General features: G+C 58.4%; 44 protein-coding genes and 2 pseudogenes. 28 read left to right on the forward strand and 18 right to left on the reverse strand.

The window, feature by feature from the left end:
* Nucleotides 1–27: 27 nt before the first annotated feature.
* Both KGB28_RS17905 and KGB28_RS17910 read right to left on the reverse strand, forming a co-directional pair.
* Nucleotides 28–1,065, reverse strand: coding sequence for an AraC family transcriptional regulator (locus KGB28_RS17905; RefSeq protein ID WP_223446751.1), 1,038 nt, complete (start codon nt 1,063–1,065; stop codon nt 28–30).
* 448 nt (nt 1,066–1,513) lie between these two features.
* Complete coding sequence (locus KGB28_RS17910) at nt 1,514–1,840, reverse strand: AMP-binding enzyme (RefSeq protein ID WP_317853310.1); 327 nt, start codon at nt 1,838–1,840, stop codon at nt 1,514–1,516.
* A gap of 374 nt (nt 1,841–2,214) precedes the next feature.
* On the opposite strand from KGB28_RS17910, the gene KGB28_RS17915 reads away from it, so the two are divergent.
* From KGB28_RS17915 to KGB28_RS17970, 12 genes are all read left to right on the forward strand, one after another.
* Nucleotides 2,215–2,901, forward strand: coding sequence for a GntR family transcriptional regulator (locus KGB28_RS17915; RefSeq protein WP_223446752.1), 687 nt, complete (start codon nt 2,215–2,217; stop codon nt 2,899–2,901).
* A gap of 194 nt (nt 2,902–3,095) precedes the next feature.
* A complete protein-coding gene (locus KGB28_RS17920) occupies nt 3,096–3,944 on the forward strand; it encodes a glycine betaine ABC transporter substrate-binding protein (RefSeq protein WP_223446753.1) in 849 nt (282 codons plus the stop codon).
* 79 nt (nt 3,945–4,023) lie between these two features.
* Nucleotides 4,024–5,142: a glycine betaine/L-proline ABC transporter ATP-binding protein gene (locus tag KGB28_RS17925; RefSeq protein WP_223446754.1), complete on the forward strand. Its 1,119-nt coding sequence runs from the start codon at nt 4,024–4,026 to the stop codon at nt 5,140–5,142.
* On the forward strand, nt 5,139–5,987 hold the full coding sequence (locus KGB28_RS17930) for an ABC transporter permease (protein WP_223446755.1): 849 nt from the start codon (nt 5,139–5,141) through the stop codon (nt 5,985–5,987). Before KGB28_RS17925 ends, KGB28_RS17930 begins: the two co-directional genes overlap by 4 nt.
* Nucleotides 5,984–6,835, forward strand: a complete 852-nt coding sequence (locus KGB28_RS17935; RefSeq protein ID WP_223446756.1) for an ABC transporter permease — start codon at nt 5,984–5,986, stop codon at nt 6,833–6,835. Before KGB28_RS17930 ends, KGB28_RS17935 begins: the two co-directional genes overlap by 4 nt.
* A 12-nt stretch (nt 6,836–6,847) precedes the next feature.
* Nucleotides 6,848–7,846 carry a 4-hydroxyproline epimerase gene (locus KGB28_RS17940; RefSeq protein WP_223446757.1) on the forward strand — a complete coding sequence of 333 codons (999 nt, stop codon included), beginning with the start codon at nt 6,848–6,850 and terminating at the stop codon, nt 7,844–7,846.
* 111 nt (nt 7,847–7,957) lie between these two features.
* Nucleotides 7,958–8,941, forward strand: a complete 984-nt coding sequence (locus tag KGB28_RS17945) for a GlxA family transcriptional regulator (RefSeq protein ID WP_223446814.1) — start codon at nt 7,958–7,960, stop codon at nt 8,939–8,941.
* Nucleotides 8,942–9,240: 299 nt separating this feature from the next.
* Complete coding sequence (locus KGB28_RS17950) at nt 9,241–9,963, forward strand: GntR family transcriptional regulator (protein WP_223446758.1); 723 nt, start codon at nt 9,241–9,243, stop codon at nt 9,961–9,963.
* Nucleotides 9,964–10,062: 99 nt separating this feature from the next.
* Nucleotides 10,063–11,382 (forward strand): NAD(P)/FAD-dependent oxidoreductase, encoded by a 1,320-nt coding sequence (locus tag KGB28_RS17955; RefSeq protein WP_223446759.1) that lies wholly within the window; start codon nt 10,063–10,065, stop codon nt 11,380–11,382.
* 172 nt (nt 11,383–11,554) lie between these two features.
* Complete coding sequence (locus KGB28_RS17960; protein ID WP_223446760.1) at nt 11,555–12,886, forward strand: MFS transporter; 1,332 nt, start codon at nt 11,555–11,557, stop codon at nt 12,884–12,886.
* A gap of 95 nt (nt 12,887–12,981) precedes the next feature.
* Nucleotides 12,982–13,887 carry a dihydrodipicolinate synthase family protein gene (locus tag KGB28_RS17965; protein WP_223446761.1) on the forward strand — a complete coding sequence of 302 codons (906 nt, stop codon included), beginning with the start codon at nt 12,982–12,984 and terminating at the stop codon, nt 13,885–13,887.
* A complete protein-coding gene (locus KGB28_RS17970; protein ID WP_223446762.1) occupies nt 13,884–15,380 on the forward strand; it encodes an aldehyde dehydrogenase in 1,497 nt (498 codons plus the stop codon). The genes KGB28_RS17965 and KGB28_RS17970 overlap by 4 nt, the downstream gene beginning before the upstream one ends.
* 322 nt (nt 15,381–15,702) lie before the next feature.
* Here KGB28_RS17970 and KGB28_RS17975 read toward each other — a convergent pair whose 3' ends face one another.
* The gene (locus tag KGB28_RS17975) at nt 15,703–16,314 is read right to left on the reverse strand and encodes a trimeric intracellular cation channel family protein (RefSeq protein WP_223446763.1); all 612 of its coding nucleotides are present in this window, start codon (nt 16,312–16,314) and stop codon (nt 15,703–15,705) included.
* 210 nt (nt 16,315–16,524) lie between these two features.
* Here KGB28_RS17975 and KGB28_RS31715 point away from each other — a divergent pair.
* The 3 genes and pseudogenes from KGB28_RS31715 to KGB28_RS17990 all read left to right on the forward strand — a co-directional run.
* A pseudogene (locus KGB28_RS31715) lies at nt 16,525–16,749 on the forward strand (helix-turn-helix domain-containing protein); the annotation flags it as partial.
* Between the two features lie 42 nt (nt 16,750–16,791).
* The gene (locus tag KGB28_RS17985) at nt 16,792–17,718 is read left to right on the forward strand and encodes a 2-hydroxyacid dehydrogenase (RefSeq protein WP_223446765.1); all 927 of its coding nucleotides are present in this window, start codon (nt 16,792–16,794) and stop codon (nt 17,716–17,718) included.
* Between the two features lie 144 nt (nt 17,719–17,862).
* The gene (locus KGB28_RS17990; protein WP_223446766.1) at nt 17,863–18,129 is read left to right on the forward strand and encodes a hypothetical protein; all 267 of its coding nucleotides are present in this window, start codon (nt 17,863–17,865) and stop codon (nt 18,127–18,129) included.
* Nucleotides 18,130–18,543: 414 nt separating this feature from the next.
* Here KGB28_RS17990 and KGB28_RS17995 read toward each other — a convergent pair whose 3' ends face one another.
* A complete protein-coding gene (locus KGB28_RS17995; RefSeq protein ID WP_223446767.1) occupies nt 18,544–18,810 on the reverse strand; it encodes a GDCCVxC domain-containing (seleno)protein in 267 nt (88 codons plus the stop codon).
* Nucleotides 18,811–18,817: 7 nt separating this feature from the next.
* The gene (locus KGB28_RS18000; protein WP_223446768.1) at nt 18,818–19,033 is read right to left on the reverse strand and encodes a cation transporter; all 216 of its coding nucleotides are present in this window, start codon (nt 19,031–19,033) and stop codon (nt 18,818–18,820) included.
* Nucleotides 19,034–19,084: 51 nt separating this feature from the next.
* Between KGB28_RS18000 and merR the strand changes: the two genes are divergently transcribed.
* Nucleotides 19,085–19,483, forward strand: coding sequence for an Hg(II)-responsive transcriptional regulator (gene merR / locus KGB28_RS18005; RefSeq protein ID WP_223446769.1), 399 nt, complete (start codon nt 19,085–19,087; stop codon nt 19,481–19,483).
* 85 nt (nt 19,484–19,568) lie between these two features.
* On the opposite strand, the gene KGB28_RS18010 is transcribed toward merR, so the two are convergent.
* From KGB28_RS18010 to KGB28_RS18025, 4 genes are all read right to left on the reverse strand, one after another.
* Nucleotides 19,569–20,054: an adenosine-specific kinase gene (locus KGB28_RS18010; protein ID WP_223446770.1), complete on the reverse strand. Its 486-nt coding sequence runs from the start codon at nt 20,052–20,054 to the stop codon at nt 19,569–19,571.
* A 309-nt stretch (nt 20,055–20,363) separates the two neighbouring features.
* Nucleotides 20,364–22,580: a DUF3604 domain-containing protein gene (locus tag KGB28_RS18015; protein WP_223446771.1), complete on the reverse strand. Its 2,217-nt coding sequence runs from the start codon at nt 22,578–22,580 to the stop codon at nt 20,364–20,366.
* A 39-nt stretch (nt 22,581–22,619) separates the two neighbouring features.
* Nucleotides 22,620–23,618, reverse strand: coding sequence for a HupE/UreJ family protein (locus KGB28_RS18020; RefSeq protein WP_223446772.1), 999 nt, complete (start codon nt 23,616–23,618; stop codon nt 22,620–22,622).
* Nucleotides 23,618–24,526: a peptidyl-prolyl cis-trans isomerase gene (locus KGB28_RS18025; protein WP_223446774.1), complete on the reverse strand. Its 909-nt coding sequence runs from the start codon at nt 24,524–24,526 to the stop codon at nt 23,618–23,620. Before KGB28_RS18025 ends, KGB28_RS18020 begins: the two co-directional genes overlap by 1 nt.
* Nucleotides 24,527–24,710: 184 nt before the next feature.
* On the opposite strand from KGB28_RS18025, the gene KGB28_RS18030 reads away from it, so the two are divergent.
* Nucleotides 24,711–25,058 carry a hypothetical protein gene (locus KGB28_RS18030; RefSeq protein ID WP_223446776.1) on the forward strand — a complete coding sequence of 116 codons (348 nt, stop codon included), beginning with the start codon at nt 24,711–24,713 and terminating at the stop codon, nt 25,056–25,058.
* Nucleotides 25,059–25,259: 201 nt separating this feature from the next.
* Here KGB28_RS18030 and KGB28_RS18035 read toward each other — a convergent pair whose 3' ends face one another.
* From KGB28_RS18035 to KGB28_RS18060, 6 genes are all read right to left on the reverse strand, one after another.
* Nucleotides 25,260–25,595: a hypothetical protein gene (locus tag KGB28_RS18035; protein WP_223446778.1), complete on the reverse strand. Its 336-nt coding sequence runs from the start codon at nt 25,593–25,595 to the stop codon at nt 25,260–25,262.
* A 439-nt stretch (nt 25,596–26,034) separates the two neighbouring features.
* Nucleotides 26,035–26,433, reverse strand: coding sequence for a hypothetical protein (locus KGB28_RS18040; protein WP_223446780.1), 399 nt, complete (start codon nt 26,431–26,433; stop codon nt 26,035–26,037).
* A 326-nt stretch (nt 26,434–26,759) separates the two neighbouring features.
* Nucleotides 26,760–27,476 carry a gamma-glutamylcyclotransferase gene (locus KGB28_RS18045; protein WP_223446782.1) on the reverse strand — a complete coding sequence of 239 codons (717 nt, stop codon included), beginning with the start codon at nt 27,474–27,476 and terminating at the stop codon, nt 26,760–26,762.
* Between the two features lie 39 nt (nt 27,477–27,515).
* Nucleotides 27,516–28,475, reverse strand: a complete 960-nt coding sequence (locus KGB28_RS18050) for an alpha/beta fold hydrolase (RefSeq protein WP_223446784.1) — start codon at nt 28,473–28,475, stop codon at nt 27,516–27,518.
* A 16-nt stretch (nt 28,476–28,491) separates the two neighbouring features.
* On the reverse strand, nt 28,492–29,904 hold the full coding sequence (locus KGB28_RS18055) for an NAD(P)-binding protein (RefSeq protein WP_223446786.1): 1,413 nt from the start codon (nt 29,902–29,904) through the stop codon (nt 28,492–28,494).
* Between the two features lie 199 nt (nt 29,905–30,103).
* Entirely contained in the window at nt 30,104–30,805 is a 702-nt protein-coding gene (locus KGB28_RS18060; RefSeq protein ID WP_223446788.1) for an EthD domain-containing protein, read from the reverse strand.
* 271 nt (nt 30,806–31,076) lie between these two features.
* Between KGB28_RS18060 and KGB28_RS18065 the strand changes: the two genes are divergently transcribed.
* The 5 genes from KGB28_RS18065 to KGB28_RS18085 all read left to right on the forward strand — a co-directional run bounded on the left by KGB28_RS18065 (nt 31,077) and on the right by KGB28_RS18085 (nt 41,081).
* The gene (locus KGB28_RS18065) at nt 31,077–32,234 is read left to right on the forward strand and encodes an HD-GYP domain-containing protein (RefSeq protein WP_223446790.1); all 1,158 of its coding nucleotides are present in this window, start codon (nt 31,077–31,079) and stop codon (nt 32,232–32,234) included.
* Nucleotides 32,235–32,285: 51 nt separating this feature from the next.
* Nucleotides 32,286–36,683 (forward strand): response regulator, encoded by a 4,398-nt coding sequence (locus tag KGB28_RS18070; RefSeq protein WP_223446792.1) that lies wholly within the window; start codon nt 32,286–32,288, stop codon nt 36,681–36,683.
* A 397-nt stretch (nt 36,684–37,080) separates the two neighbouring features.
* Nucleotides 37,081–38,418 carry an MFS transporter gene (locus tag KGB28_RS18075; protein ID WP_223446794.1) on the forward strand — a complete coding sequence of 446 codons (1,338 nt, stop codon included), beginning with the start codon at nt 37,081–37,083 and terminating at the stop codon, nt 38,416–38,418.
* Nucleotides 38,419–38,443: 25 nt separating this feature from the next.
* On the forward strand, nt 38,444–39,706 hold the full coding sequence (locus KGB28_RS18080; protein WP_223446796.1) for a gallate dioxygenase: 1,263 nt from the start codon (nt 38,444–38,446) through the stop codon (nt 39,704–39,706).
* 127 nt (nt 39,707–39,833) lie between these two features.
* A complete protein-coding gene (locus tag KGB28_RS18085; RefSeq protein ID WP_223446797.1) occupies nt 39,834–41,081 on the forward strand; it encodes an OprD family porin in 1,248 nt (415 codons plus the stop codon).
* Between the two features lie 48 nt (nt 41,082–41,129).
* Here KGB28_RS18085 and KGB28_RS18090 read toward each other — a convergent pair whose 3' ends face one another.
* On the reverse strand, nt 41,130–42,344 hold the full coding sequence (locus tag KGB28_RS18090) for a LysR family transcriptional regulator (RefSeq protein ID WP_223446799.1): 1,215 nt from the start codon (nt 42,342–42,344) through the stop codon (nt 41,130–41,132).
* Nucleotides 42,345–42,501: 157 nt separating this feature from the next.
* Here KGB28_RS18090 and galB point away from each other — a divergent pair, with 157 nt between their 5' ends.
* From galB to KGB28_RS18105, 3 genes are read left to right on the forward strand one after another with little or no spacing between them, the layout of a single operon-like run.
* Nucleotides 42,502–43,236, forward strand: a complete 735-nt coding sequence (gene galB, locus KGB28_RS18095; RefSeq protein WP_223446801.1) for a 4-oxalmesaconate hydratase — start codon at nt 42,502–42,504, stop codon at nt 43,234–43,236.
* Complete coding sequence (locus tag KGB28_RS18100) at nt 43,233–43,949, forward strand: 4-carboxy-4-hydroxy-2-oxoadipate aldolase/oxaloacetate decarboxylase (protein WP_223446803.1); 717 nt, start codon at nt 43,233–43,235, stop codon at nt 43,947–43,949. Before galB ends, KGB28_RS18100 begins: the two co-directional genes overlap by 4 nt.
* A 2-nt stretch (nt 43,950–43,951) precedes the next feature.
* Nucleotides 43,952–45,040 carry a 4-oxalomesaconate tautomerase gene (locus tag KGB28_RS18105; RefSeq protein ID WP_223446805.1) on the forward strand — a complete coding sequence of 363 codons (1,089 nt, stop codon included), beginning with the start codon at nt 43,952–43,954 and terminating at the stop codon, nt 45,038–45,040.
* 45 nt (nt 45,041–45,085) lie between these two features.
* Here KGB28_RS18105 and KGB28_RS18110 read toward each other — a convergent pair whose 3' ends face one another.
* A complete protein-coding gene (locus KGB28_RS18110) occupies nt 45,086–46,489 on the reverse strand; it encodes a glutamine synthetase family protein (RefSeq protein WP_223446806.1) in 1,404 nt (467 codons plus the stop codon).
* A gap of 660 nt (nt 46,490–47,149) precedes the next feature.
* Here KGB28_RS18110 and KGB28_RS18115 point away from each other — a divergent pair.
* On the forward strand, nt 47,150–47,575 hold the full coding sequence (locus KGB28_RS18115) for a GNAT family N-acetyltransferase (RefSeq protein WP_223446808.1): 426 nt from the start codon (nt 47,150–47,152) through the stop codon (nt 47,573–47,575).
* Nucleotides 47,576–47,953: 378 nt separating this feature from the next.
* On the opposite strand, the gene KGB28_RS18120 is transcribed toward KGB28_RS18115, so the two are convergent.
* A complete protein-coding gene (locus tag KGB28_RS18120; RefSeq protein WP_150753502.1) occupies nt 47,954–48,613 on the reverse strand; it encodes a hypothetical protein in 660 nt (219 codons plus the stop codon).
* A gap of 373 nt (nt 48,614–48,986) precedes the next feature.
* Here KGB28_RS18120 and KGB28_RS18125 point away from each other — a divergent pair.
* Nucleotides 48,987–49,169: pseudogene (locus KGB28_RS18125) on the forward strand (nucleotidyltransferase family protein); the annotation flags it as partial.
* A gap of 200 nt (nt 49,170–49,369) precedes the next feature.
* On the forward strand, nt 49,370–50,020 hold the full coding sequence (locus KGB28_RS18130; RefSeq protein WP_223446812.1) for a DUF2459 domain-containing protein: 651 nt from the start codon (nt 49,370–49,372) through the stop codon (nt 50,018–50,020).
* The last annotated feature ends 213 nt before the right edge of the window (nt 50,021–50,233 follow it).

Raw genomic sequence — 50,233 nt, forward strand, 5'->3', positions numbered from 1 at the left:
GGCCTGAGTCGCACATGAACCTGTTTTTTATTCAGGCGATAGGGGCCCGGATGCCACCTTGCTCGCTCGGTAGGAGACGGCCCAAGCCGAGGGTGTCTTGCCAAAACGGCTGCGGAACCAGCGTGAAAAGTCACCGGCAGAGGAAAAGCCGAGGAGTTCGGCGACCTCATACAATCGGCGCTTGCTGTTGGCCAGATACTCTTCGGCGAGTTCGGCGCGTACAGCATTGATGATCGTCGTGACACTCTCGCCCTCGGCCGCCAGGTGTCGGTTAAGGGTGCGTCGGTGCATGCCAAGATGCTGGGCCACGCCATCGACAGAGCACAGTCCGCTTGGCAGCAGCATCTTGACGATCTGGCGTACCCGCTGCGCCGGTTCGTCGCGCAGGTTGGCCAACTGCATGTCCAGCGATCGCTTCACTTCGCGATGCAGCGCGGGGTCGGCCGTGGGAATAGGCATGTCCAGATCGCGCCGACGGCAAACGATGGCATTGAATTCCTGGGAAAACTCGATAGTTGATCCCAGCACGCGCTGGTGCACTTCCAGGCTGGAAGGTCGCTCGTGAGTGAAACTGACCCTTACCGGCCGGAAGGTATGGCCGCTCAGAATGCTCAACGTGCGAAGCATAATACCGGTTGCCTGTTCAATCGCCTGGCGCCAGACGCCACGATGGCCCTGCATGTTCACACCCACATGCAGCAGGGTCAGGTCGCCTGCATCCTCGAGCCACAATTGCACACCGGCGTTATGCAAGCGCGTATAGCGAAAGCACGATTGCAAGGCTGCGCGAAGCGTTGGCTCTTCGCGGATGAGTAGCGCGAGCATGCCAAAGTTGGAAAGGTGCCGGGTTTCCGCGATCAGCAGTCCGAAGGCCTCCTGGCCGGACAGGCGGGCGGACTCCTCCAGCAGCCAGCCTACCGAATCGCTGCTGATCATGATGTTCGGATCGTCGAGGACACTGGCCGGTAGCCTGGTCATGCGCAGCATGCGAAATGGATCGAGCCCCACTGAACGGGCAACCTGCTCAAAGTCGGTAAGGCTGGCGCTTCGCGTCAAGGTATACATGCTTTGCCTCGTGTCCCAGTCTCACCAGATTGTGTCCCGGGAAGCGTAGTGCAGGGCAGCCGCTCAGGGCTACCTTCACGTCGACAATGACAACAAAGGTGGAGATAGATAATGGACACGCGCACCTCTACAGGTATCGGTCAGCCGCTCGCGGCAAGGTCAAGCCGACCACAGGTTTGCAGGCAATGGCAAACGGTAGGGTGTATCACCACCTGTATTTCCAGCAGCTCGACAAGCCGGACCGCGAGTTGGCCAGCGATCCGCACAAGACCTTGCGCAGCGTCTTCTACTCGATCTCCGGCAGCGCTGTCGCGACCGGAACTGGGAGGTCACCGCGTTTCTCGACGGTGCGGTGGTACGCCAGCCGAGCCTGTTCATTGGTGGTGCCGCCGACCCTTCGCTCGAGCCGATCGAAATCCGCGCGCTCTACGCGCAACTCGACACCTATCTACCCGGACTGCTCTCGAAGACGGTTCTTCTGGACCTTGCCCGTAGCGCCCAACGCAATCGTGTCGACAAAGATCACTTCATCCGGCGTCCACCATTTCGCGATCTTGCCATCATAAAAGGCGAGCAGCTCTTCCCGCGTCAGTGTCGCTTGCGGCTTCCTGACGACGATCAGCAACGGGCATTCGTCCCACTTGGCGTGTTTCGCGGCAATGCAGGCAGCCTGGGAGGCTGCCGGATGGGCCATCGCAATGGTTTCCAGTTCGATGGAGCCTATCCATTCGCCACCTGACTTGATCACATTCTTGCTGCGATCGGTGATCTGCATGAAGCCATCGACATCAAGTCGTCGATTGGCTTCCTGGCTCCTTCGATCACTGCCGTTTTGTCATGGCAATAGCCTGTCGTTCGCGGTCTTTTGGATGACGTGCGCAGACATCCGACTCCGATAAGTGCCAGCTCCAGGCGCAAAAGGGGCGTTCAATTTGCGACAGGTTACATTTCTGTTAACGACCAGTCGATTTCGACGTGTAAGCATAACTACATGATTTATAAGCAATAAAATTGTTTTATATGTGTGTTCTTACAGTATTTTCTGTGTATACATAAAAAATACAAAGCATTGACGACACCCGAAACCCGTGCGAGTCTGAATTCAACAACAAGCCGTAACCGCTGATTTGACTGCCTTGGGAGGTCATTGTGAAAAACGGCAAGAGCACTCTATATGACGACCTGAAGCGTCAGATTCTGACGATGGAACTGGATCCTGACGAGGCGCTGGATGAGGTTGCCATCAGCGAGCGGTACGGGCTTTCGAGAACCCCGGTACGGGAAGTGTTTCGACGTCTTGCCGGTGAGGGGTACATCGATATCAGGGAGAACCGGGGTGCCCGGGTGATCCCCATGAACCACTCGACACTGCGAAACTTTTTCCTGGTCGCTCCCATGGTGTACGCCGCGATTGGCCGCCTGGCCGTTCAGAATTTCAAGGCTCAGCAACTGGTTGACCTGAAGGAAACGCAACGTCGCTTTCGTGCCGCTACGGTTTCGCATGATGCCCTGATGATGGTCGTGGAAAACAATCGCTTCCACGCGATCATGGGTGAAATGTCGGGTAATCAGTACCTTGAGCCCAGCCTCGAAAGACTGCTGATTGATCACGCGCGGATTGGCCATACATTTTTCCGCCCTCGTGATGCGGACATGGAGCAACGGCTACAGCTTTCGGCAGAGCACCACGATTCTTTTATTGACGCCATTGAGCGTCGTGACGAGAGCGCTGTAGTTGACCTGGTTTTTGAACATTGGGAACTCTCTCGCGAGAACATGGAAATGTTTATCGCCCCCCATGGAATGAAGGCAGACCTGCCAACCCCACTTAAATAATACCGGTCCTCGCCTCATTGGCTTGAGGATCGATACAAGTTGATGCCGCAGAAACTACGGCATTGAATATCAATTCGCTTACGGGTTGATAGGCAACAACAACTGAAATACAGGGTGAGCTTACAGCTGTGCACCACGGGCCTCTATTGTTTAGAGACTAATATAAAAAGTATTAACGTAGGTCGAGGAACGCCATGAAGAAGATTTGGAAGGCAGTCTGCGCGGTCGCGATGATGGGCATGGTCATGCTGCCTGTTCACGCGGAAGAAAAAACAATCACCATGGGCACGTTGACCTGGGAAGACTTGACTCCTATTACCGGTATTACCAAAAAGGTACTTGAAGACTCCGGTTATAGCGTAAAAGTCATTGAGTTTTCCGAGTGGGGTATCGCTTATGCCGCTCTGACCAAAGGTGATATCCAGGTACTTGCCTCACAAACCGACTACGCGGCGAATGACTACTGGAATAAAAACAAGAACCGCCTGGAAAAACTCTCTCCGGTTTCCTATGGCCTTTACCAGGCGATCGCCGTACCTAAATACGTCAACATCGATTCAATCGAACAGCTCAATGACAACGCCGAGAAGTTCGGCAACAAGATCATCGGTATCGAACCAGGTTCGGGCTTGATGAATGACGCGAGCAAGGCGGTCAAGGACTACGGCATCAAGTTGCAACTGCTCGAAGGCAGTACCGCTGCCATGACAGCCGCATTGAAATCGGCAGTCGATCGTAAAGAGTGGGTTGCCGTCACTGTGTGGGAGCCTTCATGGATGGCGCAGAAGTTTGACCTGAAGTTCCTCAAGGATCCAAAGGGTGTCTTCCCGCCGCCACAAGGTTACTACTGGATTGGCCACAAGGATTTCTCAAAGGAATACCCACGTGCACGTGAAGTAATGGCCAGCGTATACGTGCCGATTTCAGATATCACGGCAATAAACGGTGAAGTAAAGGACGGCAAAACCATGGAGCAAGCCATTCAGGGCTGGACAGATGGGCACACTGAGCTTTTGAAGCGCTGGGAAAACATAAAGAAGTAACGAGCACCTTTTTAAACGCCACTGCCGCCCTTTGATTCATTAGAAAAACCAGAGAAAACTGGTTCGACGGGTACGAAAAATGACAACGCCCAACATTGATACCAACGAAGTGCTGATAGATTGCCAGTCAGTCTGGAAAATCTTCGGGAAAGCCGCACCTGCTGCGATGAATGCCGTCGTTCAGCAGGGGCTCACCAAGACTCAGATCCTGCAAAACTACGGCTGTGTGGTCGGGGTCTCGGATGTCAGTCTCCAGGTTCGCCGGGGAGAGATCTTCTGCATCATGGGATTGTCAGGCAGTGGCAAATCTACCCTGATAAGGCTGTTGAACAAACTCATCACACCCAGCGCCGGCAAGATCGTCGTCAAAGGCAAAGAACTTTCGTCGTTGAGTGCCGCACAACTGCGTGAGGTGAGAGCACGTCATATCGGCATGGTTTTTCAGAGCGTTGCGTTGCTGCCTAACCGTACGGTTCTGGAGAACACGGCGTTTGGATTGGAAGTGCAAGGCGTGGGCAAGGCCGAGCGCTACAAGGTCGCTGAGCAGGCCTTGGCCAAAGTCGGTTTGAGCGACTGGATGTCGCGCTACCCCAGCGAACTGTCCGGGGGTATGCAACAACGGGTAGGGCTGGCCCGGGCAATCACCGCAGACCCGGAAGTGATCCTGATGGATGAGCCTTTCAGCGCGCTCGATCCGTTGATTCGCCGGCAGTTGCAGGATGAGTTCCGCCAACTGACCAAGGAACTGGGCAAGTCTGCTGTATTCATCACTCACGATCTGGACGAAGCGATTCGCATCGGCGACCGGATCGCGATCATGAAAGACGGCGCGATCATTCAGGTAGGGACTGCCGAGGAGATCGTGCTCAACCCGGCTGACGATTACGTCGCGGAATTTGTCGCCGGTATCTCCAGGTTGCATCTGGTCAGGGCAGGCTCTGTCATGACGCCCGTCGAGCCGTTCAAGGTAGCCAACCCCGGCTGCGACATCGCCAGGCTCAGCAAAACCTCAGTCGATGCGGATATCAACGATCTTATCGGCTTGACGATGAAGTCCGAGCGCGACGCACTCGCTGTGGTCGATAACGGAGTGGTGGTGGGGATCATTACCCCGCGTGATTTGCTGCGCGGCGTCCAGGGTATTCCCAACGAGTTCGCGGTATCGAAGGCCGCCACTGCACTGGAGGCGTCGACATGAGCACGCCTGACTTTTCCAACCAGTTCGATTCGGTCGTCGACTCGAGCCTTGAATGGCTGATGGACAATGGAGAGTCCGTGTTCGACACGACCAATGCGTTTTTGAAGGGCGTTTACGAAGGCGTGCAGTGGTGCATTGCCTACCCGCCTTACTACGTCATTGCGCTAGTCATTGCCCTGATCGGCTGGCGGGCGGTTGGTCTGCGTTTCGCGATCCTTACCGGCCTGGCCTTGTTGTTTTGTGATGTCATTGGTTTATGGTCAGAAACAGTCAGCACGCTTGCCCTGGTGCTTACCGCTACCGTGCTTGCCCTGGTGGTCGCGATTCCACTGGGCGTGCTGGCGGGGCTGGCGCCTTCGTTTGACCGGGTGGTGGATCCGTTCCTCGATCTGATCCAGACCATGCCACCCTACATCTACTTGCTGCCGGCCATTGCGCTGCTGGGCTATGGCACTGCCACGGCACTGTTGGCGACTTTTATCGTGGCTGTGCCACCCGCCATGCGCCTGACCTCCCTGGGGATTCGCATGACGCCAAAAGAGTTCATCGAACTGGGGGACGCCAGCGGCGTCACCGGGTGGCAGATGTTTTTCAAGATCCGCCTGCCGTTCGCCATGCCAAGCATCATGGCCGGGGTCAATCAGAGTCTGATGATGGCCTTCGGCATGGTGGTCATCGCCGGCATCGTCGGTTCCGGCGGCCTGGGTGAATCGATCTATGGCGCTGTTCGCACGCTGGACATCGCCAAATCAATCAACGCCGCCATTGCCATCGTGATCCTGACCATGATTCTGGATCGATTGGCGCAGAGCGCGGCGCGTTCCCGGATGGGAGAATCGAAATGACTGCTGCAGAAATCCATTTTTCACCAGGCGCATTCCTGGCACCCGCCGTCGATTGGCTCAACGCCAACTTGCACGGGCTGTTCAAAGTCATCAGCCAGGTGATCGAGGCGGTATTGGGCGGCGTTGAAGGTGCACTGCTTGCACCGCATCCCTATGCCCTGATCGGCGGGGTGGTGGTGCTGGCATTCTTTTTTGCCAACAAAAAAGTGGCCCTGTTTGCCGGGTTGATGTTGGCATTCTGTCTGTTCTCCGGGCTGTGGGTCGCGTCCATGCAGACCATTGCCCTGGTCTCGGTTGCGGTGCTGATTTCGGTATCCATTGCCTTTCCGCTCGGCGTTCTGGCAGCACGGGTGAAGCGGGTCGATGAGGCGTTCTTGCCGATACTCAACATCATGCAAACCGTACCGCCTTGGGTTTACCTGATCCCGGCCGTGATGCTGTTTAGCCTGGGGCGGGTGCCAGCGATCATTGCGACCATCGTCTACGGCATTCCACCGATGCTCAGATTGACGACCCTTGCCTTCAAGCAACTGCCCAAGGAGTTCCTTGAGCTGGGCCAGGCCATTGGTGCTTCGCCGAGGTCGATACTGTTCAAGATCGAGTTGCCGACTGCCGCGCCGACGCTGTTGGTGGGCTTGAACCAATGCATCCTCCTGTCGTTGGCAATGGTGGTGTTGGCAGGTCTGGTGGGGGCAGGTGGACTGGGTGCTGAAGTCACCCGAGGCCTCACAAGGATGGAGATGGGCCTGGGCCTGCGTGCCGGCCTGGCGATTGTCGCTGTCGCACTCCTTCTGGATCGCCTGTCTCGCGGCGCGTTGCAGCGTCATTCCCCGCGCAAGCTCGTGTGAGAGATTTTCAGAATGAGACGTAGCTTTTTTTGTGTAGATTCCCATGCATGCGGGAACCCGGTTCGCGTCGTGACGGGTGGCGGGCCATTGCTGCCATCCGTGTCGATGGCGGAGCGACGTGAGATTTTCGTTCGTGATCATGACTGGGTACGCACGGCGTTGATGTTTGAGCCACGTGGGCACGACATCATGTCCGGCGTGATCATCTATCCGTCTTCCCGTGAGGATTGCGACTTCGGCGCCTTGTTTATCGAGGTCAGCGGGTGCCTGCCCATGTGTGGGGCGGGCACCATCGGGCTGTCCACGGTTGTCATTGAGGAAGGCCTGGTCACACCTCGTGAACCTGGTCGGCTGGCCATCGAAACCCCGGCAGGTCGTGTGGATGTCGACTACACCATGAACGGTGAATATGTTGACTCGATCCGCCTGTTCAACGTGGCCAGCTATCTGCACAGTGCCGATGTGGTGGTGGATGTGCCTGGCGTTGGCGAGCTTGTCGTAGACATTGCCTACGGCGGTAATTTTTATGCGGTGGTCGAGCCGCAGGAAAACTGGCCGGGTTTGAACGGATTGACCACGGCAGACATTGTCAGTCTGAGCCAGAAACTACGCACCGCCCTGGCTGAAGTCAGTGATCCCATGCATCCAGAGAACAGCAGGATCAGCGGCGTTCACCATGTCATCTGGTGTGACGAGGAACACTCGACGGCAGCAGACGGGCGCGGTGCAGTATTTTACGGTGACAAAGCGATTGATCGCTCGCCCGGCGGCACAGGTACTTCGGCACGAATGGCGCAGCTGTTTGGCAAAGGACGGTTGAAGGTCGGGCAGACATACCGCAACGAAAGCCTGATCGGTACGATCTTCGAAGGAAAAGTCGAAGCGTCGGTGAAAGTGGGAGCCTTTGACGGAATCAGGCCGAGTATAGGTGGCTGGGCGCAAATCACCGGGCACAACACCATTTTTGTCGATGACAAAGATCCTCTTCGTCATGGCTTTCAGCTTGCTTGATCCGCAGGAGTGGCGTCAGGATGATGGGCTTCTCAACGCTACAAATGACGCATTCTCGAACGTAAAAGAGTGGATTGAAGATTGATCGAAAGACGCCAGTTTAGCGGAGGTATGAAGGGGAAGAATCTTCGCTATGTGAATGACAACCCCAACCAGCCGACGCAAATGGTTCGAGCGGGATTCCTGTTGCTCGAACATTTCTCTTTGCCTGCATTCACCCAGGCGCTGGATACGATTGTCACCGCCAATCTTCTGCGTCCAAAGCTGTTCTCGTCCCAGACGTTCGGTTTGAACGACGGGGAGGTCGTCAGTGATCTGGGCCTGGTCATCCGGCCAGATGCCCGTATCAATTGTTCGGTACTTCAAGACCTGGACCTGCTGGTCATTTGTGGCGGTTACCGGACAGAGCTCAGGGCTACCGATGAGTTCATACACTTGCTGAAGACAGCCGCGGGCCTGGGCATCACGCTCGCCGGCTTGTGGAATGGTGCATGGTTCCTGGGGCGCGCCGGATTGCTCGCCGGCTACCGGTGCGCCATTCACCCCGAGCATCGCCCCGCACTGGCCGAGTTCTGCAAGGCGACACAGGTCAGCAGTGAACCCTATGTGATTGATCGAGACCGGCTTACCGCCTCCAGTCCTTCCGGGGCATTCCACATGGCGCTGGACTGGATCAAGGGGTTGCACGATAAAGCACTGGTCGAGGGCATCGAGGACATTCTTGCTTTTGAAGAGTCCCGCTACCGGCGCATCAAGCCGACAGAAAACATTTGTTTGAGTGCGCCGCTACGGGAGGTGGTCAAGCTGATGGATGCCAACCTCGAAGAACCCCTGGAACTGGAGCAACTGGCGGCCTACGCCGGCCGTTCACGCCGGCAACTCGAACGCCTGTTCAGGGAGCAGCTGGGCACTACGCCGCAACGCTATTACCTGGAGTTGCGCATCACCGAAGCGCGTCGGCTCCTGCAGCATACCGAGCTCTCGCAAGTCGACGTGCTGGTTGCCTGTGGCTTTGTTTCACCCAGCCATTTCAGCAAGTGCTACAGCTCCTACTTTGGCTATCGCCCGTCGAAGGAAGTCCGACTGGTCAAGTAGAGAAGCAGCACTTCAGCAACTGCCATTCGTGAGGCAAACACGCTCAGGGATATGCCTGGGCGTCGTCACGACGATCACCCTCCTGATTTCGCAAGCGAAGCGGCCCTGATGCCGGTTTCCGCCAAAATCCGGCGCTCTGACGCCACCCGATATCCGTGTCTCCCAAACCATCCGTCGTCTCGGGAAAAAGGCTGTTTTGAATGTGTATTTTAATTGTAGACACAAAGAATAATGTTGTTTTATAGTAAGAATACAGGTAGTAGACAGCGTTCACTCACCCGTACAAAGGTTTCTAATAAATGGCTACCAAAGAACTCGATCTGCAGGCCACCGCGGATCTGCCCGTTGACCGTAAAGCTGTGCTGGGAGAGGCGTTGCGTCGCCGGATCCTGAGCATGGAGCTGGCACCTGGCGCCGTCGTTGACGAACTGGCCTTGTGCGACGAGTTCGGCCTTTCCCGACCACCTGTGCGCGAGCTCATGCGGCAGATGGCGGCCGAGGGATACATTGATCTTGAAGCGAACCGTGCCGCGCGCGTGTCGTCGATGAGCTACCAGTCGCTCAGAAGCTTTTTCCTGGCAGCACCGTTGATCTACATCGCCACCACCCAATTGGCGGCTGCACACGCAACGCCATCCGAGATTGCAGAGCTCAAACGCATCCAGGCGTTCTTCCGCACGGCCATCGAAGAGAAAGATGTAGAGAAGCGCGTGCTCTATAACGACGAGTTCCATCTGCAGATCGGCAAGATGGCGCACAACGCCTACTTGATGCCAAGCCTGCAACGCTTGCTGATCGACCATGCGCGGCTTGGCAAGATCTTCTATCGCCATCCCACGACAGTGGACATGCAAGAAGACCTGGAAGTGGCAGCGCAACAACATGACGACATGATCAGTGCCATTGAAAACCATGATCAGGTTCTAGCCGGAGATATCGTTCGCGCGCATCTGGAATTGTCGCGACGTCGTATGTCCGAATACGCCGCGCCGGAAGGGTTGGATGTAGCACTTACCTACTAAAAAGCAGTACCGATGCCACTTGCATGAACAGTGTGAAGAGAAGGTGCAGAAGGGACGCTTTTAGTAATTACAAATATAAAAGAGCCCAGGTCGCGAAAAATGGCAAAAATCAGATACACACCTGCAGATGACTCTACATGCGGTTGGTTCCACCTCAGCCAGCCGAGAGTGGCCCGTGCGTCCCACTCGGGCATCCGCTCGGCCCGCTGGGTCGTGCTGGGTGCCGGGTTTACCGGGCTTGCGGCGGCTCGCCAACTGGCGCTGAATTTTCCGGATGACGAGATTGTCCTGATCGAGGCCCAGGAGGTCGGTTACGGGGCCTCCGGCAGAAATGCCGGGTTCGCCATCGACCTGCCACACGATATCGGTGCCGATGACTACATCGGCGATATCAAGACGGCAAAAATCAGCATGGCGTTGAACCTGACAGGGCAACACATTCTGAAGAGTCTCGTGGAAAAACACCGGATCGACTGCCAGTTCCGCCTGTGCGGGAAGTATCAGGCTGCCATTGAAGACCGGGGCATCGCGGTTCTGGATGCTTATCGCCGTGGTCTGGACAAGCTCGGTCAAGAATACGAAGTGATCGAAGAGAAGGACCTGCCGGATCACATCGGCACGCATTTCTATCGTAAGGCACTGTTCACCCCGGGTACGGCACTCATCCAGCCGGCCGCCTTGGTCAAGGGCTTGGCGGACAGCCTGCCGGCTAACGTGACGCTTTATGAAAACACACCGATTACTGAAGTGGAGTATGGCGACAAAACCATCCTCACCCATAAGAACGGTCGTATTGTCGCGGACAAGTTGCTGCTGACCAATAACGCGTTCGCCATGAGCTTCGGTTTTCTGAAAGGGCGCATGCTGCCGATCTTCACCTATGGCAGCCTGACCCGGCAGCTGACGGAAGATGAGCAAGCACGCCTTGGAGGCCGGCCTAATTGGGGTGTTATTCCTGCCGATCCTTTCGGCACTACATTGCGCCGGACAACGGATAACCGCCTGCTGGTGCGTAACAGCTTCAGCTTCAATGCCGATGGACGCAGCCATCAAAAATACCTGGAGCGGTTTATCCAGCGACACAAGGATTCGTTCGCTCGCAGATTTCCCATGCTCCCCGATGTCAATTTCGAATACACCTGGGGCGGGTCGCTGGCGTTGTCGCGCAACCACATGGCGCACTTCGGGCAACTGGCCAACAACGTCTACGGTGCACTCTGCTGCAATGGATTGGGTGTAACCCGTGGCACGGTGACAGGCACCTTGCTGGCCGACTGGCTGGCGGGCAAGAAGGACCCGCTTATCGATTTTCTGTTGTCGTCCCCGGGGCCTAATAGAAACCCACCGGAACCCTTACTTTCAGCAGGCGTGAATATGAACTTGCTGTGGGGACAGTGCCGGGCCGGGAAAGAAAGCTGATTACGCATCACGCTCACAGGCAAGTTAAACATTAAATGATTGGTTAGAAGTTCTTGGCTTATGGGTTAGTCCATCAAGGCTGATGGTTTCTTATCGAGGTGGCTTTGATTCGCCCGGATTTTGGGTTTGCGCTTCAGCCCTCTGAATGACCGAAGCGAAATAGGAGACAATAATGACAAGTCCTAATACCTCTATTGAGGATGTTCCTCTCAATAATTTTCACCGTTTGCTGACAGCCCGTTCCGGCGGTGGGTCATTTGTAGACGGTTATGTACTGAGCATCATCGGTATAGCGATGATGCAAATAACATCCGCTCTGAACTTGTCGGAGTTCTGGCAAGGAATGATTGCCGCATCGGCACTCATGGGGGTGTTTTTTGGTGGTTTCATCGGTGGCTGGTTGACCGACAGGCTGGGTCGCAAAAAGGTTTATTTCGTTGGGCCAACACTGTTCATCATTTGTTCGTTGGCCCAGTTTTGGGTCGAATCGGCGCCGGTATTGTTCGCCCTCAGATTTATCATCGGCCTGGCGGTGGGCATTGAATATCCGGTAGCCACCTCGTTGTTGGTCGAGTTCCTGCCGAAGAAACAACGCGGCCCCAGGCTCGCGGCGCTGACCATCCTGTGGTTTGCCGGTGCGGCATTCGCCTACGTTGTTGGTACTTCAATCCTCAATGTGGGGGGTGATGACGCCTGGCGTTATGCCCTGGCAAGTGCCTCCGTCATCGGGCTGTTGCTGCTATTGCTGCGTGTCGGCACGCCTGAGTCCGCGCGCTGGCTCTTGAGCAAGGGGCGCGAGGCTGATGCCGAGCGCGTGATCAAGCATGTGTACGGTCAGCACTATTCGCTTCGGGACCTCCCTGAAGAGCCAGACCAGAAGAAAATGTCATTCCGGGATTTGCTTCACTCCGGGTATGGGAAACGCTTGTTCTTTGTTTCGATCTTCTGGTCCTGCTCGATCATTCCTGTTTTTGCAGTCTATGCCTTCGCCCCCAAGGTTCTGCTGGCGTTGAATTTGAAAGGGGAGTGGGCCTCATACGGTTCCATGATCATCACGATGTTGTTTGTGGTGGGTTGTGTATTCGCGACAAGGCTGATCAACACGATTGGCCGGCGCTGCATGCTGATTCACAGCTTTCTATGGTCGGGCCTGGCTCTGTTGGGATTGGCGACTTTTTCCCACAGCAATGAAGTGCTGGTGCTCTTCCTGTTCGGCGCCTATGCGGTCTTTATCGGCGGAGCACAAGTTCTGCAGCTTGTTTATCCAAACGAGTTGTTCCCTACAGAAATTCGCGCATTTGCCGTAGGCATCGGAACTTCCCTTTCCCGTGTGGGAGCAGCCGTCGGCACTTATCTGGTACCTGTTTCGCTACAGACTCTGGGTATCGGCAACACGATGTATGTGGCCACCGTGGTCACCTTTATCGGGCTGATGGCGGCGTGGGCCATGGCACCTGAAACACGTTCGTTGAACTTGCGCGACGCAGCGGCGCTGAGCAGTTGAGAAGTTGCAACTGAGCCGTAAGCAATGAGTGGTCCCTGATAAATGGCGGTGGACGCCAGGTTGAATAACATTCCCTTAGTGATGGAGAGGCAATCATGAAATTCGAAGGCATTTATACCCCGGCAATCACTCCTTTGACCGCGAGCGGTGAAATCGACAAGGCCGCTTTCGCCGACGTGCTGGAGTATCTGATCGAGTCGAAAGTGCACGGCATTATCATTGGTGGTTCGACCGGCGAGTACTACGCCCACACCTCTCAAGAGCGCATCGAACTGGCGACCCAGGCTAAAGATGTCATCGGCACACGCCTGCCGCTGGTGGTTGGTACCGGTGCGATCCGCACTGAAGACTCCGTCGAATACGCCAAGGCTGCTCGCGAGATCAAGGCCGATGCGATTCTGGTGGGCTCTCCGCCTTATGCATTGCCTACCGAGAAAGAAAACGCCATCCATGCGCTGACCGTGGATCGCGCTGCCGGCTTGCCGATCATGCTCTACAACTACCCGGCACGCATGGGCGTCAGCATGGGCCCGGAGTATTTCGCGGCCGTTGCCGAAAGCAAAAACATCGTGGCCATCAAGGAAAGCTCCGGCGACATGGCGCAAGTCCATCGCCTGGCCCGGGAATACCCGAACATCAGCTTGTCCTGTGGCTGGGATGACCAGGCATTGGAGTTCTTCGCCTGGGGTGCACGCAGCTGGGTTTGCGCCGGATCGAACTTCATTCCGCGGGAGCACGTTGCGCTCTACGAAGCCTGTGTCGTGGAAAAAGACTTCGATAAAGGCCGCAAGATCATGAGCGCCTTCATGCCGCTGATGGACTTCCTGGAAAGCGGAAAATTCGTGCAGTCGATCAAGGCTGGCTGTGAGTTGAACGGCCTTCGCAGCGGCGGCGTGCGTTCGCCTCTGCAACCCCTGTATGACCACGAGAAACAGGCCTTGCAGGACATCATTACCACCCTGAAACGTGACGTCGCCCAGGTGACCGGGAGCGCAAAATGACTGGCCTTCTCAGCGCGGCAGAATATGCCGCCATCGCTCGGGAACTGAAGTTCCCGACTCAGTCGTTCGTCAACGGTGAGTCCTACACATCGGTGTCGGGCAAAACCTTTACCACAACCAACCCGGCGACCAATGACGTGCTGGCCGAGATCACGGCCTGCAACGCTCAAGACGTTGACTTTGCGGTGGCCAAGGCCAAGGAGGCCTTCGAAGATGGTCGCTGGCATAAACTGAGCCCCGGCGAGCGCAAGAAGGTGTTGTTGCGCTTTGCCGATCTGCTGGAGCAGAACTCGCACGAGCTTTCAGTGCTGGAAAGCCTGGATAGCGGAAAACCCGTTCGTGAGTGCCAACTCACGGATGTTCCGGAAACCATTCACATGATCCGCTGGCATGCGGAGCTGATCGACAAGATCTACGACAGCACCGCACCGGTCGGTTCCGGCGCGTTGAGTCTGGTGGTGCGTGAAGCCATCGGGGTCGTCGGTCTGGTGCTGCCCTGGAACTTCCCGCTGCTGATGCTGGCGTGGAAAATCGGCCCGTCGCTGGCCGCGGGCTGCTCCATCATCGTCAAGCCGGCCAAGGAAACCACCTTGACGGCACTGCGTGTCGCCGAGCTGGCTCATGAGGCAGGCGTGCCGGCCGGTGTGTTCAACGTGCTGTCCGGCGGGGGCGGTGAAGTGGGCGAGCCGCTTGGCCGGCACATGGACGTGTCCATGGTCAGCTTCACCGGCTCGACAGCCACCGGCCGCAAGTTCCTTAACTACGCGGCGGATTCGAACCTCAAGCGCATTGTGCTGGAGTGTGGCGGCAAGAACCCGGCCGTGGTGATGGATGACATCGAAGACCTGGATCTGGTCGCCAGCCACGTCGTCAACGGCGCGTTCTGGAACATGGGCGAAAACTGCTCGGCGTCCTCGCGCTTGATCGTGCATGCGGACATCAAGGACGAGTTGTTGAAGCGCATCGGCGTGCAGATGCGTGAATGGAAGATGGGCAACCCACTGGATCCGGACAATCGCCTTGGCGCCATGGTCAGCAAAGTGCATTTCGAGAAGGTTCGTTCCTACCTCGAGCAAGCGGCCGTTGAAAAGCTGGACGTTGTGTTTGGCGGCAACACCGAGCGCGATATCTTTGTCGAGCCTACCGTCGTCGATGGCGTAGGTGTCGATAGCCGACTGTTCCAGGAAGAAATCTTTGGCCCTGTGCTGGCGGTCACTACGTTCAACACCGTTGACGAAGCCATCGCTCTGGCCAATGACTCGGTGTATGGCCTGGCGGCATCGGTCTACACCGACAACCTGCGCAATGCCATCAAGCTTTCGCGGGAAATTCGCGCGGGGATTGTGACGGTGAACTGCTTCGGTGAGGGTGATGCTTCCACGCCTTTCGGTGGCTACAAGGAGTCCGGGTTTGGCGGGCGCGACAAGTCCATCTGGGCCCACGATCAGTACACCGAAATCAAGACCATCTGGATCGACGTCTCTGAGCGGTAATCTACCGAACGGATGACAGCGGTATGCACACCCATCCCGAATACCACGAATGTCGGGATGGGTGCTGCATCAAGCAATGGCAAAAAATAAAAAGCCAACTCTGTCTTTTGCCTGTGCGTGGTGGTTATTCAATGACACGCCGTCTTATCGGATGCTGGCTGGCGCGACAATCATCGTCCTGGCGATTGTGTTTTCGCCCCAGGGGCATTCAGGCCCAACCAAGGTGGTTGCGCAGTAAGGGTGCAGGGCAGGGCAGCAGCGATACTGCCCTTTGAAAATGCTCGTGATTTGCCGTCCAAATGCCCCAAAGCGCCCGGATGGCTCATCCCTGTTTTGTGGAGAAGATCGCCGGCATCTGCAGATGCTTGTAGATGGCGAGAAACCTCAGGCCGAAGGTGAAAATCAACGCAATCCAGCCGGCAACCCAGATCGAGGGGAATACGTCGCGCAGCAGAACATAGAGCGTGCATCCCAGCAAAATGGGCGTGGCATAAATGTCACGTGACATCAGCAACGAGACTCTTCCGGCCAGGACATCCCGCGCGATGCCGCCTCCAATACTGGTCAGCACCCCCATCATCACTGCCAATGGCGCCGCAAGATGCAATGCCAGGACTTTCTCGGTAGCCGCCAGTCCGAACAGCGCTGCCGCTAATCCATCAAGGTAAAGCAACAGTCGATAACGCTGTTGCAGTCTTTGGGTCAGAAAAAACGCCAGCAGTGCTGCCAGCAAGGCGGCCCAAATGTAATTGAAGTCGGCAATCCAGAAGATCGGAAGATCCAGCAACAGATCGCGCAGGGTGCCACCGCCAATAGCCGTGATGATGCCGAGCACCACAGCCCCAAACAAATCGACATCGGCTTTCTTGATGGCCAGCACACCTGTGATGGAAAACACCGCAATACCTAGCATTTCCTGGAGATAAAGCATCATGTATTCCCTTCTCAGGTGACCCGGCAGTAGAACCACGTAAGTATGATCAATATGAAAGCCGCTGACGCGAAAATGCTCTCAACCCTGATCAGTGCCGTGGGCTCGGACCGGATGGGCGCGTCCATTGATTCAGCGCTGCGAAGTATCCTGGGATTCGATATGAGCTGCGGCTATTTTTACATGGGCTCGGAAAGTACGGAGGCGAGATCCGAAGATGCGTTCGTTCACATCCTCCAGGGACAGCTTACGGAGACCCAGCGCTATATCGCGAAACTGATCCTGCAGGGCCATAGCAATACGTCGATTGCCGCCGTGCTGAACATATCGGAAGGCACCGTGAAGGTGCACAAGCACAATATTTACCAGCGCCTCGATATTTCCACGAACGCCGAGCTTTTTCGGCGGTTCATCAACTATCTGACGGGGCCACTCTGAAAAGACAGTGGTTGTTTCCCGATTGCGGACCAGGAGCTTTCAATGTGCATCCTCTACATGGCAGACCCGGCCGATGCGCAGAAGTGGCGCGAGTGCCTGTCATCGATGGCGCCTGAACTGGAGTTCCGCCAGTGGCCTGATGTCGGTAACCCGGCAGAGGTACGTTACCTCCTGGCTTGGGAGCCTCCGGGCAACCTTGCTGAGCAGTTTTGCAATCTTCGAGTCCTTTACGCGGCGGGGGCTGGCGTCGATCAGTTCGATCTGGCCAGTTTGCCCAGCCAGGTATCGCTCGTTCGGCTGGTTGATGACTCGATGGCCGGCATCATGGCCGAGTATGTCTTGTTTGCCGTCCTTGCCCTGCATCGAGACATCCTCGCGTACCAGCAGGATCAACGCGAAGGACGCTGGCAACCCAGGCCAATCGTGCTCGCTTCGCAGCGGCGTGTTGGTGTCATGGGGCTTGGTACTCTGGGGCGAGTTGCGCTTGGTCGTCTTCAACCATTGGGGTTTCAGCTCAGTGGCTGGAATCGCTCCTTGAAGGATGTTCCTGGCGGACGCTGTTACGTCGGCCCAGGGCAACTGGACGAATTCTTGGCTCAGTGCGACATCCTCGTGAACATGTTGCCGCTTACCCCCGAAACAAAGGGGATACTCAATGCCGCGAGGCTGGCTTGCCTGCCTCATGGCGCGGGATTGATCAACGTGGGGCGTGGTGCCCACCTGGTTGAGCAGGATCTGCTTGCCGCGTTGGATGAAGGCCGTGTGGGCGGTGCCGTGCTGGACGTCCTGGCACAGGAGCCTCCTTCCCCGAACAATCCTTTTTCGAAACACCGACGAGTCCTCTTGACCCCGCATATCGCTAGCGATGTGCAGGTTGAAGGGGGTGTGGCGGTGATAGTCGAGAACCTGCGAAGAGAGAGTGAGGGGATGCCTTTGTTGAATCTGGTCGACAGGTCCAAGGGTTATTAGTTCACGAGTGTGACCATCACTTGTCTGTATTTTTCAACGGAATCATTAAGTTAGTCAGTGGTCACAGTTACGGCTGAACGTTGTCCGGATGAAGACTTCCAGCAGCCATAACCATTCAATACCCCCGATGTTTTGGACGTTCCTATGAATCGCGCAGTCATCACGATCCTGGCCATTTTCAGTTTCTTGTTGTTGGGAGGCTGTGGCCCTCACTGGGATGATGGAGAAAGGTACGGCCGATATCACGACCATGATCATCGACGTGGTTACGACCAAAGGGATGACGATGATCAAGGTTATGGCCGCCACTATGATCGTCGTGACTATGATTCTCGTGGCTATGATTCTCGTGACTATGATCGCGATCACCGTCGCGATCGCGATCGCGATCGCGACGACAACGACGACTGATGCATTAAACGTCCTGGAAGGCTGGGGCGATTCAGAGTCGTAGCGGTGAGCGGGCGCTCTGTTTTGCGAAAAATCATCGGGCGTCTGCTTTGGCCATAGCTGCCGGTCATCTGTGTTTATAAAATCAGGTGGTGATTCACTTTTCCCATTGGTTCAAAGCCAATACAGGATAGCAATGGACCACAACCAGCCGATGCTGAGGGTGATCGTAAGGTAGATCACCACAAGCATCAGAGGTTGATTCCACATGACACACCTCCCATAACCGCTGTTTTTACATGGGTGCCTGGTAAGTTGGGAGCTCGTATGAGCAATAACGCAATAATCAAGCCATTTGAGTGAAAGACGCTTGTCCGCAAACCTGGGGCCTTTTGCACTATGTTCCAGGCTACTTCCTGCAGACGAAAGCTGACCCTAACTCTCCTCCCCGAAAACGGGATTCCCCGCATGTGCAGGAACATTCGTCCGAATGCCACAGCATCCGCGCTGCTCCTGGATTGGCGGGCACTTCATCGAGCCAAACGAGCAGAACACACAACAGTCACCGGGATTTGGGCGTAGCAGAGTCCTGCAATTGTCACATTCGTAGAAAAACTGACAGGCATCCGTGGGCATGGCTTCCTGCTTGGCGAAGCTGCAATGCGGGCAGGTCAGCACGGATTCGAGGATGACGGGATTCATGGCTGCCTCATTTGTGCACGGTGAAGGGATAGCCTGCATTCGTCGTCGCTTTGGTCTGCGCCTCGGGATCGGCTTTATCGGGGTCATAGATGACGATGGTCATCCTCTCGGCCAAATCGACCTTGACGGTACTCATGCCGGGCAGTTGCTCCGGTGATCCCTTGACCGTGACCGGACATACCGCACAGGTCATGTTCTGCACGTCGAGCCTGATGGTTTCCAACCTGGAGTCACTCTACACTCCGTACCCAGGTACAGAATCAAGAGGCGTGTGATGGCGACAGGAATGAGTATCGGCAAGTTGGCGGAAGCTGCCGGCGTGAACATCGAGACTATTCGCTATTACCAGCGACGCGGCTTGCTGGATGAGCCGCCAAAGCCGCTTGGCGGTTATCGGTGTTATCTACCGGAGCAGGTCAAACGGCTGCGCTTTATCAAACGGGCACAGGCGCTGGGATTCACGCTGGATGAGGTGGGCGCACTGCTGACACTGGATGCGGCCTGCAGTTGTAGCGAGACTCGGGCACTGGCCGTGCGCAAGCTGGCCTTGATCGAGCAAAAGATGGCCGACCTTGCAGCAATGCAGCAGGTGCTGGGCGGACTGGTGCGGCAATGCGATGCAAGCGGTGGCGGGGCCACATGCCCTATCATCGATGCGCTGGACAGGGAGTGATGCCTGGTTGCAGGGCACCCTGCACAGGCGTCAGGTCAGCACCCCCGTGCAGGGTACGCAGGGCCGAGCGTGCTCGCTCTGCCATTCACAGCTTGTAGCCAATCTGTCGCAACAGGTTCTTGCGCCACAGGATGTCTTCATCGCCTTCAATGTCTTGGGCACAGAAGCCATCCACTACGCCCAGGATTGCTCGCCCTTGTTGCGTCTCGGCGAGAATCACTTCGGTTGGATTGGCAGTTGCACAAAAAATACGGCAGACCTCTGGAACCATTTTGATGGTGTTCAACACGTTCAGCGGATAGAAACCATCGCCCAGGAAAATGATGAAGCTATGGCCTGCGGCGATGGCTTTCGCATTCTTCTGTGCCAGTTCAATCATTGAGGTATCGGTGCCAGACCATCGCACCAGGCATTTGCCAGAGGCTTCACAAAAGGCCACGCCAAACTGGATACCTGGCACGGCGTTCACCAGTGCTTCGTGGATGTCCTCGACGGACTTGATGAAGTGCGTCTGACCCAAAATGAAGTTAGTCACATCCGGCTTTTCGATTTTCAACGTGATGAGTTGCATCTCAAACGCCTCCTTTCACGATGTTGCTATCAGAGTCTGGCAACAAAACAAGCATAGCTACTCATTTGTTATTGCTCCGTCCACTGACGGACTCTGGCCGATTGCTGCCTGTCGTGAAGGGTTGTATCCGACCCAAAGCGAACTTCCATCGATGACTGCTTTCGGTAACAGCGCCCATTCAAGTATCAATGTCTGAGTAAGTACATTGGGGCCGATTCGCGAACAGCTTTTTTACTGAGCTACGGCAATATCGGTTCGTGGCAATCTGCCAGTACCGATGTATGCAGAACATCGGTGCTGGCTTCGGCGCTACTTGACCTCCTCAACCTCATAATTCACATAGCCGAACTCGTTGCTGCGAGCCGCCATGTATTTGCCGTTTTGCTCGAATACTGTGGCCTCGAAGGGTGTGCCGCCGAGTGTTGTCACTAGATGCCCGTCCTTGATTTCATAGTTGGCCGGCACGCCAAACTGGCCGTCATGCAGCATGTTCAGGTATTCCCCATGCGTAGGCGGCTTGCCATCGACGCTGGTGACCAGGCGTTGGCCTTCGGTGCCATAGACGATCTCGAATGTCTGGCCGGTGACGGTATTGCGCACCTTGATGGTTTTGCCCACCACGTAGGCTTGCAACTGCTCGTTAGTGAGCGCTTTGGCGCCTTCGGTTTTCAGCTGATCGATGGTTTTGCCCGCAGCGACAAGCTTGCTGTCCTCAACTGTCGGCGTGTACCAGATCGGCGAAGTCCACGCACGTTCCTGGACGGTGGCCGAGACGTCGGCCGGCGGCGGTACTTGCAGCTTGGCCGCGTCATAGGTGCTCCAGCGCGGGGTCGGAATCTGTAGCACGCGAGCGTAGTAGAACGCGTGCCGGGCCGGATCGAAATCCGGATCGACCCAGACTTTTTTCAGCTCGGTGGCACCAATGGTATTGGTGTAGGTCGCCTTGGAAACATCGACCGTGGTGCCCACCGGTGGGATTTTGCCGGAGGCCTGGTCCAGTTGGCGATCACCGGACCAGGCGACGTCGTAGATCTTCTCGAAGGTCTGGCCGTTTTTGGTCCAGCCCTTGATGATCTGGATTCGGTCGAGGTTGCCATCGTCGACATCCTTGACCGCCCACACCACGAAGGACGGCGTCTGTTTACCCTGTTTTGCCGGCAAGTCGCCGCCCATGGGAACGCCCTTGGCGTAGGCGGCATGCACCCAGTCTTTTTCATTCCACAAACTGCTGTCGAAGCCCCAGCCACCAAACATGCGCACGGGGATGCGCACGCCGCTGGTGCCATAGACTTCTTTGCGCTTCATGGCATCGAAGATCGATTCACGGGTGTTCTCTTCAGCCCAGACACCGGCCAGACCGGAGGTGCTGGTTTGCAAGGCAATCAACCCCGAGTTCTGTTTGCCGGAAAGACGCGCCGCCGGGGTGCTGTCGGTAAAGCCGTGGGAGCCGAAGTTGTCGCTCTGCGAATAAGGAATCACCCCATTGTGCGAGTCACTGGCGCCGACCACGCCCATTTTGTAAGGGTTGTATCCACGAGCTTGCTGCAAAGCCATGCCGTTTTGCCAGGCTTGCCTTACGTAACTACCATTGATTTTCGACGTGCTGTTGTCGATTCCGAGCAGGAAACTCATGACTTCATAATTGGCAAATTCGTCTGTCGGCGACAGTTCGGGGTGGGTTTCCGAGGTGCCCTTTACCTGGTGAATTTCGGTAAGGGATTCATTGCGCATCCGCGTCTCGGCCCAGGCGGCATCGATGGGGCGGCCACGGTCATCCACGTCCACCGGAAACATCAGGCCGTTGCTGAGGTTGGCGTTGTGGGAGATCGCCAGCACCTCGTTGCCTTTTTTGCGTTGGTCGTCCATCCAACCCCACAAATCCTCCGGTTTGTCCGAATCGAGGGCCGTGAAGGGCATGTCCGGCACCTTCTTCGAGTCGCGGAAAAACACATTGCGGTGCATGTTTTGATTGTTGGGGGCTGAGGTCCATTCATAGGCGACAAACGTGGTGAACTTGCCGGGCTTGTAGTACTTGTCGGCGATGGCGATGTTCTGCTGCCAGATGTTGCCGGCAACCTTCGGATCAATCAGCTCCTTGATCGGGTGGCTCAAGCTGCCGGCGATCCATTTGAACACCCGGTTGAAATCTTCCGGGGTTTTGACAATCAGCTTTTGCGCGATGGGCAGCTTGCTGAAGTCTGACTTCGGATCGTTGGCCAGGGCAATCACGCCCACGTATTCCGAGTGGTCGGTCACACCATGGAAATCCAGCGGGCGACCCTTGAGTTGCACTTCAAACCCCATTGGATGCTTGATCGGCATCCCAAGTGAGTATTGGTACGTCTGCTCGGGATCGACCTGGTGGTTGCCGATCAGGTAGGCATCGATCGACCAGGAACTGTGCGAGTGCGTCTGGCCAAAGTAAACCTCGCGATCCGGGTTGCCCTCTGCCAATGCCAGTGTGCTGACAGTTAGCACGGCACAACCGAGCAGTGTTGGCGCGGTGAAGTGTGTAGGGTTTTTCATATTCCACGTCTCCGGAATACGGCAATGACAGGGTGCAACTCAGGACAAGAAACTCGAGACTCTTTGGAAAAACCAGAAGGCAGCCAGCGTACCCAACCCGTAAGAAGCAATCGGTCGGGCATACAGGACTGCAGGCCGTGGCAGTCGACAACGCAGCAGCAGTGCGCGCAGGCTCAACACGACGGCGACGAACATCAGTTGGCCGATCTCGACGCCGATATTGAAGGTGAACAGCGCCAGCGGCAGATCGCGCTGCGGTAAACCGATTTGCGCCAGCGCACCGGCAAAACCGAAGCCATGCAACAAGCCAAAACAGAACGCCACCACCCATGGCCACTGGAGGGTGAAACTGGTTTCGTCACGGTTCTTGCGGGCGATTTCCACTGCCAGCAACAGAATGCTCAGCGCAATCGTCGCTTCCACAGGAGGGCCGGGCAGCCGCACCGCACCCAGTGTAGCGAGTGCCAGGGTGATGGAATGGGCGAGGGTGAATGCGGTGATGGTCTTCACCAGCATCCAGCCATTACCCACCAGCAGCAGGAGACCGAAGACGAACAGCAGGTGATCGAAGCCCCCCAGGATGTGTTGGATACCATGAACCAGAAATGCACCGGCCACCGAGAACGCTCCCGGCGTGGCCGCGATCTCTATCCAGGGTTGCGCAGGGTGGACGAGGGTGGTCGTCAGGCTGCCGTCCAGGCGCGAGACACGCACCAGCACATCGGTGATGCTCGCTTGCAGGCCGATGAATGCAATACGTTGCCCGACCAGTCCTGCGGGGCCGGCATCAATGACCCGACGCTCGATCAGTGAATCGTTCAGTTCGCTTTCCACGGGCTCAACGACAGTACGCACACCTTCGGCAAACCGGAGCTCAATCGGCAACCGCATGCCTGAAAGCACCGGCGTGCGCCAGAGTACGTCATAGCGCCCGGCGGCCGTTTCGTTGAGCTCCAGGTAAGCGGGGCGCGACTCATGGGCCATGGCCGTCAGCCCCACGAACCAGAGCACCAACAGCAGCCATACCGTGCACCGCATCACGGCTGCTCCTTGTGTGTGGCTGCAATCGCACCGGCGGAAGCAGGTACCATCACCACGACCTCATAGCGTGCTTTCAGTGTATCGAAATTTGCGCGTTTCGATGCGCTGCGTTGTTCGGACAACCAATCGGACTTGACCTGCTGGGCCACTGCTTCGAAGGGCGGAGGAGGTGATTTGGCCAGCGCATCAATCCACACCAGGTGCCAGCCAAAACCCGACTCCACAGGCCCCACCCAGCTACCTGGCGTTTGCTTGAACAATGAAATGGCGAACGTTGAACCAAAGACCCGCGCCACCTGATCCCGGGATTGTTCCGAGTAGGCGTTTTTAAACATGAAGGCATCGCCTTCACCACTGTTCTTGTCAGACAGCCCACTGAGTGCGGACTTTGCCTGCGCTTGCGCATCCGCACCACGTTTGTCCAAAGCGAAAAACAAATGATGGAAGGTCAAAAGTGGCGGCGGGGCATATTGGTCCTGATGCTGGTTGTACCAGGCCTCAAGTACACCGGGTGCCGGCTCGCGAAGTGACGCTACATCTTCGGCAAGGAAATCCATTTTTTGCGCCAGTCGGCGGCGAATAATAGTGTCGTCTTTATCCAGGCTAAGTTTCAGTGCTTCGCGATAGAGGATTTCCTCTTTCACATATTCATCAATCAGGCCCTGCAACTGTTGCTCCGATGCGGGTCGTTGCCATCGCGCCAGCCAGGAAATCGCGATCCGCTGAATAACTTCTGGGGTGATTTCGATGCGTTGCGGATCTTGATCAAGGGTTGAACGGTGTAAACCTCCGTACAGTACAAAGAGTGCAAAACCGGCGATTAGAAAGTGCAATAACGGCTGGCGAATGCATCGTTTGATTAACGAAAGTCGAGATTCTTTCGCTTCGCAGACGCTTAAGTTCATGACTTATTGCCCCACGCTATACTGCGAATGGTTTTCGCAGCAGGGTGGAGTATTGCTGCTGTACCGGAACTTTCCACCAAGGCTAATCACGATAGGCACTAAGGCTTAGTAGCAATCGGATTAACCAATTCCCCAGGGCCGTCCAGTCTTGCACCTATACAGCCCGGGACGGAGCGCCCATGTGATGAAAGGACTGCTTGTTTTCGCCGCGATCATCGAGGCAGCCACTGGCGTGGCGCTCTTACTTGTCCCGTCGCTGGTCGGGCAACTTCTGCTTGGCATCGAACTGACGGGCGTCATCGTCCCCTTGGCCGGCATCGCCCTCATCGCATTGGCCATCGCCTGCTGGCCCGGACCAGCAATGCTCGGGATGTTGATCTATAACGCAGCCGCTACGCTTTATCTCGCCTACGTTGGTATCTCAGGGGAATCGAGTGGGGTTTTATTGTGGCCAGTGGTCGTATTGCACTGGATCATGACGGTACTTTTGATTCGAGCAATGACAAGCCAGACGAGGAACTCACAGACGTAGTCAACGCCTGGCAATATGCGTTTTCAGGCGCCGGCAAATCCTGCGGTTTTAAGGGGCACGGTCATCTACTCCTTGTCGGTTGCAGTACTCCTGAAGATTCGAAGCCAGGGCAACAGTGCAACGACTGCTTTTGGTCGATTTCTGCCTGATGCAAAAGGCAAAAAAAGCCCGCTTAATGGCGGGCTTCGTAATCGGCTTTTCCTATAGCGCGTGATCCAGACTTTTGCGGAACTCGTCCTCCAGCTTTCGACAAACCTCTGCGATTACGCCTTTCCCGACTGCTGGGCCGGAGTAGCTGTCTACTTCCTCGCGGCATCGTTCGGCGGCATCCCGGGCCTGCATTCTTTCCTTGCCTTGCGATGTGTTGCTGACATAAAAACCAAAAGCCAGGTACAAGGTAATGGCGATAATGATTCCGGCGACGATCTTGCTGACCAGGCCAATTCTCTTTTCTGACGGCAGTGGCCACCCAGGTGGGATGCGTATTTTCTGCCTGAGGTCAGATTGGCAGTGTTTGCATAAAATGGCTTCAGTCATGATGACTTCCGCGCAATAGGGGCAACTCTTTTTTCCAGCCTCCACAGATGAAACTCCTTTTCCAAAACAAGATTCTATCATTGGGCCTGAGGGGCGAGGGGCGAGGGGCTGTTTTCCACTAAAAGATCTTTTGGAGGCGTAATGTCACACCAGCCTCAATCGCTCCCAGTAGGCCAGGCAAAACAAAATCCGATATTGAATGAGTGCTTCTGGCCGGTTTCTGCCAGTCACGAAGGGCTGCGAATGACCTGAAGCGGACGGTCAGGTTTCACTTGGGAAGCGTTGAACAAATATCCGATTCATACCTCGTCGACGTTTTCCGCTTGATGTCTACGTCCTGGTGGGCGAGCACTGCCATTTCAGGTCGGTTTGAGTCCTGGTTTCGCAAGTTGGCGGTGCATCGCCCGTGTTGCAGGCGGATTGATCCCGTGGCGTCGCACTAGCGACGATAGTAGCGGCGCTCGTCCTCGTAGCGGTGCCGCATGGCCCGATCCTGGTGGCGCTCCCAATCACGATGGCGTTCTGCTTCTCGGCGGGCTTGCTCTCTGCGCCAGTTATCTCTACGCCAGTCGTCTCGGCGCCAATCGTCTCTACGATTGTGCCAACGGCCGTCATGCCAGTATCGGTCGTCATGGGCAAGCAACGGCCCTGGCTGCTTGCCGGCCGTGCTGACCAAGGTCGGCCAAGGGTTGCCGGCAGCGTGGACCGGAACCTGAACTACTGCGACTTCAGTTGCGAAAACAGGGGTTGGGGTCTTCATCTGTGTTGCTGATGCCGAGCCCACTGCCGCGAACGCGAACAGGCCGAAGAGCACCATCCGTGGGTCATGGAATTTCATGAGCGAAGACAACCTCTGATTGACATTTTGACGTGTGAGCATCTGGCTGCGGGAAGCAGGTGAGTTCGCGCTTACCGAGTGGATGTGCCTATTCAAATAGACCGATAAATAGGGAAAAGTTCTAGGGGCCGCTGCTTAAATAACCAACAGCGTCAGTGTGCGGCCCCTTTGCGGTTTGTTATCTCGATGTCCGCTCCTGGCTGTGGATTCAAGCGGTCACAATGGACCGCAATCGACCCATTACAGGTGCTCAAGCTAAATGGAGCTTTTGTCGGGTGGATAACCCCCGCAGGGCGAGCATCGCGGGATGCGCTCGCCCAACCTGGCTATTGCGCAGCAAGCAGGGAGTCTTCGATTTCCTGTGCCACAAGGCTTTGTATCCGCCACATATTTCGGTCCCGAATGCCATGCTCCTCGAGCATTGTCACAGTCCGGAACAGGTATTGGGCCGCCGAGCCCCAGTGCCCGGCTGCGCGAGCCAATACATGGGCAACCTTTTCCATGGGCAACTTTCCGGCATAGGCCATTCCGTCGCGTGCTGCGACAAAAGCTAATGCACGCACTATCCCGGACTCGGTTTTAACCGAAATCCAGCACGGAACATTGGTTGGTGGGTTTGCGTCTATTTCCCGGACCATCAACAGTCCCAATTGCTTGAAATGGTCTTGCGTTGGAAGCCGGTATGCCAACCCGTTGCAGCTTCCGCCCCGGTCGAGGGCCAACATCAGGGCTGGCAACTCGCGTGTGCCGCGCCAGCGCGTCAGTTTGAGGCAGAACGATCGATGCCAGCCGAAGGCGGTGGCGCTACGGCTCTCCAAAAAATCGAACTCCGGACTCCATATCAGTGAGCCATAAGCAAAGATCCAGAGCTCCTGCGGTTTGTATTCAAACAACAGTGCTTCCACCATCGCATCAAACTCTGCTTCGGTGTGTTCGGTCGTGCCCGGTTCGGGTCCGGGATCTGGCTCAAAGCGCTCAACGCGAGCGACAAGTTCTGCAGTCAGGTTTCGTCCTTTGGCGGGCGTGGTTCTCAGGGGTGCCATACCGGCCCTCCCTCTATGGATAGAAATTCAAGCTCCTGATCAGAGTTTTTTCAGGAAGCCCAGTAGCAACTCATTGACCTCGTCCGCGCGTTCGCGCTGTATCCAGTGGCCGGCATCTTCGAGGATATGACACCCACGCAGGCCCGGCAGTGTCTGCGCGAAGGCTTCGATCTGCCGCGGGGCGCCCGGAAACTTCAGCACGGCGTCGTGGCTCCCGGCAATGAACATCGACGGCTGCCGGATAATGCAACCGCGCCAGGGTGCCAGCAGTGCCCATGAGCGCGTCATGTTGCGGTACCAGTTCAAGCCGCCGCGAAATCCGCTGCGAGTGAATTCGCGGGTGTAGTAGGCAATATCCTCGAGGCTTAGCCAGACTGGCAGGGTTTCGGGTTCGATCATCCCCCCCAGGAAGCCCTGCCCCGGCTGCAGCTGGCCAAACACCGGTCCATCGGGCCCGTCACCCGAGCCATTGAAGTAGATGCGCCGGATCGACGACTCGACGTCCGTTTGCAGCTCGGCCTCGGCCACACCCGGCGTCTGGAAGTACTGGATGTAGAAGTCGCTGATACCCCGCGAGGCCAGCGCGCTCAGGAGCTCCACGCGCCCCGGTGGCGAGAAGGGAACGCTCATGCCGACCACTGCGCGGAACAGATCGGGCCGCATCAATGCTGCGCTCCAGGCCACCTGCGCGCCCCAGTCATGGCCGACGATCACGGCTTGCTGTTCGCCGAGTGAGTTGACCAACTCCACCATGTCGCCCACCAGGTGGAGTGTGGTGTAGGCGTCGGGTTCGGCCGGCGCATCGGTGCCGCCATAGCCACGCATGTCGGGCGCGACCGCTCTATAGCCGGCGGCTGCCAGCGCAGCAAGCTGGTGGCGCCACGAGTACCACAGCTCCGGGAATCCGTGGCAAAGCAAGACCAACGGACCGCAACCCTGGATGGCGACCTGCATGCGGATGCCGTTGATGTCGAGTATTTCGAGGTGTGGCTCGTTCATGTGTGCTTCCTGCAATTCAAGCGATGGACCCCAGCAACCGCGGCAGATTCGCCGCAGCCTGCTGCCTGCTGACAGAGAGGCGATGCAGCTGTGCCAGTTTCTCGGTGTCGGTTTCCTGCAAGCCCCTGACCACCGCCGTCAGAAAGAACAGGCGCGACTGCCTGATCCAGCGGGCCAGGCCTTCATGTTCTCCCCAGCGTAGTTGGTTACCCAGGTACACCGCCCACATTCTGATCCAGTCCGTGGGGACGTGAGGCGGGGGGACCATGGTGCAAAGCGCGTTCATCTGCGCTTGATCGGCCAGGTGGCTTTCCACATAAGCGATCAAGGCTGCGCTGAACAAGGGTTGGCAAGTGCTTACCATCAACAGGTTAATCTTGCCGCCATCGAACACCTTCATTTCAGGCAGTGACGGGATGGCACTGGCGCTGCAGTCAATGTGCAGAGCACCCGGGCTCGTGGCGATGCTGCCCTGCTCAAGCACAATGCGCGTTGGCTCGATCACTCGCACCCGCCCCAGGCGCACAATGTTGTCGATGCGGCGAAGCTCACGTAATTCCGCCTGTGTGACAGTGGCGCAACGGTAAGCAGTGGGTTCCACCGACTTGTCTATGCGCAGGAGCTGGCCCGTCGCCTCAAGCCTGGAGAACAGGTCCGGGATCGAGTCTGCGGTTGTGATGGCCTCAAATTGTGCCGTGAGGCCGCCGATTGTTCGTTCGAAGCTGTCGAGGCCAGGTTGCAGGTTGGCCCGGTCGATCAACCACGGGTCGTTCGGCATGATCCAGCAGATTTTTTCGGGCGCAATACCGTTTTGCAGACACCACAGGCAAGCGTCGATCCCGGTCTTGCCCGATCCCACCACTACGTAGCCAGAGTGTGGGTGCCGGATCTTCGGCAGGTCGTTCAGTGGCACGCATTCCACGCCGGGCTCCACCCTGTACCTGGGCGGGTGAGTCGAGGGAACTGCCGTCTGGGCATGGGTGGCGTCCACCACCTTTTTGTGCACCCGGACCTGATGGTTCGCGCCGCTGACCAGTGAGGTAACGCGGTGGTCGTCAATGCGGTCGCCGGTGTAGTTGCACATGGGGAAGTAACGGACTCGACCTGACGGCAGAAACTGCTGATTCATCACCTGATCGAAGTAGCTCACCACCTCAGTGCCGGAGGCTAGCTCATACAAGCCTGAGTTCAGTGGCGCCTGGTCTTTCGTTGCGCTGCCCAGTTCACGTGAGTTGACGCCATAGAAAGCCGAGGGCTGATGCAATCGGACGAACGAGTAGGCATCATTCCAGTGCCCGCCAGGTCGATCGTGTCGATCCACCATCATGACGCGTGCATTCGTTTCCTTGAGTAGCGTATCGACGAAAGCCATGGCCGTCGCGCCAGCGCCAATGATCAGGTAGTCGGTTTCGATCAGACTTTCGTCCATATGCTTTCGCCTTTCTGAAGGTTGCTCCCTCTCAAGTTCAGTAGATTAGCTACCTGTACCAAGCCCAATAGAACGAATGCTCCTCACTCAAATAACCGATGGAATTAATGGCTGCGGCCGCAGTGATCATTAGCGCCGGCGGGCATGCTATTGCAGTGAATTCGCGTGAAGGGCCTTCACGCATGACGATTTCCCGGTCCTACAGGCAGTACTGGCTGGTAGGCAGCACGTCGATCCTGTCGAAATCGATGAAGCGGCTGCAGCTGTCCATCATCGCGGCCAGGTTGCGCTGGAATTTCGCTTCGTCGCCCACCGCATCGAAAAAGGCCATGGGATCGGTCATGGCCGCCGGCGGAAAACATTCCTCGACGATGGCATCGATCCGTGGGGCACCATGCGTCAGTGGCGACACCACCAGGTTTTGCACGTACTGGAAGTTGGCTTGCGTGTCCACGGCCACCATCGTGTGATGGTTGCGCCAGATGTCCAGCCAGGCCTCGGGGGTCAGGCGTGGAGGGCGGGTCAGCAGGGCCAGTTGGGCAAAGCCGTGGGTACGCTCACCTGGCGTTGCAGGGAAGCGAGTATTGGCGATAGCAACCGACTCGCAGACCAGATAGGCGGCCATGCGCGCCGTTGCCGCGCTGATCAAGTGATCGAAAGGGCGACGAGCCGGCCCGTTGGCACTGTCCAGCCACAGCGACAGGCTGCCATCGGGCAATGGCCGGTTGTTTTCCTGGCGCAGGCCGGCTGCAGGCAGAACATCGGCATCGGCCAGGTTCAATTGCACATTACGGGCACCGAGTGCCTGCAATTGCCCAGCGACCTCACTGCGCAGGCGATGGGCGAAGGTATCAGGACTGACTTGAGTATCACGCCACAGCAGATAGATGACTTTTTCCATAGCTATCAAACTCCTCGTTGCGGTTGATGGATGGCGCAGCGGTCGTGCTGCCTGGTCCATCCGGATGGCCGAAAATCCCTGGCGTCATAGTCATTCAAGGTCAGCCCCGGGTAATACCTCAAACAGACTATTGACCCACACTATGAGGGCAATGGCTCCGCCGCTCGACGCCGGGCAGCCCTGGAGAACTGCAGCTAAGCTTCCTTGCGCTGGGGCGGCAGTGGAAGTGTTGCCTTGGGATGGTCCATGTCTGGCAAGGGAGCCCTCCGCCATGAGTGCCGAACAGCGTCATTACAGTCCACCAACCCTCCTGGTGGTCGATGACACGCCCGATAACCTGATGCTGATGACGGATCTGCTCAAGGATCGCTACCGGGTCAAGGCCGCCAATAGCGGTGAAAAGGCTCTGCGCGTACTACAGGGCGACACACTCCCGGACCTGATCCTGCTGGACGTGATGATGCCCGGGCTGTCCGGCCATGAAGTGGCGCAGCAGCTCAAGCGCGACCCGCGTACCCGCGATATTCCGATCATCTTTCTGACGGCCATGGCCGCGACCGAAGATGAGATCCATGGCCTGGAACTGGGCGCTGTCGACTACATCACCAAACCGATCAGGCCGGCGCTGGTCCTGGCTCGGGTGGATACCCAGCTCAAGCTCAAGGCGGCGGCAGACTTCCTGCGCGATCACAACGACTATCTGGAAAAGGAAGTGGCGCGCCGGACCCGCGAGGTGATTGCGATCCAGGATGTGGCCATCCAGGCCATGGCTTCACTGGCCGAGACTCGCGATAACGAAACCGGCAACCATATCCGGCGGACTCAGCATTACATCAAGGTGCTGGCGGAGCATCTGCGTGATCATCCGCGCTTCAGTCACTTTCTCACCGAGGACACCATCGCGTTGCTGTTCAAGTCGGCGCCGTTGCACGACATCGGCAAGATCGGCATTCCCGACCATATCCTCCTCAAGCCGGGACGCTATACCGAGGAAGAATTCGAGATCATGAAAACTCATACAACGCTGGGACGCGACGCCATCCAGCATGCCGAGGATCAGCTCGGCATTCGCGCCGAGTTCCTCAGCCTGGCCAAGGAGATTGCCTACAGTCACCAGGAAAAATGGGACGGCAGTGGGTATCCGCAGGGGCTGGCGGGTGACGACATCCCTGTCAGCGCCCGGTTGATGGCGGTGGCTGACGTCTATGACGCGTTGATCAGCCGTCGGGTCTATAAAGCGGGGATGCCCCACGCGCAGGCCGTCGAGATTATTCGTCAGGGGCGAGGCACGCACTTCGACCCGGACATCTGCGATGCCTTCCTGGTGTGCGTTGAACAGTTCCAGACCATTGCCGAGCGCTTCGCCGATACCGAACAGGACATGGCCGGCCAGCGGGCTGCCCTGGAGCGTATCGGCCAGACTCCGTGAACCCGCTACTGCCCTATATCAGTGTTTTCATCAGGTCCACGAGGACAGGTCATGGCCGGATTGCGCACCCTGCTTGAGCGCCTCGCGCTGCTGCACAAACTGATCCTGGGTTTTTCAGCACTGCTGCTGTTGGTGCTGGTGCTCGGCGTGCAAAGCCTGCGCACCCAGCAATCGCTGAAGCAGGACATGCAGAACCTCTACCTGCAGGAACTGGTCGGCATGGAGCACTTGCAGGAAGCACGTGTGCAATTGCCCCATATGATGCAAGCACTGCAGCGTGCGGTGGGCACCGACAGCGCGCAGATTCGCGTCGAATCCCTGCAGCAACTGCATGAAATCCGCGAAGGCCTGCAGCAGGCTGTGGCCCACGCCAAAGTGACCCTCAGGCGTGCGGAGAATCTGGCGCGTCTCTCCGAGTTCGACCTGCTGCAGCAACAGTTGCAGCGTTATAGCGACCAGGCCTTTGTATTGATCGACCAAGGCCAGCAGAACAAGGCGTTGTTGCTGCTCAATAGCAGTGAGTTCCAGCAACTTGCCCAACAGGCCGACAGCCTTTTATATGCGATCGCCCAGATCAAGGAAGCCTCGATTCGCGACACGGCCAAGGACATTGCCGAGTTTGCCGAACACAGCACCATGCTGACTTACGTACTGTTGTTCGGTGGCTTGTCGCTGGCGTTGCTGTTGTCCTGGGTCGTCAGCCAGTCGATCCGCAATCCGCTCAACCGGGTGCGGGTGGCGGTAGACCACTTGGCCGCCGGGCAGCTCGATCAACCGATTCCCCACACCGACCTGAACAACGAAACCGGCGATCTGGCGCGGGCCATCGCCAAACTGCAGACCGAGTCCCAACAACTTGAGCGTCAGCGCTGGATCAAGGCGCATACCGCCCAATTGCAGGTCGATCTGCAGCAGGCAGAAACCCCGGCCGAACTGGCGCAGGTGTTCCTGCAATGCATGGCCAGCCTGCACGGAATCTGCCAGGGGGTGCTGTACAGCGCACAGGAGGACGCCGGCACGCTGCTGTTGATGGGTCGTTATGCCACCGATTCCGAGCGGCCACCCGAGGCGCAAGTCATGTTCGGCGATGGCCTGTTGGGGCAGTGCGCGGTGGATCGCCTGCCGCGTCAGTTTCAGGCGATGCCGGAGCAATACTGGCGTTTGCGCTCGCCGCTTGGCGAGGTCCCGGCCCGTTGCCTGCTGCTGCAGCCCATTGTGCGTGGCGAGCGGTTGCTGGGGGTGCTCGAGCTGGCCGGGCTGGAACCCTTGGGCGAGCGTGAATTGCTGCTGTTGCAGGAAGCCACACCACGCCTGGCCGCGGCCATGGCGATTCTGGAGCGCAATCAGGCGGTCAAGACCCTGCTGGCAGAAACCCGGCGCCAGGCCAATGAAATGGCGGAACAGGCGCTGCAACTGGAGCAGCAGGCGCAGGCACTGGAAACCCAGCAATCGGCGTTGCGCGCCACCGAGGCCTGGTATCGCGGGATTATCGAAGCGGCGCCGGACGGCATGCTGGTGGTCGATGCCGAGGGACAAATCCTGCGCACCAATCGCCAACTGGATCAGTTGTTCGGCTATAGCCCCGGTGAGTTGCTCGGCGAGACCATCGATCGCCTGGTGCCGTTGCCCAGTCGCGGGCGTCACGTGGCGCTGCGCAAGGGCTTCATGGCCCACGGCGACACTCGCCAGATGGGGGCCAACCTGGACGACCTGCAAGGCGTGCGCAAAGACGGCAGTCTGTTCTCGGCAGAAATCAGCCTGTCGCATTTGCCGAGTCTGGAGGGGGGCGGAGAATGCGTGTGCGCTTCGGTGCGCGACGTGAGTGAACGCCGTCATCTGCAGGCGGCACTCAAGGCCAGCGAGGCACAGTTGCGCGCGGTACTCGACAGCAGCCCGGTGGCCATGGTGATCAGGGACGTCGATGGCCGTCCGACCTACTGCAATCCGCAGTTCGACAGCTTGTTCGGGACTCGTCTGGCTGAACTCGAAGGTACGGATCCGGCGCAGTTCTGGGTCGACCCGCAGGCACACCAGCGCTTTCTCGAAGCGGCAGAACAAGGTGCCGTGCTGAACTTCGAGACCACCCTGCAGCGCGCAGGAGGCGAGCGCTTCGACGTACTGGTTTCGGCCGTCACGATGACGCTGGGGGAGCGGGGTATGGGGGCCAACTGGTACTTTGACATCACCGACCGCAAGACCGCCGAGGCCGAGGTGCAGCGCGCACGCGAGGCCGCAGAAGAGGCGACCCGGGCCAAGAGCAACTTCCTGGCCACCATGAGCCACGAGATCCGCACACCGATGAACGCCATCATCGGCATGAGCTACCTGGCATTGCGCACCGAGCTCGACCACCGCCAGCGCAACTACATCGAAAAGGTCCATCGCTCGGCGGAATACCTGTTGGTGATCATCAACGACATCCTCGATTTCTCCAGGATCGAGGCCGGCAAAATGCACCTGGAGCACATTCCCTTCCACCTCGAGGCCGTTCTCGACGGCTTTGCCAGCATGATTGGCCTGAAAGCCGAGGACAAAGGCCTGGAATTGCTGTTCAGCACCGATGCCGAGCTGCCGACCGCCTTGATCGGCGATCCGTTGCGCCTTGGCCAGGTGCTGATCAACCTGGGCAACAATGCGACGAAGTTCACCGAGCAGGGCGAGATCGTGCTCGGTGTAGAGCAGCGGGGCTCTGCAGGAGAGCAGGCGCAGCTGCATTTCTGGGTACGGGACACCGGGATTGGCATGAACGCCGAGCAATGCTCGCGCCTGTTTCAACCCTTCAGCCAGGCCGATAGCACCACCACCCGCAAGTACGGTGGCACCGGATTGGGCCTGGCCATCTCCCGGCATCTGGTGGAATTGATGGGCGGGTGCATTTGGGTAGAGAGCGAACCGGGCCTGGGTTCCACTTTCCATTTCGAGGTGAGCCTGGGGGTGCAGCGCGACAACCAATTGCGGCGCATGGTGACCGCCGACGAATTGCTGGGCAGCCGTGTATTGGTGGTCGATGACAACGCCAGCGCGCGCGAGATCCTGTCCAGCATGGCCCGCAGTTTTGGCGTGGAGGTGGACGTCGCGCAAAGTGGCCGGGCTGCACTGACCATGCTGATGGAGGCCGAAGCGAAGGTGCTGCCCTATGATCTGGTGCTGATGGATTGGCGCATGCCTGGCATGGACGGCGTGGAAACGGTGCGGCAGATGCAGGCCGCCAAACTGGCACAAACGCCGTCGGTGATCATGGTCACTGCGTTCGGTCGCGAGGAGGCCCGCGAGGAGGCCAGTCGGCACGGCATTCAATTGCCGGTGGTACTGACCAAACCGGTGACGCCGTCTACATTGCTTGAGGCGCTGGGCACGGTGCTCGGCAAGATGCCCCAGGCCGATACCCGGGCCAGCGAGCGACTCGGCCAGTGCGCCAGCGCCATGGCCAGCCTGCGTGGCGCGCGACTGCTGTTGGTCGAAGACAATGAGCTGAACCGCGAGCTGGCCTGTGAACTGCTGGAGAGCGCCGGGATCGAGCTGTGCCTGGCCGTTCACGGCGCGCAAGCGCTCGAGCAACTGCAGCGTGACGCAGACTTCGATGGTGTGTTGATGGACTGCCAGATGCCGGTGATGGACGGTTATACCGCGACCCGCAAGATACGCGAGCAGCCACGCTGGGCGAATTTGCCGGTGATCGCCATGACTGCCGACGCCATGGCGGGGGACCGTGAGCGGGCGCTGGCCTGCGGCATGAACGACCACATCTCCAAACCCTTGAACGTCGACGACATGTTCACCACGTTGGCCAAGTGGATACATCCGCGAGCTGACCGTGGCGCGATGTCGGCCGACGTTTCGCCGCTCACCAAGGTGTCAGCGGCGAGCCTGCCAGCCAGCCTTCCCGGTATTGATTTGAAAGCCGGCCTGGGCACCTGCATGGGCAAGGTCGAGCTCTATCTGCGTCTGCTGCGCAAGTTTCGCTCCAGCCACCAGGCTTTTTGCGCCGAGTTCCTGGCTACCCGAAGTCAAGGCGATCCTTCGGCGACGGTCAGGCTGGCCCATACCTTGCGCGGCACGGCGGGCAACATCGGTGCCGTTGAAGTGGCGAACGCCGCCGCCGCGCTGGAGCAGGCATGCCAAAGCGATGGGGCGAAGCAGGACCTGGCCGATCGGCTGGTGGAGGTTGAGCGTTGCCTGACACTGGTGCTGGAAGGCTTATCGGTGCTCGGCGAGCCGACATCGTCCGCCGACTCATCTAGCGCGCCACCGTGCAGCGAATGGCATGCGCAATTGGCCTACGTCCGGTCTCTGCTGGCCGAGAGCGACACCCAGGCGCTGACGGCCTTGCTCAAGCTGCAGGGGCTGGCGTCAGACCCGCGGATGACCGAGCAGTTGCTTCGGGTTGTCCGGCAAGCGGAGTGCTTCGATTTCGATCAGGCGCTGGAGTTGCTTGAAAACCTGTCCTGATCATTGAAGTGGATTGAACCCGCCCCTGGCCAATCATGCGCTTGTGGACGGGGTATAGCGGCATCGCGAGATGCCGCGCCATGCCAACCTGAGTCAACCGAGCCTCATTGGGGCGGGGTTGATGCGCGCGCAAGCACGGCCAGTCCGTGCCCCCACATACCGTTTGCGGCAGTGAACGCCCGCTGCAGTGCCAGTGGCGATGGCCTGGCATTGGCCGCGTAGTAACGCGCTGCAAATCATCCGATAAAAAAAACAGATACCCGTTTAAGGATTTCCCAGAGGCGGCGCAGGCAGCTGCGGCTTTAAAGTCACGGCCAGCGTTCGGCTGTCGGGCGGCCTCTGGCTGCACCGATCCCCAGGCCGTTCGGTATCTCTACAAAAATAAGAAGGTGAAAACATGAGTCACGAGACGGTCGACATCAAGGCGTGGATCGACAACCGACCGGTTGCCGGGTACCAGTGGCTCATCATGAGCCTGTGCTTCTTCATTGTTTTATTCGATGGGCTGGATGTGGCGGTCATGGGCTTTATCGCGCCTTCACTGATTCAGGAGTGGGGGTTGTCGAAAGCGGCGTTTGGCCCGGTCATGAGCGCCGGGATGGTCGGGCTCGCCATCGGTGCCCTGACCGCCGGCCCTTACGCTGACCGTGTGGGGCGCAAGAAAGTGCTGCTGCTGGCGGTGACAGGGTTCAGTGTATTGAGCCTGGCGTGTGCGTTTGCGCGTAACCCCTATGAGCTGGCGACCTTGCGGTTATTGACCGGTGTGGCCCTGGGCGCTGCGATGCCCAACACCACCACACTGCTTGCCGAATACTTGCCAGAGCGCAATCGTTCGCTGTTCATCACCATTATGTTTACCGGGTTCAACATGGGATCGGGATTGGGTGGTTTGTTGGCAGCCTGGTTGATTCCCCTGTATGGCTGGAAATCGGTGTTGCTGGCCGGCGGCATTCTGCCAATGGTGCTGCTGCCTTTCCTCTGGTTGTTTCTGCCCGAGTCCGCGCGTTTCCTGGCAGCGCGCAATGCACCCGCCGCGCAGATCGCCAAAGTACTGAACAAGCTTGGCGGTAAATTTTCAGCAACGACTAACTTCACCCTCGCCGAACCCCAGGCCCAGCACAAGGCGCCGGTGCGCATGCTGTTCACAGAACGTTATCGGGCCGGCACCTTGGCGCTCTGGCTGACCTATTTCATGGGCCTGCTGGTGATCTACCTGACCATGGGCTGGATGCCGACCCTGTTGCGCGAAGGCGGTCTGTCCATCGAACGGGCGGCCACCATCACTGGCCTGTTCCAGATCGGCGGTACGGTCGGGGCGATCGTGGTGGGCTGGATCATGGATCGACGCAATCCGAACGGCGTGATCGCCACCTCCTATGCATTAGGTGGTGTGTTCATCCTGCTGCTGGGGGCCTTCAGCCTGGAGTCGAGCCTGCTGGCGCTTGGCGTGATCGCTGCCGGTTTTTGCATGAGCGGCGCGCAGACTGGCCTCAACGCGTTTGCCCCGGGTTATTACCCGACGGATTTCCGTGCAACGGGTGTGAGCTGGATGCTCGGCATCGGCCGTTTCGGCGGTATCTTTGGCTCTCTCATCGGTGGTGCGGTGCTCAGTCTCGGGTTGGGCCTGCCGTTTCTGTTCGCCCTGTTGAGCGTGCCGGCCTTCATCGCCGCACTGGCGATCCTGGCCAATGGTCATGCACGGCGCCGGGTCAACCGGACCCTGCTGGCGCAATAATCTTTTTCAAACACAGGAACTCGTCATGGCACGCATCATCGGTGGCCTCGCTGTATCCCATACACCTACCATCGGCTTCGCAGTCGATCACGATAAACAGAATGAGGCGGCGTGGGCGCCGATTTTCGAAGGCTTCGAACCGATCAAGGTGTGGTTGAAGGAGCAACAGCCGAATGTGCTGTTCTACATCTTCAACGACCACGTGACGTCGTTTTTCTTCGACCACTATGGCGCGTTCTCCCTGGGCGTCGATGAGCGTTACGAGGTCGCCGACGAAGGCGGCAATCCACGCTCGCTGCCCGCAGTGGGCGGGCATGCCGCGCTGTCGCGGCACATTGGTCAAAGCCTGATGGCCGATGAGTTCGACATGAGTTTCTTCCGCGACAAGCCGCTGGACCACGGGTTTTTCTCGCCGATGTCGGCGCTGTTGCCCTGTGATCCGGCGTGGCCGGTGCAAATCGTGCCGCTGCAGGTGGGGGTGTTGCAGTTCCCGATCCCCAGTGCGTTGCGCTGCTATAAGTTGGGCCAGGCCCTACGTCGCGCGATTGAAAGCTATCCCGAAGACTTGAAGGTAGCCATTGTCGCCACCGGCGGCGTGTCCCATCAGGTGCATGGCGAGCGTTGCGGTTTCAACAACCCGCAGTGGGATGAACAGTTCATCGATCTGCTGGTCAACGACCCGCTGCGCCTGACCGAGCTGACCCACGCCGAATACGCCACCCTGGGCGGGATGGAAGGCTCGGAGGTCATCACCTGGCTGATCATGCGCGGCGCGTTGTCGGCCACGGTGAAGAATCTGCATCAGGACTATTACCTGCCATCCATGACCGGTATCGCGACCTTGTTGCTGGAAAACCAGGATCGGCAGTTGCCTGCCGACGTCAACGCACGCCACTTACAGCACATGCAGCACCAGTTGGCCGGCATCGAAAAACTCGATGGCACCTATCCATTTACCCTGGAGCGCAGCGCCAAGGGTTATCGCCTGAACAAGTTCCTGCATCGCATGATCGAGCCGCAATGGCGCCAGCGTTTTCTCGAAGCGCCAGAGGCGTTGTTCGATGAAGGCGGCCTGAGCGACGAGGAACGGGATCTGTTGCGCCGTCGTGACTGGCGCGGGCTGATCCAGTACGGCGCGATCTTTTTCGTGCTGGAGAAACTCGCGGCGGTACTCGGGATCCCGAACTTGCAGGTCTACGCCGCCATGCGTGGACAGAGCCTGGAAGAGTTCATGAAAACCCGGAACCAGCAGGTGCTCTACTCGGTGGCGGGCAAAGGCCCGCGCTGATCATCAGCGGTTAGTGCGGCGGCTCGTCCCGGGCCGCTATCCATTCTTTTTCTTCTTGATCCTGCTGTGCCCGGTTATTGCGGGCGCAGGGCATTTCCTTTACCCAAAAAACCGGAAAACAATAACAATGAAAACCGCCGTTAATCATCGAATCGTCTGTTCGCTGGCAGCTATCTGCGCATTACCGCTGCAAGCGTCTGCTGCCGGCTTCATTGAAGATGCCAGCGTCAACCTGAACCTGCGCAACTTCTACATCAACCGCAATTTCACCAACCCGGCCTATCCGCAAAGCAAGGCCGAGGAGTGGACCCAGAATTTCATTCTCGACGTCCGCTCCGGCTTTACCCAAGGCCCGGTGGGCTTCGGGGTGGATGCGCTGGGGCTCTACTCGGTCAAGCTCGATGGTGGCAAGGGCACCGGTGGCACTCAGCTGTTGCCGATCCATGGCGATGGGCGTCCCGCCGATGATTTCGGTCGCTTGGCGGTGGCCGGGAAAATGAAGGTGAGCAAGACCGAACTGAAGGTCGGGGAGTGGATGCCGGTGCTGCCGATCCTGCGTTCCGACGACGGTCGCTCGTTGCCGCAAACCTTTCGTGGTGGCCAGGTCACTTCGCAGGAGATCGACGGCCTGAGCCTGTACGGTGGGCAGTTGCGGCAGAACAGTCCACGCAACGATGCGAGCATGGAAGACATGTTCATGCAGGGCAAGACCGCGTTCACCTCTGATCGCTTCAACTTCGTCGGCGGCGAATACAGCTTCAACGAGAAACGCACGTTGATCGGGCTGTGGAACGCCGAGCTCAAGGACATCTATCAGCAGCAATACCTGCAACTGGTCCACAGTCAGCCCCTGGGTGCCTGGACGCTGGGCGCAAACCTCGGTTACTTCTGGGGCCGTGAAGATGGCAGTGCCCGTGCCGGTGACCTGGACAACCGTACCGTCTCGGCGCTGCTATCGGCCCGCTATGGCGGCAACACGTTCTACGTCGGCCTGCAAAAACTCACCGGTGATGATGCCTGGATGCGCGTCAACGGCACCAGCGGTGGCACCCTGGCCAACGACAGCTACAACAGCAGCTACGACAACGCCCGGGAAAAGTCCTGGCAGTTGCGCCACGACTACAACTTCGTCGCACTCGGCGTTCCCGGCCTGACCCTGATGAACCGCTACATCAGCGGCGATAACGTGCACACCGGCGCGATCACTGACGGCAAAGAGTGGGGCCGCGAAAGTGAACTGGGCTACACGGTGCAGAGCGGTCCGCTGAAAAGCCTCAACGTCAAATGGCGCAACTCGAGTATTCGCAAGAGCTTCAGCACCAATGAGTTCGATGAGAACCGGGTGATCGTCAGCTATCCGATCAGCTTGTTGTAGTTTCACTATCGCCATCGCGAGCAGGCTCGCTCCTATATTAGACCGCGGTCAACTTTGGGTGCTGGCCTGCTCGCGGATCACCCGGCGAATCATGTCCATCAGGGCCTGGGCCACCGGGGAGTGCAGGCAGCCATTGCGATAAGTCAGACCGATAGCCCGGGTGGTCTGGTTCAGTTCCAGGGGCAGGATGCACAACTCGCCCGAGGCGATCTCCTGTTCCAGTTGATGGGCGGACACGGCGGCGAGCATGTCCGAACGCAACAACAGGCCGCGGATGATTGCCATGTCGCCGCTTTCTACTACAGGCCGGGGCGGCGCAATGCCGAACCGGGTGAAACACTCATCCAGCATTTGCCGGGCCGGCGAGCCGGCGCGAGGCAGCACCCATCGGGCGGCGCCCAGTTCATCGTGCGGCACGGCCGTCGAACAGAGCGGGTGACCGCGCCGCGCCAACACCACCATGTCTTCCGTGAGCAGTGCTTCGCCGACCAGGTCGCTGGCGTAGGCCTCCGGGCGCAAGGCACCAAAGACGAAGTCGACATCACCGGCACGCAGCTCTGTCGCCAGTAGATCAAACGGACTTTCGTTGGTGATCACCTGGATGTCCGGGTGTTCGGCCATCATGCGCACCATGGCTTCGGGCAATATTCGGGTGCGGCCCAAGGGCAGGGCGCCGACCTGCACCACGCCTTGCAAGGTGCCGCGCAGAGCGGTGATATCGGTCTCGATGTGGCGCAACTCGTTCAGCGCCCGGCGGATCGGGAAGAGGATTTCGTGACTGGCACGGGTTGGCTGCAACCCGCGAGGCGTGCGCTCGAACAGCGGTTGGCCGCACCCGCTTTCCATGACCTTGATGGTCGAGCTGATGGCCGGCTGGCTCAGGCCGAGCAGGCTGGCGACGGTCTGCATGTGGCGGGTTTCGCAGAGTTTGACGAACACTTGCAGGCGCCGGGCCTGGAACAGGTACAGCGGCTCGACCGCACGCTTATTGGCGCCATCGAGCAGTCGCGGCACACTGTCGAGTTCGGCCAGCACGCGACGTGCCCGAGGCAGCAAGCGCTCGCCGAAATCGGTCAGGCGCATGCCGTTGGCGTGGCGTTCGAACAATGGTACATCGAGCCGTGCCTCCAGCTCGGAGATCGACCGGGTCACCACTGACTGAGAGCGAAACAGTGCCACGGAGGCCCTGGAAACACTCCCGTGATCGGCCACCCGGACGAAGGCGCGTACGTGCATCAGGCTGGGCAGTTCGGTGGATTCCATGGGGTACGGGCTCTGCAAAGGTGCATTTGAGCTGGACTATGCCGCCGCCCTGTTTGGATGGCAATAAAAAAAACGCATACCTAAAACACTTCAATGCATTACTCCTGGGGCGGGTCGCGATGCGATCCTCGTTCGAAACGCAGGAGGAGAATCCGCAATGATCGAGTCACCGAAAAACGCGCTGGTCGTCAGCGCCCACTCTGCCGATTTCGTCTGGCGCGCGGGCGGTGCCATCGCGCTGCATGCGCAACAGGGTTATGCCGTGCACATCGTCTGCCTGTCCTTCGGTGAGCGCGGTGAGTCCGCCAAGCTGTGGCGCAAGGGCGAGATGAGCGAAGAAAAAGTCAAAACCGCGCGGCGTGAAGAGGCCCAGGCCGCGGCCGATATCCTGGGGGCCAGCGTCGAGTTCTTCGACATCGGCGACTACCCGATGCGGGCCGACAAGGAAACCCTGTTTCGCCTGGCGGATGTGTTTCGTCGCGTCCAGCCCGAGTTCGTCCTCAGCCACTCGCAGAAAGACCCTTACAACTACGATCACCCGCTGGCCATGAACCTGACGCAAGAGGCGCGCATCATCGCCCAGGCCGAAGGCTACAAGCCGGGGGAGAAAATTGTCGGTGCGCCGCCGGTCTACAGCTTCGAGCCGCACCAGCCCGAGCAATGCGAATGGCGCCCCGATGTGTTGCTGGACATCACCTCGGTCTGGGACAAGAAGTATGCGGCCATCCAGTGCATGGCCGGTCAGGAGCACCTCTGGGAGTACTACACTCGCGTCGCCCTGCAGCGCGGTGTGCAGGCCAAGCGCAACGTTGGCATCACCTCCAGCCGCGACATCGTTTATGGCGAGGGCTACCAGAGCATCTTCCCCCGCGTCACGGAGAACCTGGCATGAGCGAGCTGATCGGAAAGACCGGCGTCGTAGTGCGCAACATTGCCAGGGCCGAGCTGGCATTGGTCGATGAACTGGGGCGCTTCGGTGTCGCGACCATCCACGAGTCTCAGGGTCGAAAAGGCCTGCTGACGTCCGCGATCACACCGATTCAACGAGGGACGGCCATCAGCGGTTCGGCGGTCACGGTGCTGGTTGCACCGGGTGATAACTGGATGTTCCATGTGGCGGTGGAGCAGTGTCGTCCCGGGGATATTCTGGTGGTAGCCCCCAGCTCGCCGTGCACCGACGGTTACTTCGGCGACCTGCTTGCCACTTCGCTCAAGGCCCATGGCGTACGTGCCCTGGTGATCGATGCCGGCGTGCGCGATACCCACACCCTGCGCGAGATGGGCTTCCCGGTCTGGTCCCGCGCCATCAGCGCCCAGGGCACCATCAAGGAGACCCTGGGTTCGGTCAACCTGCCGCTGGTGTGTGGCGGTCAATTGGTCAACCCGGGCGACGTGGTGGTGGCCGATGACGATGGCGTGGTCATCGTGCGTCGCGTTGAAGTTGCACAGGTTGTCGAAGCCAGTCGCGCGCGCGCCGACCTGGAGGAGCAGAAGGCCTTGCGCCTGGCCAAGGGCGAATTGGGGCTGGACATCTACAACATGCGCCAGCGGCTCGCGGAAAAGGGCCTGCGCTACGTCGACAACCTCGATGAGCTCGGAGACTGAGCATGCGCCAGACACGTATTCCTTGCCTCTTGATGCGCGGCGGGACCTCGAAAGGCGCGTACTTCCTGGCCGGCGACTTGCCTGAACAGCAAGTGCTTCGCGACCGCGTGCTGCTGGCGGTCATGGGCTCGCCGGATGCGCGGCAGATCGATGGCATCGGTGGCGGCGACTCGCTGACCAGCAAGGTGGCGATCATCAAGCCCTCCGCCCGTACCGACGCCGATGTCGACTACCTGTTCGCCCAAGTGCTGGTCGATGAGCCGCGGGTCGACTACGGCCAGAACTGCGGCAACATTCTCGCCGGTGTCGGGCCGTTCGCTATTGAGCGCGTCCTGGTGGCCGTGACGGGTGATGTAACCCCGGTGCGCATTTTCATGGAGAACACCGGGCAGATCGCGATTGCTCATGTACCGACACCGGATGGTGCTGTCAGCTATTCGGGCGACGCGCGGATAGACGGAGTACCCGGTTGCGGTGCGCCGTTAGTCGTTGAGTTCGAGGATGTCGCCGGCTCCAGTTGCGGTGCCTTGCTGCCCACCGGCAACGTTGTGGATCTGTTCGATGGCGTTGAAGTCACCTGCGTCGACAACGGCATGCCAGTGGTGCTCATCCGAGCCGAAGACCTCGGTCTGAGCGGCTATGAGAGTCCGACACAACTGGATGCCAATACTGAGTTGAAGGCCCGCCTCGAGTCGATCCGCCTGCAAGCCGGCCCGCGCATGAACCTGGGCGACGTGAGCCAGCGCAACGTGCCCAAAATGTGCCTGATTGCGCCGGCACAAGCGGGCGGGGCAATCAGCACCCGCACCTTCATTCCGCACCGATGCCACACCAGCATCGGCGTGTTCGGTGCGGTCAGTGTGGCTGTTGCCTGCCTGATCGAGGGCAGTGTGGCGGCGAGTGTTGCGAGTATCGTCGACGGCGAAATCAAACAACTCTCGGTTGAACACCCTACGGGAGAGTTCACCGTAGAGTTGCGTCTGGACAATGATCGTTTGATGAGTTGCGGCCTGATCAGAACTGCCCGATTGTTACTGGATGGGGTCGTATGTATTTCGCGGACGCTATGGCCGGGTAATCAGGGCCGTTGAACGTTCTGTTCCAGACCATCGACCGGGCTCATGCATGAATACCGGTCAGGGTTGAGTCAGGTACCAGCGCCAGTCCTGTTCACCGAACTCGGCCATGAATTGCCGGTACTCAGCGCGTTTGACTGCCAGATAGACGCCGAGAAATCCCTTGCCCAAGGCGTCGCGTGCCCAGCTCGATTGTTCCAGCGCCTGCAGTGAAGTCAGCCAGTCGGTGGGCAGCAGCCCCTTGGCCTGAGTGTGGCCGTCGCCTTCGACCGGCTCGCCCGGATCGACGTTTTCACTGATCCCGTGATGAATGCTGGAGAGAATCGCTGCCGCTGCCAGATACGGATTGGCGTCGGCGCCGCAGATTCGATGCTCGATGTGCCGTGTACAAGCCGGGCCTGTGGATACACACAGACTGGCGGTGCGGCTGTTGATGCTCCAGGTCGACGCGAGTGGCGCGTAGCTATTGACCTGGAAACGCCGGTAGGAGTTGGCGTTGGGGCAGAACAACAGCAACGAGTCGAGCAGCAGGGCCAGCATGCCGCCCACCGACCGGCGCAGCAGCGCAGTACCGGCCTTGTCTTCACTGGCGTAAAGGTTGTTGCCCTCGGCATCGGCCAGGCTCACATGCAGGTGCATGCCGGTCCCCGCCAGGTGCTCAAAAGGCTTGGCCATGAAACAGGCCTGCAGGCCATGTTTGTGGGCCACGCCTTTGACGATTCGCTTGTAGCGAATGGCCTGGTCCATGGCCGATAGCGCGTCTCGATGCTCAAGGGTGATCTCCATCTGGCATAGCGCGTCTCCATGCTCCGAGGTGATCTCCACCTGGCCGGGGGCGTACTCGGAAATCGCGGTGCGCGCCTTGATATTCTGGGCCATGCACGCGGCATACAAATCCGCCATAAAGGGTTCGATCTGCTCCAGTTCACGCAGGCCGTCGACCTTGGAGCTGCGCCGGCGAGCGACGTCACCATCGAGTGTCGGTTGTGGCCGACCCTGGCTGTCGCGCGGCTGGTCGAGCAGGTAGAAATCCAGCTCGCAGGCCATCACCGGGTTATAGCCATCGGCCTTGAGTGCATCGATCACCTTGACCAGCAGATGGCGTGGGTCGGCTACCGTGGCCGGCATGCCTTCGGTGGGGTGCATGCAGACTTGCACGGCAGCGGTAGGGATCGGCCGCGTGGGTATACGCATCAGGCTGCCCTCCAGTGGGTAGGCGCGGCAATCGATATCGCCCACATCCCAGGCCAGCCCCGAGTCTTCGACATCATCGCCGTTGAGCGTCAGGCCGAGCATGGCACTGGGCAAGGAGCGCCCGCGTTGGTAAACGGTCAACAATTCCTCACGCTGCAGCAGCTCACCGCGAGGCACGCCATTAGCGTCGAGGATGAACAGCTCGAACATTTCAATATCAGGGTTCTGCGCTAGAAAATCCTCGGCTTGCTGCACACTGGCAAATTGCATGGGACTCTCGCTTGCGCCATCGGGCGCACGGGGACCGCCTACCGTTAGCGGCAGGCTGGTCTTCATCGGATTGAGGTCGGCCGTGTTTGGCCAACGAATTCAAATCAACGCGAGGGCTGCATCTGGTGGGCGCGCATGACGGCAATGCCACAGCGCCCAAAAGGCCAGAATGATATGGAGCAGGGGATTTTGACACGGACGGGCTCGCACCTTCGGGAAGGAAGGGCTTAGCTGGCGACGGATCAAACGCAGGAGCGAAATCATGGCTGCGGATACTCCCACCGTTTGAAGGTTCATTAAATCAGCATTTGTGAACCTTTGGTTATTGCTTGATTAAACAACTGCAGCAATGCGCCGGGGCCGTGTTCTACAGTGAAAACCAGCGGCAAGCGCCCCCAATATTTGCTGATCAAATCAAAGCCGGCTCACCTGCAGCACCCAAAAGACTTCTGCATACCTGATGACTGCTTGTGGCCGATCGGTGCCTGTCGCGAAGGGCAGCGTGCGACCCAAGGCGGACGGTGGTGACAGGAAAAATCGGTCAGAGCAGTCATTCAGCCCATCAAAAAACGGACGATTGATGCATTTACTGATTCACCATGGGGCGACAGAAATGGACTACCTTGTTGACCCAGTTACACACAGCTCAGGGAGAGCGACATGTCTGTAGAAATCCAGCTTTCGGAAAATGCGACTGAAGCAGAGCGGTCAGGAATATTGACTCCGTTACTGGCCCATAATCTGGCCAACGGAGGGGACGACGCCCATGAAAACTTTGCCCTGTTGCTACGAGACCCTGACAGTAACGAAGTTATAGGCGGGCTGTACGGCAAGGTCTCCTATCGCTGGCTGCTCATTGATCTTGTCAGCGTTCCCGAGTCGATGCGTGGCCAAGGTATCGGAGAACGGCTAATGCGCATGGCCGAAGATATCGCTCAGAAAAAGAACTGCACTGGTATCTGGCTGGAGACCTTCAGCTTTCAGGCACCCGGCTTTTATCAAAAACTTGGCTACTCCGAATTCGGACGCCTGGCAGACTATCCGCCGGGACATACCCGGCTCTATTACCAGAAGTCGTTATGCTGACAGCGTTTTGATCTTGGCCCGATAGCTGCTTTCGTTGGGGACCACAATCGGCCAGAAGCAGACATTAACGCAGCTGGGTTGGTAGTCTCTCGCTCCGACTTTTAACATCTAGGCCAGCGCCCATGATCCAGCTCTCGCAGGTGCAGACCATCATCGCTGCCGATCCGGTACGTTGGCGGATACTCCGTCTGGTGCAAGGATAGCAATACGGGGTCAGGTCTTGCCTTTTGCATAATAGCGATGGCAAAAGACAAGACCTGACCCTGAGGTTTCACAGACTTTCTGCACTGATCCGCCGTGCCTAGGAATGCGGCGACCCCGGCCGCTCTACTCGGCCTGGCCCGCCTGCAACTTGCGACCCCGCAGCGGCATCGCCCGTCATTCTGCGGCAAAGCAGTACAGCAGCCCCGCCCCGCCCGAGCCGGCCAGGGCTTCGCTGCTGCAGCCACGCGAGGGGTGCGAGGAGTTCCACGAGCGTGCCGCCGCATCGTCACGCAGTCCTATTCGGTCATGATGACCGACCTGGGCCGTCCCTTCGCCACTGCTGGTCCAGTTGCTGCAGGTATGGTCATCGCTACCGGCGAACGCAGTTCCGTCCGCCTGCGAGCCGGTGAGGATGTCGTGCATGTTCGGCGTGTCGCCACGCCCCTTAACCAGCGCCCCGTGTTCGTCCAGGGCCATTTCCTTGGTCAGTTGGTTGTCGCCGTGCAGTTGCGCGACGTCGCGGGCGATGACGACCCCCTTGGCGTTTTGCCAAGGGCCTTGGCCGATGCGATCACGGGCATTGACCGCCCCCGCACCGCCGACGGCACTGGTGCTGAGGTAAGCACGCCAGGTGTGCTGGCCCGCCCCGACGGCGGAGGCCAGCGTCTGGCAGTGCCTATCGGCGCCGCTCAGACCACCTAGATCGGCGCCCTTGCCCATGCCGAGGCTAGTGACAAAGAAGGTCATGTCCGTTTGCTGGGCCTGACTGGCGAAACTGCAGGCTAATGCCAGCAGGGCAGTCGGTAAGGTGAGAGTGAAAGTCGTGATGTGCATGTACAGTCCTCCTGCGGGAAAACGGCCTCCAAGATGGAATGTGACCGAGAAATTGAGCCTAGACGACGCCGGTTACCGACACACAGCCGCGGTTCAACCTTCCGTCCTCATGTATTGCTTGAGTGCGCGGCTCGCAGCTTGGCGAGCGGGCGTTGGATGCAGGATGCGGTAAGGCTCAATCCGCTTGGGGCGCTCTAGGGGCTTCGACACTTTTTCGACACGGCCCCGGGGGGCCAGAAAGCAAAAAAACCCGATCTCTTTCGAAATCAGGGGTTTTCGTATTTCTCAAAGCAATGCGGGGTCAGGTCTTGCCTTTTGCATAATAGCGATGGCAAAAGACAAGACCTGACCCTGAGGTTTCACGGTAGCTGTACGGCTTGGAGTTGAGGGTGTGGTCGAGGTCGCGGCACCACTCGGCCTAGACGATCTCTTTAACCTTGTCGTCCGACCTACGGTGAAGTTCCGGGCAGATAAACGGCAGGTCTATCTGAACCGCCTTCGCTCAAAAAACTGGCTCGCAACCTGGCTGGATCTGAAGGTTCTCCCGATAGGCTGAGGCGTTTCAGCTTCGAAGTTTCATGCCCGTTTCGGATCGTTAGCTGCCATTCCCGAACGTCCGCTTGTGGCCGATTTTTGCCTGTCGCGATTGCCCATGGATGCCTGCTGGATGGTGCGAGCGAGCTTCTATGCTTGTATACAGAACCCACCCCTGCCGGGGTTTTCCACGTTCGTTAGCGAGCCTCCAAACCCTTGTGTATGCGCATTGTAGTACTGGCCCTGATCCTGACGCTGTTCGGCTGCGCTACAGCGTCGGACCCACCGAGGGGCGAGGGTGGCGATTGGCGGTCCTTCTATGTAGTGAATCATGGCCTGCATACCGGGTTGGCAATTGTGCGCCCCGATCTACTTCAGGTGCTTCCCGCACTGGCCGAAGAGTTCGGTGACGGCGACTTCGTTGAGTTCGGCTGGGGTGACGAGGACTTTTACCGAGCCCCACAGGCCAACTTGAACCTCGCCCTGCGAGCCTTGTTCGGGTCGACGGCAACCGTGCTGCATGCGGTCAAGATTGACGGGGACCCCAGGCGGCGTTTCGCCGCAAGCGAGGTCATCGAGGTGCGGGTGACGGAGGACGGCTACCGGCGACTGCTCGCGTTCGTGGCCGGGACCTTCACCCACTCAGCGACGGGCACCTTGGTGGTGCTCGGGCCTGGCCTGTATGGAGAGAGCCGGTTCTACCAGGCCGAGGGTAGCTATTCGCTGTTTTATACCTGTAATACCTGGGTCGCAGAGGCGCTGGCCGCGAGCAGCTGCCCAATGTCGCCTACAGCGGTAATTACCGCGGGGAACGTCATGTCGCAGTTACGCCGGGCGACAGCGGTCGGTGCATCCTGCCTGGTTACCCGCTAACCCGCGCTGATGATGGGGGTGTATTCCCACCTTGTGTCGAATGATACTAACGTGAAATGACCGCGTGTGAAGAGGCAGCACTCGACCCAGGCTGTGTGAAAACGCCAGTGTTTGTCTAACCTTCTGATCGTCTAGATCGTATTGGGGGCGATCATGAAGCGATTCATTGAAGGTGAGGCTCGGACGCAAGTCACGTTGCTGCCTGAGTGCTTG

This window comes from Pseudomonas sp. BF-R-19, assembly GCF_019956445.1.
GTDB classification, from domain to species: domain Bacteria; phylum Pseudomonadota; class Gammaproteobacteria; order Pseudomonadales; family Pseudomonadaceae; genus Aquipseudomonas; species Aquipseudomonas fluorescens_BH.

What these genes read in the sequence shown, in the direction of transcription:
- KGB28_RS17905 (WP_223446751.1), bottom strand. Translation starts at nt 1,065, where the DNA reads ATGTATACCTTGACGCGAAGCGCCAGCCTTACCGACTTTGAGCAGGTT.
- KGB28_RS17910 (WP_317853310.1), bottom strand. Translation starts at nt 1,840, where the DNA reads ATGCAGATCACCGATCGCAGCAAGAATGTGATCAAGTCAGGTGGCGAA.
- KGB28_RS17920 (WP_223446753.1), top strand. Translation starts at nt 3,096, where the DNA reads ATGAAGAAGATTTGGAAGGCAGTCTGCGCGGTCGCGATGATGGGCATG.
- KGB28_RS17925 (WP_223446754.1), top strand. Translation starts at nt 4,024, where the DNA reads ATGACAACGCCCAACATTGATACCAACGAAGTGCTGATAGATTGCCAG.
- KGB28_RS17930 (WP_223446755.1), top strand. Translation starts at nt 5,139, where the DNA reads ATGAGCACGCCTGACTTTTCCAACCAGTTCGATTCGGTCGTCGACTCG.
- KGB28_RS17935 (WP_223446756.1), top strand. Translation starts at nt 5,984, where the DNA reads ATGACTGCTGCAGAAATCCATTTTTCACCAGGCGCATTCCTGGCACCC.
- KGB28_RS17940 (WP_223446757.1), top strand. Translation starts at nt 6,848, where the DNA reads ATGAGACGTAGCTTTTTTTGTGTAGATTCCCATGCATGCGGGAACCCG.
- KGB28_RS17945 (WP_223446814.1), top strand. Translation starts at nt 7,958, where the DNA reads ATGAAGGGGAAGAATCTTCGCTATGTGAATGACAACCCCAACCAGCCG.
- KGB28_RS17950 (WP_223446758.1), top strand. Translation starts at nt 9,241, where the DNA reads ATGGCTACCAAAGAACTCGATCTGCAGGCCACCGCGGATCTGCCCGTT.
- KGB28_RS17955 (WP_223446759.1), top strand. Translation starts at nt 10,063, where the DNA reads ATGGCAAAAATCAGATACACACCTGCAGATGACTCTACATGCGGTTGG.
- KGB28_RS17960 (WP_223446760.1), top strand. Translation starts at nt 11,555, where the DNA reads ATGACAAGTCCTAATACCTCTATTGAGGATGTTCCTCTCAATAATTTT.
- KGB28_RS17965 (WP_223446761.1), top strand. Translation starts at nt 12,982, where the DNA reads ATGAAATTCGAAGGCATTTATACCCCGGCAATCACTCCTTTGACCGCG.
- KGB28_RS17970 (WP_223446762.1), top strand. Translation starts at nt 13,884, where the DNA reads ATGACTGGCCTTCTCAGCGCGGCAGAATATGCCGCCATCGCTCGGGAA.
- KGB28_RS17975 (WP_223446763.1), bottom strand. Translation starts at nt 16,314, where the DNA reads ATGATGCTTTATCTCCAGGAAATGCTAGGTATTGCGGTGTTTTCCATC.
- KGB28_RS17985 (WP_223446765.1), top strand. Translation starts at nt 16,792, where the DNA reads ATGTGCATCCTCTACATGGCAGACCCGGCCGATGCGCAGAAGTGGCGC.
- KGB28_RS17990 (WP_223446766.1), top strand. Translation starts at nt 17,863, where the DNA reads ATGAATCGCGCAGTCATCACGATCCTGGCCATTTTCAGTTTCTTGTTG.
- KGB28_RS17995 (WP_223446767.1), bottom strand. Translation starts at nt 18,810, where the DNA reads ATGAATCCCGTCATCCTCGAATCCGTGCTGACCTGCCCGCATTGCAGC.
- merR (WP_223446769.1), top strand. Translation starts at nt 19,085, where the DNA reads ATGGCGACAGGAATGAGTATCGGCAAGTTGGCGGAAGCTGCCGGCGTG.
- KGB28_RS18010 (WP_223446770.1), bottom strand. Translation starts at nt 20,054, where the DNA reads ATGCAACTCATCACGTTGAAAATCGAAAAGCCGGATGTGACTAACTTC.
- KGB28_RS18015 (WP_223446771.1), bottom strand. Translation starts at nt 22,580, where the DNA reads ATGAAAAACCCTACACACTTCACCGCGCCAACACTGCTCGGTTGTGCC.
- KGB28_RS18020 (WP_223446772.1), bottom strand. Translation starts at nt 23,618, where the DNA reads ATGCGGTGCACGGTATGGCTGCTGTTGGTGCTCTGGTTCGTGGGGCTG.
- KGB28_RS18025 (WP_223446774.1), bottom strand. Translation starts at nt 24,526, where the DNA reads ATGAACTTAAGCGTCTGCGAAGCGAAAGAATCTCGACTTTCGTTAATC.
- KGB28_RS18030 (WP_223446776.1), top strand. Translation starts at nt 24,711, where the DNA reads ATGAAAGGACTGCTTGTTTTCGCCGCGATCATCGAGGCAGCCACTGGC.
- KGB28_RS18035 (WP_223446778.1), bottom strand. Translation starts at nt 25,595, where the DNA reads ATGACTGAAGCCATTTTATGCAAACACTGCCAATCTGACCTCAGGCAG.
- KGB28_RS18040 (WP_223446780.1), bottom strand. Translation starts at nt 26,433, where the DNA reads ATGAAATTCCATGACCCACGGATGGTGCTCTTCGGCCTGTTCGCGTTC.
- KGB28_RS18045 (WP_223446782.1), bottom strand. Translation starts at nt 27,476, where the DNA reads ATGGCACCCCTGAGAACCACGCCCGCCAAAGGACGAAACCTGACTGCA.
- KGB28_RS18050 (WP_223446784.1), bottom strand. Translation starts at nt 28,475, where the DNA reads ATGAACGAGCCACACCTCGAAATACTCGACATCAACGGCATCCGCATG.
- KGB28_RS18055 (WP_223446786.1), bottom strand. Translation starts at nt 29,904, where the DNA reads ATGGACGAAAGTCTGATCGAAACCGACTACCTGATCATTGGCGCTGGC.
- KGB28_RS18060 (WP_223446788.1), bottom strand. Translation starts at nt 30,805, where the DNA reads ATGGAAAAAGTCATCTATCTGCTGTGGCGTGATACTCAAGTCAGTCCT.
- KGB28_RS18065 (WP_223446790.1), top strand. Translation starts at nt 31,077, where the DNA reads ATGAGTGCCGAACAGCGTCATTACAGTCCACCAACCCTCCTGGTGGTC.
- KGB28_RS18070 (WP_223446792.1), top strand. Translation starts at nt 32,286, where the DNA reads ATGGCCGGATTGCGCACCCTGCTTGAGCGCCTCGCGCTGCTGCACAAA.
- KGB28_RS18075 (WP_223446794.1), top strand. Translation starts at nt 37,081, where the DNA reads ATGAGTCACGAGACGGTCGACATCAAGGCGTGGATCGACAACCGACCG.
- KGB28_RS18080 (WP_223446796.1), top strand. Translation starts at nt 38,444, where the DNA reads ATGGCACGCATCATCGGTGGCCTCGCTGTATCCCATACACCTACCATC.
- KGB28_RS18085 (WP_223446797.1), top strand. Translation starts at nt 39,834, where the DNA reads ATGAAAACCGCCGTTAATCATCGAATCGTCTGTTCGCTGGCAGCTATC.
- KGB28_RS18090 (WP_223446799.1), bottom strand. Translation starts at nt 42,344, where the DNA reads ATGGAATCCACCGAACTGCCCAGCCTGATGCACGTACGCGCCTTCGTC.
- galB (WP_223446801.1), top strand. Translation starts at nt 42,502, where the DNA reads ATGATCGAGTCACCGAAAAACGCGCTGGTCGTCAGCGCCCACTCTGCC.
- KGB28_RS18100 (WP_223446803.1), top strand. Translation starts at nt 43,233, where the DNA reads ATGAGCGAGCTGATCGGAAAGACCGGCGTCGTAGTGCGCAACATTGCC.
- KGB28_RS18105 (WP_223446805.1), top strand. Translation starts at nt 43,952, where the DNA reads ATGCGCCAGACACGTATTCCTTGCCTCTTGATGCGCGGCGGGACCTCG.
- KGB28_RS18110 (WP_223446806.1), bottom strand. Translation starts at nt 46,489, where the DNA reads ATGCAATTTGCCAGTGTGCAGCAAGCCGAGGATTTTCTAGCGCAGAAC.
- KGB28_RS18115 (WP_223446808.1), top strand. Translation starts at nt 47,150, where the DNA reads ATGTCTGTAGAAATCCAGCTTTCGGAAAATGCGACTGAAGCAGAGCGG.
- KGB28_RS18120 (WP_150753502.1), bottom strand. Translation starts at nt 48,613, where the DNA reads ATGCACATCACGACTTTCACTCTCACCTTACCGACTGCCCTGCTGGCA.
- KGB28_RS18130 (WP_223446812.1), top strand. Translation starts at nt 49,370, where the DNA reads ATGCGCATTGTAGTACTGGCCCTGATCCTGACGCTGTTCGGCTGCGCT.